Annotated in this window: 49 protein-coding genes, 1 tRNA gene and 2 pseudogenes (2 of these 52 running past the window's edge); 30 read left to right on the top strand and 22 right to left on the bottom strand. The window is 70.8% G+C overall.

The genetic code is table 11. The annotated features are described in order from the left end of the window. The 3 genes from ACQPWW_RS01405 to ACQPWW_RS01395 all read left to right on the top strand — a co-directional run. Nucleotides 1-142, top strand: the 3' portion of a protein-coding gene (locus tag ACQPWW_RS01405; protein ID WP_433128332.1) for a GNAT family N-acetyltransferase. The gene continues 1,049 nt to the left of window position 1, outside the view; 142 of the gene's 1,191 nt are visible here — the last part of the coding sequence; the start codon falls outside the window, past its left edge; it ends in the stop codon at nucleotides 140-142. A gap of 54 nt (nucleotides 143-196) precedes the next feature. After that, on the top strand, nucleotides 197-946 hold the full coding sequence (locus ACQPWW_RS01400) for a ZIP family metal transporter (RefSeq protein WP_433128330.1): 750 nt from the start codon (nucleotides 197-199) through the stop codon (nucleotides 944-946). An 86-nt stretch (nucleotides 947-1,032) separates the two neighbouring features. Continuing rightward, on the top strand, nucleotides 1,033-2,232 hold the full coding sequence (locus ACQPWW_RS01395; RefSeq protein WP_433134061.1) for a hypothetical protein: 1,200 nt from the start codon (nucleotides 1,033-1,035) through the stop codon (nucleotides 2,230-2,232). Between the two features lie 3 nt (nucleotides 2,233-2,235). Here ACQPWW_RS01395 and ACQPWW_RS01390 read toward each other — a convergent pair whose 3' ends face one another. Beyond that, on the bottom strand, nucleotides 2,236-3,318 hold the full coding sequence (locus ACQPWW_RS01390) for an NAD-dependent epimerase/dehydratase family protein (protein WP_433128328.1): 1,083 nt from the start codon (nucleotides 3,316-3,318) through the stop codon (nucleotides 2,236-2,238). 154 nt (nucleotides 3,319-3,472) lie between these two features. Continuing rightward, complete coding sequence (locus ACQPWW_RS01385; RefSeq protein ID WP_433128326.1) at nucleotides 3,473-3,775, bottom strand: hypothetical protein; 303 nt, start codon at nucleotides 3,773-3,775, stop codon at nucleotides 3,473-3,475. 200 nt (nucleotides 3,776-3,975) lie between these two features. On the opposite strand from ACQPWW_RS01385, the gene ACQPWW_RS01380 reads away from it, so the two are divergent. Continuing rightward, nucleotides 3,976-4,050: transfer RNA gene (locus ACQPWW_RS01380), tRNA-Lys, on the top strand. 321 nt (nucleotides 4,051-4,371) lie between these two features. Next, a complete protein-coding gene (locus ACQPWW_RS01375; protein ID WP_433128324.1) occupies nucleotides 4,372-4,665 on the top strand; it encodes a DUF3349 domain-containing protein in 294 nt (97 codons plus the stop codon). 67 nt (nucleotides 4,666-4,732) lie between these two features. Here the strand turns inward: ACQPWW_RS01375 and ACQPWW_RS01370 are convergent, their stop codons facing one another. Together ACQPWW_RS01370 and ACQPWW_RS01365 are read right to left on the bottom strand one after the other, a co-directional pair. Continuing rightward, nucleotides 4,733-6,010, bottom strand: a complete 1,278-nt coding sequence (locus ACQPWW_RS01370; protein WP_433128322.1) for an acyltransferase family protein — start codon at nucleotides 6,008-6,010, stop codon at nucleotides 4,733-4,735. 252 nt (nucleotides 6,011-6,262) lie between these two features. After that, nucleotides 6,263-6,406: a hypothetical protein gene (locus tag ACQPWW_RS01365; RefSeq protein WP_433128320.1), complete on the bottom strand. Its 144-nt coding sequence runs from the start codon at nucleotides 6,404-6,406 to the stop codon at nucleotides 6,263-6,265. A 253-nt stretch (nucleotides 6,407-6,659) separates the two neighbouring features. Between ACQPWW_RS01365 and ACQPWW_RS01360 the strand changes: the two genes are divergently transcribed. The 5 genes from ACQPWW_RS01360 to ACQPWW_RS01340 all read left to right on the top strand — a co-directional run bounded on the left by ACQPWW_RS01360 (nucleotide 6,660) and on the right by ACQPWW_RS01340 (nucleotide 11,605). Then, on the top strand, nucleotides 6,660-7,700 hold the full coding sequence (locus ACQPWW_RS01360; protein ID WP_433128318.1) for an NBR1-Ig-like domain-containing protein: 1,041 nt from the start codon (nucleotides 6,660-6,662) through the stop codon (nucleotides 7,698-7,700). Between the two features lie 237 nt (nucleotides 7,701-7,937). Next, nucleotides 7,938-8,801 (top strand): peptidoglycan-binding domain-containing protein, encoded by an 864-nt coding sequence (locus ACQPWW_RS01355; protein WP_433128316.1) that lies wholly within the window; start codon nucleotides 7,938-7,940, stop codon nucleotides 8,799-8,801. 52 nt (nucleotides 8,802-8,853) lie between these two features. Continuing rightward, complete coding sequence (locus tag ACQPWW_RS01350) at nucleotides 8,854-9,738, top strand: peptidase inhibitor family I36 protein (protein WP_433128314.1); 885 nt, start codon at nucleotides 8,854-8,856, stop codon at nucleotides 9,736-9,738. A gap of 6 nt (nucleotides 9,739-9,744) precedes the next feature. After that, nucleotides 9,745-10,671: a peptidase inhibitor family I36 protein gene (locus ACQPWW_RS01345; RefSeq protein ID WP_433128312.1), complete on the top strand. Its 927-nt coding sequence runs from the start codon at nucleotides 9,745-9,747 to the stop codon at nucleotides 10,669-10,671. A 163-nt stretch (nucleotides 10,672-10,834) separates the two neighbouring features. After that, the gene (locus tag ACQPWW_RS01340) at nucleotides 10,835-11,605 is read left to right on the top strand and encodes an IclR family transcriptional regulator (RefSeq protein ID WP_433128310.1); all 771 of its coding nucleotides are present in this window, start codon (nucleotides 10,835-10,837) and stop codon (nucleotides 11,603-11,605) included. A 159-nt stretch (nucleotides 11,606-11,764) separates the two neighbouring features. Here ACQPWW_RS01340 and ACQPWW_RS01335 read toward each other — a convergent pair whose 3' ends face one another. Next, nucleotides 11,765-12,070 (bottom strand): hypothetical protein, encoded by a 306-nt coding sequence (locus ACQPWW_RS01335; protein WP_433128308.1) that lies wholly within the window; start codon nucleotides 12,068-12,070, stop codon nucleotides 11,765-11,767. On the opposite strand from ACQPWW_RS01335, the gene ACQPWW_RS01330 reads away from it, so the two are divergent. Together ACQPWW_RS01330 and ACQPWW_RS01325 are read left to right on the top strand one after the other, a co-directional pair. Beyond that, nucleotides 12,069-13,499 (top strand): extracellular solute-binding protein, encoded by a 1,431-nt coding sequence (locus ACQPWW_RS01330; RefSeq protein ID WP_433128306.1) that lies wholly within the window; start codon nucleotides 12,069-12,071, stop codon nucleotides 13,497-13,499. The genes ACQPWW_RS01335 and ACQPWW_RS01330 overlap by 2 nt on opposite strands. A gap of 68 nt (nucleotides 13,500-13,567) precedes the next feature. Next, nucleotides 13,568-15,532 carry an ABC transporter permease subunit gene (locus ACQPWW_RS01325; protein ID WP_433128304.1) on the top strand — a complete coding sequence of 655 codons (1,965 nt, stop codon included), beginning with the start codon at nucleotides 13,568-13,570 and terminating at the stop codon, nucleotides 15,530-15,532. Between the two features lie 163 nt (nucleotides 15,533-15,695). Here the strand turns inward: ACQPWW_RS01325 and ACQPWW_RS01320 are convergent, their stop codons facing one another. Further along, a complete protein-coding gene (locus ACQPWW_RS01320; RefSeq protein ID WP_433128302.1) occupies nucleotides 15,696-16,643 on the bottom strand; it encodes a GNAT family N-acetyltransferase in 948 nt (315 codons plus the stop codon). Further along, a complete protein-coding gene (locus ACQPWW_RS01315; protein WP_433128300.1) occupies nucleotides 16,640-17,251 on the bottom strand; it encodes a dihydrofolate reductase family protein in 612 nt (203 codons plus the stop codon). The genes ACQPWW_RS01320 and ACQPWW_RS01315 overlap by 4 nt, the downstream gene beginning before the upstream one ends. Before the next feature lie 139 nt (nucleotides 17,252-17,390). Between ACQPWW_RS01315 and ACQPWW_RS01310 the strand changes: the two genes are divergently transcribed. After that, a complete protein-coding gene (locus tag ACQPWW_RS01310) occupies nucleotides 17,391-18,311 on the top strand; it encodes a LysR substrate-binding domain-containing protein (RefSeq protein ID WP_433128298.1) in 921 nt (306 codons plus the stop codon). Between the two features lie 44 nt (nucleotides 18,312-18,355). On the opposite strand, the gene ACQPWW_RS01305 is transcribed toward ACQPWW_RS01310, so the two are convergent. Beyond that, complete coding sequence (locus ACQPWW_RS01305; protein ID WP_433128296.1) at nucleotides 18,356-19,243, bottom strand: GNAT family N-acetyltransferase; 888 nt, start codon at nucleotides 19,241-19,243, stop codon at nucleotides 18,356-18,358. A 10-nt stretch (nucleotides 19,244-19,253) separates the two neighbouring features. After that, nucleotides 19,254-20,417: a low temperature requirement protein A gene (locus ACQPWW_RS01300; RefSeq protein ID WP_433128294.1), complete on the bottom strand. Its 1,164-nt coding sequence runs from the start codon at nucleotides 20,415-20,417 to the stop codon at nucleotides 19,254-19,256. Nucleotides 20,418-20,607: 190 nt separating this feature from the next. On the opposite strand from ACQPWW_RS01300, the gene ACQPWW_RS01295 reads away from it, so the two are divergent. Further along, a complete protein-coding gene (locus ACQPWW_RS01295) occupies nucleotides 20,608-21,072 on the top strand; it encodes a hypothetical protein (RefSeq protein ID WP_433128292.1) in 465 nt (154 codons plus the stop codon). Nucleotides 21,073-21,087: 15 nt separating this feature from the next. Here the strand turns inward: ACQPWW_RS01295 and ACQPWW_RS01290 are convergent, their stop codons facing one another. Further along, nucleotides 21,088-23,487 carry a glycoside hydrolase family 65 protein gene (locus ACQPWW_RS01290; RefSeq protein WP_433128290.1) on the bottom strand — a complete coding sequence of 800 codons (2,400 nt, stop codon included), beginning with the start codon at nucleotides 23,485-23,487 and terminating at the stop codon, nucleotides 21,088-21,090. A 170-nt stretch (nucleotides 23,488-23,657) separates the two neighbouring features. Here ACQPWW_RS01290 and ACQPWW_RS01285 point away from each other — a divergent pair, with 170 nt between their 5' ends. Further along, complete coding sequence (locus tag ACQPWW_RS01285) at nucleotides 23,658-24,287, top strand: phosphatase PAP2 family protein (RefSeq protein WP_433128288.1); 630 nt, start codon at nucleotides 23,658-23,660, stop codon at nucleotides 24,285-24,287. Nucleotides 24,288-24,295: 8 nt separating this feature from the next. On the opposite strand, the gene ACQPWW_RS01280 is transcribed toward ACQPWW_RS01285, so the two are convergent. Further along, a complete protein-coding gene (locus ACQPWW_RS01280; protein WP_433128286.1) occupies nucleotides 24,296-25,066 on the bottom strand; it encodes a prepilin peptidase in 771 nt (256 codons plus the stop codon). 590 nt (nucleotides 25,067-25,656) lie between these two features. Between ACQPWW_RS01280 and ACQPWW_RS01275 the strand changes: the two genes are divergently transcribed. From ACQPWW_RS01275 to ACQPWW_RS01220, 12 genes and pseudogenes are all read left to right on the top strand, one after another. Beyond that, nucleotides 25,657-26,223, top strand: a complete 567-nt coding sequence (locus ACQPWW_RS01275; protein WP_433128284.1) for a hypothetical protein — start codon at nucleotides 25,657-25,659, stop codon at nucleotides 26,221-26,223. Then, entirely contained in the window at nucleotides 26,217-27,176 is a 960-nt protein-coding gene (locus ACQPWW_RS01270; protein ID WP_433128282.1) for a hypothetical protein, read from the top strand. The genes ACQPWW_RS01275 and ACQPWW_RS01270 overlap by 7 nt, the downstream gene beginning before the upstream one ends. Then, a complete protein-coding gene (locus tag ACQPWW_RS01265) occupies nucleotides 27,173-27,832 on the top strand; it encodes an SAF domain-containing protein (RefSeq protein WP_433128280.1) in 660 nt (219 codons plus the stop codon). Before ACQPWW_RS01270 ends, ACQPWW_RS01265 begins: the two co-directional genes overlap by 4 nt. Nucleotides 27,833-27,834: 2 nt before the next feature. Beyond that, on the top strand, nucleotides 27,835-28,635 hold the full coding sequence (locus tag ACQPWW_RS01260; RefSeq protein ID WP_433128278.1) for a ParA family protein: 801 nt from the start codon (nucleotides 27,835-27,837) through the stop codon (nucleotides 28,633-28,635). Beyond that, complete coding sequence (locus ACQPWW_RS01255; protein WP_433128276.1) at nucleotides 28,625-30,166, top strand: CpaF family protein; 1,542 nt, start codon at nucleotides 28,625-28,627, stop codon at nucleotides 30,164-30,166. The genes ACQPWW_RS01260 and ACQPWW_RS01255 overlap by 11 nt, the downstream gene beginning before the upstream one ends. After that, nucleotides 30,127-31,073 (top strand): annotated as a pseudogene (locus ACQPWW_RS01250) (type II secretion system F family protein). Before ACQPWW_RS01255 ends, ACQPWW_RS01250 begins: the two are co-directional and overlap by 40 nt. After that, nucleotides 31,073-31,942: a type II secretion system F family protein gene (locus ACQPWW_RS01245; RefSeq protein ID WP_433134059.1), complete on the top strand. Its 870-nt coding sequence runs from the start codon at nucleotides 31,073-31,075 to the stop codon at nucleotides 31,940-31,942. Before ACQPWW_RS01250 ends, ACQPWW_RS01245 begins: the two are co-directional and overlap by 1 nt. A gap of 24 nt (nucleotides 31,943-31,966) precedes the next feature. Beyond that, nucleotides 31,967-32,173, top strand: a complete 207-nt coding sequence (locus tag ACQPWW_RS01240) for a hypothetical protein (RefSeq protein WP_433128274.1) — start codon at nucleotides 31,967-31,969, stop codon at nucleotides 32,171-32,173. A gap of 8 nt (nucleotides 32,174-32,181) precedes the next feature. Next, nucleotides 32,182-32,628 (top strand): TadE/TadG family type IV pilus assembly protein, encoded by a 447-nt coding sequence (locus ACQPWW_RS01235; protein WP_433128272.1) that lies wholly within the window; start codon nucleotides 32,182-32,184, stop codon nucleotides 32,626-32,628. After that, nucleotides 32,625-33,092 carry a TadE/TadG family type IV pilus assembly protein gene (locus ACQPWW_RS01230; protein ID WP_433128270.1) on the top strand — a complete coding sequence of 156 codons (468 nt, stop codon included), beginning with the start codon at nucleotides 32,625-32,627 and terminating at the stop codon, nucleotides 33,090-33,092. Before ACQPWW_RS01235 ends, ACQPWW_RS01230 begins: the two co-directional genes overlap by 4 nt. After that, nucleotides 33,089-33,535: a hypothetical protein gene (locus ACQPWW_RS01225; protein WP_433128268.1), complete on the top strand. Its 447-nt coding sequence runs from the start codon at nucleotides 33,089-33,091 to the stop codon at nucleotides 33,533-33,535. Before ACQPWW_RS01230 ends, ACQPWW_RS01225 begins: the two co-directional genes overlap by 4 nt. Nucleotides 33,536-33,550: 15 nt before the next feature. Continuing rightward, nucleotides 33,551-34,621 (top strand): annotated as a pseudogene (locus ACQPWW_RS01220) (LysM peptidoglycan-binding domain-containing protein); the annotation flags it as partial. A 393-nt stretch (nucleotides 34,622-35,014) separates the two neighbouring features. Here the strand turns inward: ACQPWW_RS01220 and ACQPWW_RS01215 are convergent. Further along, on the bottom strand, nucleotides 35,015-35,869 hold the full coding sequence (locus ACQPWW_RS01215; RefSeq protein ID WP_433128266.1) for a Rieske 2Fe-2S domain-containing protein: 855 nt from the start codon (nucleotides 35,867-35,869) through the stop codon (nucleotides 35,015-35,017). A 175-nt stretch (nucleotides 35,870-36,044) separates the two neighbouring features. On the opposite strand from ACQPWW_RS01215, the gene ACQPWW_RS01210 reads away from it, so the two are divergent. Beyond that, nucleotides 36,045-36,860 (top strand): crotonase/enoyl-CoA hydratase family protein, encoded by an 816-nt coding sequence (locus ACQPWW_RS01210; protein ID WP_433128264.1) that lies wholly within the window; start codon nucleotides 36,045-36,047, stop codon nucleotides 36,858-36,860. Here the strand turns inward: ACQPWW_RS01210 and ACQPWW_RS01205 are convergent. From ACQPWW_RS01205 to ACQPWW_RS01170, 8 genes are all read right to left on the bottom strand, one after another. After that, nucleotides 36,847-40,539 (bottom strand): discoidin domain-containing protein, encoded by a 3,693-nt coding sequence (locus ACQPWW_RS01205; RefSeq protein ID WP_433128262.1) that lies wholly within the window; start codon nucleotides 40,537-40,539, stop codon nucleotides 36,847-36,849. The genes ACQPWW_RS01210 and ACQPWW_RS01205 overlap by 14 nt on opposite strands. A 190-nt stretch (nucleotides 40,540-40,729) precedes the next feature. After that, nucleotides 40,730-43,645 carry a galactose-binding domain-containing protein gene (locus tag ACQPWW_RS01200; protein WP_433128260.1) on the bottom strand — a complete coding sequence of 972 codons (2,916 nt, stop codon included), beginning with the start codon at nucleotides 43,643-43,645 and terminating at the stop codon, nucleotides 40,730-40,732. A 131-nt stretch (nucleotides 43,646-43,776) separates the two neighbouring features. Further along, a complete protein-coding gene (locus ACQPWW_RS01195; protein ID WP_433128258.1) occupies nucleotides 43,777-45,402 on the bottom strand; it encodes a glycoside hydrolase family 13 protein in 1,626 nt (541 codons plus the stop codon). A gap of 136 nt (nucleotides 45,403-45,538) precedes the next feature. After that, nucleotides 45,539-46,426, bottom strand: coding sequence for a carbohydrate ABC transporter permease (locus ACQPWW_RS01190; RefSeq protein WP_433128256.1), 888 nt, complete (start codon nucleotides 46,424-46,426; stop codon nucleotides 45,539-45,541). A gap of 11 nt (nucleotides 46,427-46,437) precedes the next feature. After that, entirely contained in the window at nucleotides 46,438-47,394 is a 957-nt protein-coding gene (locus tag ACQPWW_RS01185) for a carbohydrate ABC transporter permease (protein ID WP_433128254.1), read from the bottom strand. Between the two features lie 87 nt (nucleotides 47,395-47,481). Further along, the gene (locus tag ACQPWW_RS01180) at nucleotides 47,482-48,861 is read right to left on the bottom strand and encodes an ABC transporter substrate-binding protein (RefSeq protein WP_433128252.1); all 1,380 of its coding nucleotides are present in this window, start codon (nucleotides 48,859-48,861) and stop codon (nucleotides 47,482-47,484) included. Between the two features lie 333 nt (nucleotides 48,862-49,194). Beyond that, complete coding sequence (locus ACQPWW_RS01175; protein ID WP_433128250.1) at nucleotides 49,195-50,199, bottom strand: LacI family DNA-binding transcriptional regulator; 1,005 nt, start codon at nucleotides 50,197-50,199, stop codon at nucleotides 49,195-49,197. 808 nt (nucleotides 50,200-51,007) lie between these two features. Further along, complete coding sequence (locus ACQPWW_RS01170) at nucleotides 51,008-52,483, bottom strand: dihydrolipoyl dehydrogenase family protein (RefSeq protein ID WP_433128248.1); 1,476 nt, start codon at nucleotides 52,481-52,483, stop codon at nucleotides 51,008-51,010. Nucleotides 52,484-52,574: 91 nt separating this feature from the next. On the opposite strand from ACQPWW_RS01170, the gene ACQPWW_RS01165 reads away from it, so the two are divergent. Then, nucleotides 52,575-53,651 (top strand): serine hydrolase domain-containing protein, encoded by a 1,077-nt coding sequence (locus ACQPWW_RS01165; protein ID WP_433128246.1) that lies wholly within the window; start codon nucleotides 52,575-52,577, stop codon nucleotides 53,649-53,651. Here the strand turns inward: ACQPWW_RS01165 and ACQPWW_RS01160 are convergent, their stop codons facing one another. After that, a complete protein-coding gene (locus tag ACQPWW_RS01160; RefSeq protein ID WP_433128244.1) occupies nucleotides 53,652-54,977 on the bottom strand; it encodes a cryptochrome/photolyase family protein in 1,326 nt (441 codons plus the stop codon). It lies immediately after the preceding gene. Further along, nucleotides 54,974-55,897 carry a phytoene/squalene synthase family protein gene (locus tag ACQPWW_RS01155; RefSeq protein WP_433128242.1) on the bottom strand — a complete coding sequence of 308 codons (924 nt, stop codon included), beginning with the start codon at nucleotides 55,895-55,897 and terminating at the stop codon, nucleotides 54,974-54,976. The genes ACQPWW_RS01160 and ACQPWW_RS01155 overlap by 4 nt, the downstream gene beginning before the upstream one ends. Nucleotides 55,898-55,962: 65 nt before the next feature. Here ACQPWW_RS01155 and ACQPWW_RS01150 point away from each other — a divergent pair, with 65 nt between their 5' ends. Then, nucleotides 55,963-56,795 carry the 5' portion of a polyprenyl synthetase family protein gene (locus ACQPWW_RS01150; RefSeq protein WP_433128240.1) on the top strand. It continues 310 nt past the right edge of the window, so the window shows 833 of its 1,143 coding nt (coding positions 1-833); the start codon lies at nucleotides 55,963-55,965; its stop codon lies off the right edge, out of view.

Here is a 56,795-nt window from a genome sequence, read left to right as displayed (position 1 = left end):
CGGGCTCTCCGCCCTGGCGTACGGGGTGCTGGATCCGGCCGAGCTGCCGTTGCGGGGCCTGGGTGCGGTGCCGGTGGACGCCGCCGCGGAGTTGCGCGGCATCTTCCCCCGCCGGGTGCCGTACCTCTTCGCCGACTTCTGAGCCTGCCTCACGACCGGGTTTGTCGGCCTGGCGACCGTGGGTATGGTCCCGGGAATGCCGGAGTGGTTACAGGCGGGTGGGTGGGGGCTGCTGGCCGGATCGGCCCTGCTGGTCGGGGCGGCGGTCGGTTGGTTTGCCCGGGTCCCGCAGCGCGTCATCGCGTCGATCATGGCGTTCGGGGCGGGGGTGCTGCTCTCCGCCGTGTCGTTCGAGCTGATCGCCGAGGCGCACGACCAAGGCGGGCTGCTGCCCACCGCGGTCGGCGCGGGCGGTGGCGCGGTGGCCTACACCCTGGCCAATCTGGCCCTCGCCCGGCACGGCGCGCGGCACCGGAAGCGCTCCGGCGACAAGCAGCCCTCCGAGGGTGAGCAGCCCGGCTCGGGGTCGGCGATCGCGGTGGGCGCGCTGCTGGACGGCATACCGGAATCCGTGGTGATCGGCGCGAGCCTGCTCAGCGGCGGCGCGGTCAGCCTGGTCACGGTGGTGGCGGTTTTCCTCAGCAACGTTCCGGAGGGGCTGTCCAGCGCGGCCGGCATGCGCCAGGCCGGCCGATCCCGGCGGTACGTCTTCCTGCTCTGGATCGGGATCGCGCTGATCAGCGGGGTGGCCGCGCTGCTCGGCAACACGGTGCTGGGTGGCGCGCCGCCGGAGGTGCTGGCCGGCATCACGGCGCTTGCCGCCGGGGCGATCCTCGCCATGATCACCGACACCATGGTCCCGGAGGCGTTCGAGAACGCCCACCTGCTTGTCGGCCTCATCACGGTCGCCGGGTTCCTGACCGCCTTCGCCCTCTCCCACGCCTGACCGCCCGCCCCGCCTTAACCACTGATTAATCCCGCACTGTGGATTCGTCGCGACGCCGGTACGACTCCTAGCATCACGGGGTGCGCATGACGTCGCTTGCCGCTCTGCTCGTCCTCGGTGTCGCCACGGCGACCCTGCCCGCCTGCGCGTCCAACGAGCCGGCCCCCGCCTTCCAACCCGGCTCGTCGGCCTCGCCGGTGGCCCCGCCGACGGGCGCCCCGACCAACGCGCCGCAGGCCCGCGACGGCCTCGGCGGCCCGGGGGCCAGCGCGAGCCCCAAGCCCGCCGCGAAGGTGCTCGCGGCCGGCAACCCGAACGGCCACGCCACCGTTCCGGCCGAGGCACGGGCGGTGGACACCTCGAAGCCGACCCGGACCATCGGCACCGGCACCCCGGCGAGCTGCACCTCCGCCGCGGTCGTGAAGGCCGTCGCGGCCGGCGGCGTCATCACGTTCAACTGTGGACCCGCACCGGTGACGATCAAGATGACCGCCACCGCGAAGGTCCGCAACGCCAACGGGCCGAAGGTCGTGCTGGACGGCGGCGGCACTGTCACACTGAGCGGCCAGGGGCAGCGCCGCATCCTCTACCTGAACACCTGCGACGAGGCCCAGGGCTTCACCACCTCGCACTGCCAGAACCAGGACCACCCGCAGCTCACCGTGCAGAACCTCACCTTCGCCGACGGCAACTCCACGGGCGAGAAGGCCGAGGGTGGCGGCGGCGGGGCGATCTTCGTCCGCGGCGGGCGGTTCAAGGTGGTCAACTCGCGCTTCGTCCGCAACCGCTGCGACCGCACCGGCCCCGACCTGGGCGGCGCGGCCATCCGGGTGCTGAGCCAGTTCGAGAACAAGCCGGTGTACGTGGTGGGCAGCACCTTCGGCGGCGCGTCCGGCCAGGGCGGCTCCTGCTCCAACGGGGGCGCGTTCAGCAGCATCGGCGTCTCCTGGGTGGTGCTGAACAGCGTGCTCAGCCACAACGAGGCGATCGGCAGCGGCGCCAACCCGGCCAAGTCCGGCACACCCGGCGGCGGCAGCGGCGGCGCGATCTACTGCGACGGCAACGAGTTCACCGTACGGATCGCCGGCACGATCATCGAGAACAACAAGGCCAACGAGGGCGGCGGGGCGGTCTTCTTCGTGAGCAACAACCGCACCGGCACCATGAAGATCGAAAGCTCGACGCTGCGCCGCAACCCCAGCGGCAAGTTCGAGACCCGAGGCTTCCCCGGCATCTTCTTCCTGGGCGCCCAGAACCCCACGGTGACCGGCTCCAAACTGAGCTAGCACTCAGTAGGGGTTTCCCTGGCCCGGCGGGCGAGCCTGGAGGAGGGCGGCGGGACGGCCCGGCAGGTCGCGCGCGCCGGACAGCGGAGGGCTCCCGGTGTGGCCGCCGTCGGCCATTCCGGCGAAGAGCTCCTTGAGCGCGGTGAGCGCACTGATCCCGGGCCGCCAACCCAGCTCGGTCTCCGCCCGCGCGCTGGACATCAGCGGAGCGTTCAGGCCCAGCTCCACCCAGCCCGCGTCGACCGGCTGCAACCGCGCCCGCCAGGTCAGGGCCGCCGCCACCCGCAGCACCGGCGCGGCGACCGGCACCGTCCAACCGTGGAAGTGCCGGGCCACCAGCTCCGGGGTGAGCACCGGGTCCGCGGCGACGTTGAACGCGCCGCGCACATCACCCAAGACCGCCCGGGTGTACGCATCGGCCACGTCGTCGGCGTGCACCGCCTGCATCCGCAACCGGCGGTTCGTCGGCACCAGCGGAATCCGGCCGAAGCGCAGCAGCCGCACCGGCGCCAGCGGGCCGAGGAAGTAGCGGGTGATCTCCGCACCGGCGGCCCGCTGGAAGACCAGCCCGGGTCGCATCCGCACCACCCGCAGCGTCGGGTGATCACGCTCGACCACGTCCAGCAGCGCCTCCACCTCCGCCTTGTGCTCGCTGTACGACGAGCCGGGCACCCCCGTGGCCGGCCACCGCTCACTGATCGGGTGGTCCTTCGGGCCAGGGGCGTAGGCGCCGACCGACGAGGCGTACACCACGGCCGGCACACCGGCCCGGAGCACCGCGTCGAACACCGCCCGACTGCCCTCGACGTTGGTCCGTCGCAGCACCCGCTGATCGTGGCTGGGCTGGATCTGCCAGGCCAGGTGCACCACCGCGTCCGCACCCGCGAACACCTCGACGAGCCGCCCCGCCGCGCCCGGCGCCCCGATGTCGCAGGAGTGCCACTGCACCTGGTCGTAGGGTTCACCGGCATCCGGGCCGGGCAACCGCCGGACCACCCCGGTCAACTCCACGTCCCGCTCCTGGCGCAGCCGCCGCAGCACCGCCGTACCGACATTGCCGCTTGCCCCCACCACCACGATCCGCATGCTCGACCCCGTACCCGCCCAGCAGCAGCTCAACCACCCACGCCACCCCCGCGGCCGGCCCCGCGCGCGACCCCGCGGCTTGATCCACTCGACTTCCTAGAAGTCGCGGTCTCGCGGCGGGCGGGACAGCCCGACTTCCGGCAACCCGAGTCGATCAAGGGCGCGGGGACTCTCGGACCCACCCGCGCCGGCCCTCTCCCCGTCGACCGGTGGTGGCGGCCAGGCAACGCGGGCAGATCCAGCCAACCGTGTCGGCCTCGGTGAGCACGTCGGTGCCGGAGTAGTCGAAACTGACGTGCGGGAAGCGCCGCAACCGGGTGCGGCTCAGCGCCAGGCCGCAGAACGTCTGGTTCTGACCGGGCAGCCAGGCGTGCACCTCCCCACCCGGCTGGCGTACGCCGTCCGACCCGATCTCCTCCCCGGACGCGGCCACCGACGGGGCACGGCTCGATCTCATGCCATTCCTGTTCCCCAGCCACCCAGGCCCATGCACCGCTGCGCGATCTGGCTTGATCCACTCCACGTCCCCGACCGGAAGATCCAATCGGACACCGCCGGCTGGTGATGATCAGGTGCGACGAGCCGCGGACCGCAGGCATTGACGGGCAGCGGAAGCCCCGAGCCGCCGCCGCTCACCGTCGGGTAACCTGAGCGCGCGGGCCGCTAGCTCAATGGCAGAGCTGTGGACTTTTAATCCATAGGTTCAGGGTTCGAGTCCCTGGCGGCCCACCACTCCGTAGGTCGACGACCCCGTCGCGGGGTCGTTCAGCCCGTGATCTTGGCTCGTGCGGCAGCGAAGTGCGGCAGCATGGCGGCCACCAAGCGGGTCGCTCTCGTGCCGGCGAAGGCACCAACCACAGTCACGCCGTCACCTGCGTCACCACCTACCAGCCCTTACCTTCGCCTCGCGGCCAGGCCGCGAGCGCCGCTATGACAGCACACAGCATCAGGCAACTGAACCCGGCGCAGAGAAACATGCCGAGGCCGAACAGGGTCCCCTCCATTCGCGCCATGGTAAGCGCCCGGTCAGCAGTCTCTGTGATGCTGCTTCCCATGCTGGACCCTCCCCTGAGGCGCGAACTGGAAGTCCTGCGCAGGGCGTACCCCGAGGGGTTGGCTGACGAGGACTACCTCCCGCTCCTCGTCGTCCTCTGGCCCGACTTCTCCGATCGGAACCTCGCGGCCCTCGTTGCCGAGCTGATCGGCGGCCAGCCGGCGATCGTCAGCAATGACGCGGCGGCGGCTGTCGCGGGACGGCGGCGACCGCCACCGCAGGACGTCGACAGGGTGCGCGAACTGCTGGCTTCGGTCGGCTACGAAGCCGAGCACGAGGGCCCGGGAACGTAGCGGCGCGACCGAGGTCGGCATCCGGCCAGGTCAGCCCGAGCATCCGCACCGGAAGCCCCGGGCCGGGTCATTTGACGTCGAAACTCCCGCTGCTCCGATAGACGCCAGGCTCGAATTCCTGACTCACCACCCCGTGACCGGTCAGGACGACTTCGGTGGGCTGCTCGGATGCCACAGCCAACTCCTTCGGCTCCTGCGGTTCCCGCGCCGTGGGCGGTGCGGGCGGCTCCTGCGCCACGGGCGGAGCAGGCGGCGCGGGCGGCACGCGGCGCGGATAGAGATTGCGCAGGAATCTCTCCACCGGGTGTTCGACCCAGCGGTAGCAGGCCCAGGCCAGGGCGATGCCCATCACCGCCCAGACCAGGAGGACCTTGAGGTTCGCCCAACTCGCGGAGCTGGGCGTCACCGACCCCATCAGCCAGTGGATGACCGACAGGTGGACCAGGTAGAAGGCGTAGGACCAGGCGCCGAGGGCGACGAGTGGTTTGCTCCGGAAGATCGAGGGCCGCCCGGAGATGTCGCGGATCGCTGCCGCGAGCACCACCAGTACGCAGGCGGGCACCAGACCCTGCTGCGACCAGTGCGCGCCCCACCAGCCCTGCTGGGCGCCCCACCACAGCAGCAGCACCGATGCGGGCACCGTCGACAGGGCGAGCCACAGGTTGAGTTTCGGCCGCCAGCCGCGGAGAAGCGCGGCGGCGGCGATCATCCCCAGCAGGAATTCGATGAATCGGATCGGTGGGAAGCGGAGGTACCAGGAGAGCTGGATCCAGTACTGCTTCGGGTCGATCAGGTCCTGGACGTAGAACCAGTAGGCCCACTCGATGAACAGGCCGACCGCCGCGATGATCGCGAGCGCCGGCAGCCGTAGCCGCAGCAGTGGCCGGATGACGAACGGGAAGAGCAGGTAGAAGAAGGCCTCGCAGGAGACCGACCAGGCCACCGGGTTGGCGACGAGGAAGTCCGCCGGGCGGAACCACGACTCGGTAAGCGTCAGGCTCAGCAGGGTGCGCTTCCAGGAGTCGTGCCAGACCTGGTCGAAGCTGACCCAGGCGATGATGGTGCTGACCACGAGCGCGGGCCAGACCCGGGCGAACCGACGCCAGTAGAACGTCCCGGTGCCCACTGCGGGGGAGAACGACCAGGTCAGCACGAAGCCCGAGAGAACGTAGAAGAACGTGACCCCGGCGTCACCGAAGCGGAAGAAGTCGCCGAGTTTGATGCCGTAGACCGTGGGCAGCTTGATGATCTGGTTCGCGTGGAACAGGAACACGGCGAACGCGGCGAACCAGCGCAGCCCGGTAAGTGACTCGACCCGAGGCATGCGTTCTTTGGCAGAATTCATCGTGATCTGGCACCTTTTGGGGGCATCGGCCTGACCGAGGGTCGGCTGGCGCTCCAGGCATAATGCCAGGCTTCCATCTGCCGTGGCAGCGGGGCGGGCCGCGACCAGGCTCCGCAGGGGGCCGGTCGAAGCACGCATCGTCGGCGTCCCGCGACCGACCGGCCGCCGGCACGCGGATCCCGGCCGTGACGTGACATGCGGTCGGCCGGTCGGTCGCGGGGGCGGACCCAACAGAGGGACCGGGCTCGCCGGTCAGCAGCGCTCCGCGGTCTCCTTCTGCGCCACGTCGGAGATTCCACCCAGGGCCCGGGTGCACACCGACAGCGTGTTGGCGCCCGAGGACCAGACGTCCGGGCCGCTTGAGCACTGCAGGTCGCGCAGCGTGCTCCCGGTCACGATCGAGGTGCAGACCTGGTACGAACGTGGCTAGCCCGGTCCGGCGACCACCAGCACGGCGGGCATCGCCAGCCCGGCGGCCGCGAGGATCCGCACACCACGTCGGGAAAGGCTCTTCATCGGTGACCTCCTTTGATGCACCGGGACCGTACGCCCGGTGTTCATCCATCACGGTGATCGCCGACGAGGCCCGTTCGGTACCCTCTTACACGCCCTGACAACGGCTGACGACGATGTCTGACATGGGGGACGGATGGAAGACCAGCGTGCTGCCGCCGAGTCGATCCAGGACCGCGTGGCCGCGGAGGAATTCGCCGAACAGTTGCGGACGCTGCGCAACGCCGTGGGCAACCCGTCCTTCCGGAAGATGGCTGGGCGGTCGGGCCGGATCTCGCACACCACACTGCACGAGGCTGCCGCTGGGACGAGGTTCCCCTCCTGGGAGACCACGCGCGAGTTCGTCCGGGCCTGCGAGGCTGACGAGGCCCAGTGGCGGCGCGCCTGGGAGGACGCCCAGCGTCAGGTGACGGTCCGCGCCGTTCCGGCCGGCGAACCGGCGCCGGTCGGCAGCGATTTCCCGACCGACGTCGAGGTCCGGAACAGCGTGGGCACCGACCTGGCCGGCGGCACGACCGCCGCCCCGTCTGACGCCATGGACACTCCGTCAGCCGGTGGGCCCGTCATGTCCGGCGTTGTCGCGCCGTCGGACCACGTGCCGGGGGGCCAGCGCGCGCTGCGCGGCGTCGAGAACCCGCAGACGGCGGAGGACAAGGCCACCGGAACGCGACGGCACCGGTCACCGTGGCTCGCGGCCGCCGCGGTGATGGTGGTGGTGTCGGTCGCCGCCGTGGGCGTCATCGTCCGCGACCGGCAGTCCTCGGGTGGCGCCGGCGCGGCCACCGCGTCGCCGACGGCGACACCGTTCTCGGACGCGTTGATCGCCGGGGACTCGAGCAAGTTCGTCGCCGACGCCACCATCCCCGACGGTACGCAGGTGCCGGTGAACGCCACCTTCGTGAAGGTGTGGACGCTTGCGAACGTGGGGAAGGTCGACTGGCACAACCGCTTCCTGGCGCGGACGAACCCGACCGCCGACGCGGACGGTTGCCGGATGCCGGACCGGGTGCCGATCGGCGACACGCCGCCCGGCGAGAAGGTCAACATCAGTGTTCAGGTCACCGCGCCGAACCGCCCCGGGAAGTGCTGGGTCAGCTGGAAGATGGTCGACGAGTACGGGAAGGAGTTCTTTCCCAGCCGCCGGCCGGTGTATTTCATGGTCAACGTCACCGCCTGAGCGCGTCCGGCCGCAGTCGCGGGCCGGCCCGCCGCGCCGCCACCGAGGCTGCCGGCGGATGTCAGGGCGCGGGCCCGATGTCAGTCCCGGGCGGCGCTCAAGCTGACAACACCGCATCCGTCGAGGTCGGTGCGGGCCTGACGAATCTGACAGGCCAGCGGGGTACCGAACAGGTGGCCCCTTCTCGCAGTGTGATGTCCGTTCCCAACGTGACTCACCCTTCGAGGAGGACCGTCTATGCGCCGTCCCTGGATAGCCGTCGGGCTGGCCGCGCTCTGCGGTGCCGTCGGCGTCCCGGCCCATGCCTCTGGCGCGACATCCGGCGTCAGGGCGCAACCGAGCGTCACCACGGCGGCGCAGCCCGTCGTGAACATGGAGGCGACCGTCCTGGCCGCCCAGATCGACCCCCGCCGCGCCGACAACACACTGACCACCGGCGCGAAGAGCTCCGTGCTCGCCGTGGAGCAGGCACTCCAGGCACGGGGCCTGCTGGACGCGCAGTGGGTCGACGGCTACTACGGCACAGTGACCATCTCGGCGTACTCGGCCTACCAGCGGTCGCTCGGCTACACGGGCCTGGCCGCGAACGGGCTGCCCGGCACGACGTCGCTGACGAAGCTCGGGCAGAACCGGTACACCGTCGCCAACACCATCGGCCCGGGCCCGAAGGTTCCGCGGGACGGGTACGTCGTCAACGCCCGTACGCAGGCGATGTTGGCGGAGGCCCAGCGGCTGCTCGGGCAGACAGTGGTGCTGGAGCAGGGCTCGTACAACCCCGGGGGTGACCCGACCTCGGCCGGTACGCACGACGGCGGGGGTGTGGTGGACATCGCGGTGACCGGCATGACCGCGGCCAGGCGCACCGCCGTGGCCCGGGCGTTGCGGCAGGTCGGCTTCGCCGCCTGGGTCCGTGATCCGAGTCAGGGTGACTGGCCGTGGCACATCCATGCCGCGGCGATCAGCGACACCGACCTGTCGAGCCAGGCGCAACACCAGGTCGGTGACTACCACCTCGGCATGAACGGCCTGGCCAACCGTGGCCCGGACGACGGGCCACAGGTCCCGATCAGGACCTGGGAGCAGTACCAACGCGGGCAGTGACCGGTGTCCGCCCCGATCCACAACCATCGCTCACCGTCCAGGAAAGGACACCATGAACCTTCGTAAGAGTTTCGCCGTCGTCGGCACCGCGCTCGCCATGTCCACCGCCATCCTGACCGTCGCCTCGCCAGCGCAGGCGGCGGCCCGGGACGGGATCTGCGACAGCGGGGAGTTCTGCTACTACTACAACAGCGACAACGCGGGATCGATCTCGGACTTCACCGGTTCGCTCGACGACTACGGCACCGAGCAGCCGTCGTGCTACGACTTCAAGGGCGCTGGCGCCGGCAAGGGCCTGTGCATCAAGAACGAGGCCGCCTCGGTCTGGAACCGCAGCACCAAGACCGTGCGGGTCTACTACAACAGCGGCTACGCCGGTTCCTACCAGGACTTCGCGGCCGGCGCCAAGGGCAACCTCAACGCCACGCTGAAGAACAACAACGCCTCGCACCAGTTCTCCCCGTCGACGCGCACGAACATGTCGTACGCGCTGTACCAGGCCAGCGGCGGCGCGGTCACGTGCGGCTTCGACGGTTACACCACCACGCCCGGCCGGCACGAGGGCATCGACATCGCCCGCAGCGTCGGCTCGGATGTGCACGCCCTGGTCTCCGGAACGGTCATCTACGTCGCGCAGGGCAGCACCGGCAGCGGCGGCCTGTCCACGATCTCCGTCTACAACTCCTCGCTCAACAAGTCGGTGATCTACCTGCACACCGCGCCGAGGTCCGGCGTGAGCGTGGGCGACGCCATCAGCAAGGGCGAGATCATCGCCGATGAGTCGTGGCACGGGGTGTCCTCCAGCTCGGGCGCGCACACCCACGTCGAGGTCCGGGCCGGTCGGCAGACCCACGCGTCCGTCAGCGTCGGTGACCCCACCCTGGACAACGCCGACCCGACCGCGTTCTGGAACTCCCAGGGCTACAACGAGAGGTAGGACGCCGTGAATTTTCGCAAGGGCCTCGCCGCCGTCGGCGCCGCTCTGGCCATGTCCGCCGCAATCCTGAGCGTCGCCTCGCCGGCAGCGGCGGCCGCACGGGACGGGGTCTGCGACAGCGGTGAGTTCTGCTACTACTACAACAGCAACCAGGCCGGCTCGGTCTCCGACTTCACCGACTCCCAGGACGACTACGGCACGACCCAGCCGTCCTGCTACGAGTTCAAGGGCGCAGGCAGCGGCCAGGGCCTGTGCGTGAAGAACAACGCCGCGTCGGTGTGGAACCGCACCTCCAAGACCGTGCGGGTCTACTTCAACAGCAACTTCGCCGGTGCGACGCAGGACTTCGCGGCCGGCGTGAAGGGCAATCTCAACGCCACGCTGAAGAACAACAACGCATCGCACGAGCTGCTGACCGGCGGTCCGACGGGGTGCAGCACCGACGGCACCAACAGCAAGCTGCCCAGCACCATCCTGGTCTACCGGGTGAGTCTCGGGCGGGTCGACCGGGTGGACTTCAAGACGTACGTCAAGAACGTCCTTCCGAACGAGTGGGTGACGAGTTGGCCGGCCGCCTCGCTGGATGCCGGTGCCATGGCCGTCAAGAGCTACGGCTGGTACTGGGCGCTGCACTCGACCCGGAAGACGCCCTCCGGGCAGTGCTACGACGTCGCCGACAACACCAACGACCAGGTCTACCGGCCGTCGTCGGCGGTGGCATCGACGTCGGCCGCGGTGGACCGCACCTGGTCGACCCGGATGACCCGGAGCGGCAACATCCTGCGGGCGCACTACTGCGCGACCACGACCGCGTGCGGTGGCTGGGTGGACGGGAACTGGATGTCGCAGTACGGCTCGCGTGACCTCGCGAACGCGGGCAAGAGCTACCAGACAATTCTGCATTACTACTACAGCGACGTGACCCTCTCCTGATGTGCTGAGAGCACGCGCCGATCGTGCCGCCCGCCGCGAGTCCGTGGCGGGCGGCACGCTCGTCTCCGCAGCCCGTGCCGGGGCTGACGCAGTTATCCTCTTCAGGTGCCGGCCCGTGTGGAGATCGTTGACGCGGCCCCGGCACTGCGAAGGGACTATCGACATGCCTCGTGTGGTACCGGCGGTCAACCGCGCACTCGACGTCCTCGAACTGTTCCTGGATTGCCCTGAGCTGTCGGCCCGGCAGGTGATGGAACGACTCGACCTGCCTCGCACCACCGTCCACGAGTTGCTCGTGACGCTGGAGACCCGCGCGTACCTGATCTCGGTGCCGGGCCAGCCGGTGCGGTACCGGCTCGGCATGCCGCTGTTCCAACTCGGCGCGGCGTTCGCCGGCCGGCTCGACCTGGTCCGGGAGGCGCAGTGCGTCGCGCGGGACGTGGCCGCGGCGTGTGACGAGGCGGTGCACGTGGCGGTGCTCGACGGCGCCGATGTCATCTATCTCGTCAAGTTCGACAGCACGCACCCGGTGCGGATGGTCTCGGCGGTCGGGCGGCGGCTGCCGGCGCACTGCACGGCGGTCGGCAAGATCCTGCTGTCGGACCTCGATCAGGCGGACCTGGACGCCGTCCTGCCGAAGGGCGACCTGCCGGGCATGACGCCGGACAGCATCACCGACGCGGACCGGCTGCGCGCGCACCTCGAACGTGTCCGGGCGGAGAGCGTCGCTGTCGACATCGGCGAGTCGGACACCGCCATGCGCTGCGTCGCGGCGGCGGTCCGGGATCATTCCGGCGCGACCATCGCCGGGATGAGCCTGTCCGCGCCGATCATCCGCTGGACCCCGGAGGCGCACGTGAAGTGGACCGGGCTGGTTCGTGAGGGCGCCGCCGCGCTGTCGGCCCGCATGGGCTACCGGGCCCAGCCCCGATAGCCGACCTCCCGTTTTCGGCTCGAAACAGCATCGAAACATTGACATTTCTCTTGATGCTGCCCTAGCGTCGCGACCACTCGATACGGAATCTCGAACTCAGTTCGAAATCTCGAACGGTGGTGGTCCCGTGGCCCGACCGAAGTGGAACGTCAGCCCCGCTCACCCGGCCCGGTCGCCGATCGCCGCAACCCTTTCGCGCCCTCCGGAGAGCGGCACGCGGAGTCTCTCGCGCGACCCGCTCGGACGCCAGGGCACAGCGACGGCGTTCGGCGGCGCGAGCGAGCCCGTCGCCACCGTGGCAACCCCACGAACTTCGGCAACGAGTACGCGAACCCACTGATCGATGCGGGCGACGCGTCCATCGTCGCCGTCATGAACACACACCTGGATCACGAGCATCGCGGTGTTCGTCATGCACGCCTTCGGCGTGCAGTGGTGCGGGGACTCATAGGAGGCGAATGTCATGGAGAACAAGTTGGCGTGGTCGCGGCGCGGCTTTCTGGGGATGGGAGTGGGGGCGCTCGGCGCGGCCGGTCTGGCCGCGTGTGGGGGCGACTCCGACTCGCCCCCGAAGGCGCAGGCGGAGGTTCCGCAGGAGCTGATCGACGCCGCGGCGGCGATGAAGGGCTCCTCGATGGGGATGCTGTCGCAGAAGCTGTACTCGACGGCGGCGAACGAAGCCCTCGACAGCTCGATCAAGAAGTTCGCCGACACCACCGGCACGAAGATCGAGAACAGTCTGGTCCAGGCCGACGCCGGTGACGTGGTGGCCAAGATCGACGCCGAGGTCAAGGGCGGGGTGGCGCGTGACCTGGCGTTCATGACCGACTCCCGGTTCGTCGCACAGTTCCAGGCGCTTGGTGACCTGGAGGACGTGACGGACGTCGTCACGGCGCTGACGGCCAAGTACGGCGAACCGTGCGCCGAGGCCAAGAACTTCTGCGTCTTCGACGGCAGGTGGTTCGCCATCCCGTACCACTTCATCGGGATCGGCTCGTTCCTGCGCAAGGACTGGATGCAGGACAAGGGCATCACCCCCAAGGACATCTACAGCTGGGAGGAGCTGCGGGATCTCTGCCTGGAGATCTCCGATCCGGCCAAGCGCCGGTTCGGCTGGGGCATGACGGTGAATCGCTCCGGTGACGGCAACGGGATGATCGAGGCACTGATCAACGCCTACGGCGGATCGATCGCCGCCAACGACGGCCGGAAGGTCACGTTCGACACCCCCGAGACGGTGCAGGCGGTGACCTTCCTGGGCGACATCTACACCAACCCCAAGTACAAGCCGATGCTGCCGCCGGGGATCGCGAGCTGGACCGACACCAGCAACAACGAGAACTGGCTCGCCGGGATCCTCGGCTACACCCGCAACCAGTTCAGCGTCTACGCGGACTCCCGGACCAAGAAGAACCCGGTGCACGCGAACACCCACGTGTTCTCCGACTGCATCGGACCGGCGACGAACAATCCCCTGCTGCTCGGCCAGTCGCAGGGCTTCGTCGTCTTCAAGGGCGCCAAGAACCCCGCGCTCGCCAAGCTCCTGGCGCAGTACCTGGTCAGCGCGCCCGCGCTGCTCGGGGTGGCGAAGGAGGCGCCCGGCCTGGTGATGCCCGCCTGGGAGAAGGTCTGGGACGCCGACCCGTTCTTCACCAGCGGCGACCCGGCGTTCCCCATGCTGCGCAAGATCACTGAACTGAAGCTGCCGCTGAACACGAAGAACGGCCTGGCCTTCCCGCAGAAGGCCAGCGCGGGCCAGCAGGCGGTGGGTTCGGCCTACGTCCTCACCGACATGATGCAGCAGGTCGTGCAGGGCACGGCGCCGGCGCAGGCCGTGACCGCCGCCCACGCGAAGATGGTGCAGATCTTCAACCAGCAGGGGCTGCCGCAGTGAGGTCGACCCGTCCTGCGCGGGTCCCGGCGGCGCGGAGATCCCCGCCGTCGGGACCCGGCTCCCTCACCGTGACCCAGCGGCGGCTGGGTCGGGACTGGCGGCTGGCGACACTGTTCCTGGCACCGATGGCCCTGCTGGTCGGCGGCCTCGTCCTGGTACCGATCGCCCGCTCGATCCTCACCAGCACCACCGAACGGCACGGGCAGGACACCGTGTTCGTCGGCCTGGACAACTACCTCGCGCTCGTCGGCGACGAGCAGTTCCACACGGGCGTGGTGAACTCGTTCGTCTTCACCGCGTACGCCGAGGTCTTCAAGGTTGTGCTGGGGTTGTCCGCGGCCCTGCTGCTGCACCATCGGCGTCGCGGGCGGGCCGTGCTGACCGGACTGCTGCTCGTGCCGTGGGTGGTGCCCACAGTGGTGACGGCGTTCAGTTGGCGCGCGCTGCTCGACCCGATCTTCGGCAGCGTCAACATGCTGCTCACCGCCTCGGGAATCGGACCGCTGCTGGCCAGCGCGCACCTGGTCGACAGCTGGCCCGCGGGCTGGCTGTCCGATCCGTCACTGGCCATGCCGTCGGTGATCCTGGTCAACGTCTGGAAGGGGGTGCCGTTCTTCACTGTGTGTTTCCTCGCGGGGTTGAAGGCCATCCCGGCCGACCTGTACGAGGCGGCGACAATCGACGGCGCCTCGTCGTTGCAACGGTTCGTCAACGTGACGCTCCCCGGACTGCGCCACGTGATCACCGTGACGGTGACCCTGTCGTCGATCTGGACGTTCAACAACTTCGACCTCGTCTGGCTGTTGACGCAGGGTGGCCCGGGTGACGTGACAGCGCCGTACGTGCTCATCGCGTACTCGAAGGCGATTCTGCAGTTGCAGTACGGCGCCGGCGCGGCGGTCACGCTCGTCATGCTGCCGGTCATCGGCGGGCTGGTGTTCGTCCTGGTCCGGTTGTTACGCCAGGACACCACCATCAGACTGCCCCGGCGACGCCAGGCAGCGTGGCGGATCGGGGCGCGACGGTGGGCCGGGACGGCGCGCAGGGCGCTGCCGTGGGTAGTCGCCGCGGTGGTCACCGGTCTGCTCTTCTGGGCATCGCCGGAGATCTTCTGGAAGGCGGCGGTGGTCCTCGGGGTGATCCTGCTCATCGCGGCGGCGGTCGGTCGGGTGGTCTCGACCCTCCAGTCCCGGGGCGGTCGCCGGGCGTCGTCGGCGGTGTCGGGCCTCGGGTCCGGTGTCGCGCTGGCCGGACTGCTCTTCTTCGTGCTGGGCCCCTTGTACTGGATCGCCGTCACGGCCTTCAAGTCCGAGGGCCAGGTGGTCATGCGCACCGACGACCTGTGGCCGACGCCGTGGACCCTGGAGCAGTTCGGCGCCCTCTTCGACAACCAGCCGTTCGGCCGCTGGTATCTCAACACCCTGCTGGTGTCCGCGGCGTCCACCGCCGTGGCGTTGGTCTGCGCCGCCCTGGCGGGCTACGCGTTGGCCCGGCTGCGGTTCCGCGGGGCGCAGGGCTTCACCGTCACGGTGCTGCTCACCTACGTGATGCCGGGCGCTCTGCTGTTCATCCCGCTGTACCAGATGCTCATCGGCGCGCGGCTCACCGACTCGTTGTGGTCCCTGGTGGTGACGTACCCGACCTTCACGCTTCCGTTCGCCACCTGGCTGCTTGTCGGGTACTTCTCGTCGATCCCCGTCGAGCTGGAGGAGGCCGCGCTCGTCGACGGCTGCACCCGCATCCAGGCGTTCGGCCGGGTGGTGCTGCCCCTCGCCAAGCCAGGGCTGCTGGCTGTCGCACTCTTCACCCTGACCAACGCCTGGAACGAGTTCCTGTTCGCTTTCGTGTTCATCACGAAGGACGAGTACAAGACGCTCCCGGTGGGGATGCAGTCGATGATCGCCGGAGATGTGGTGCCGCAGGGACAACTCGCCGCTGCGTCGCTGCTCGTCAGCATCCCGGTGGTCGTCATGTACGCCCTCGGGCAGCGCTTCCTGACCGAAGGGCTCACGGCTGGCGCGGTGAAGGGCTGATCGAGCGAAGCGAGACGGGCCGCTGGTGCCGACCGGGCACCAGCGGCCCGACAACGCGACGTCCAGGACGGCTCCCGCGGCCATCGGCTCAGCGAGTGGCGTCGACGTCGCGCGGCGTTATTCCGCCGAGCGGGGACCGGTTGCCGGGCAGCATCGCCACCGGTCACTGCCAGGCCATGTTGATGGCCCGCTCGAAGTTGACATAGCCGGCGCGGGCGAACGCGGCTGCCATTGGCACGTTGCCCAGGTCGGTGGCGGCGCGAATGCGGGGGACGTGCGCGGCGGCCAGGAGTCGGGTGCCTTCGGCGAGGAGGCCGTCGACGTACCCGTGACCCCGGTGTTCGGGGACGACGCCGAGGTAGGCGATCACCGGGTGGTAGGCGTTGCGGGCCGGAATGACGAACCCGACCGGCTCACCGTTCTCGCCCAACGTGCCGATCCGCCACCATTCCCGCGGACTGGAGTACGTGGCGAGTTCCTGCTCGTAGTGCTTGACGGCGGCCTCGTGCGGCGACATCCGCGTCAGATCGGCCCGGCTGTGCGCGTCCAGGGTGCCGTCCAGGGCGCGGGTCATCAGCGCGACCAACTCGTCGGTGTCGAGGGCCGGACGGAAGGCCAGGCGCTGGTCGGGCGCGGGCAGACCGCTGTCCGGACGCCACTTCAGGCGTAGTCGTTCCACGGTCAGGCGGGCGCCGGTGCTCTCCAGGACGCTCATCCTCGCGCGCACCGCCCGGTACGTGTCCGGGTCCTCGCGCCAGTCCGCCGGGATGAAGCGGCCGTACTCCGGCGGGGTGACGCCCGCTGGCAGGACCTGCTTCGCGGCCGTCTCATACAGCGCCCGCGCCACCTCGGTCAGGTCTTCGGCGCCGTCGTCGACGTCGAGGATGTCCAGCAGCAGCGGGCTGCTGTCGCCGCTGCGGCCCCACCAGGCGACCCTGGCGAGCAGGCGATCCCCGTGCAGTGCCACCCACATCCACTCCGGTCGGCGACGTCGCGAGGCGAGGTCGTCGGCGAGTTCGTGGTTGATGGTGTACGGCAGGCGGTTGAACAGCGCCATCTCGTCCGGCCCGGTGACGGGACGGATCGTGACGGTGTCGAGGGTTGTGCTCACGCCGACTCGTTTCCGGTCTGATCGTGGGTGTAGGTGAGGAAGAGCGCGCCACTGTCCAGGACGGTGTGGTCGGTCAGGCGCCAGGTACGCGGCGCGAAGACGGCGTCGCGGCCGAAGAGCGGGATGCCGGCGCCGATGGTCAACGGGGCCAGCTTGACGATGAGCTTGTCGATCTCGGAGTAGAGGGCACCGGCCAGGGCGCCGCCGCCGATCACCCAGACGTCCTTGCCGTCGTGCCGCTTGAGCTCTCGTACCGTGGCGACGGGGTCGGTGGCCATGACCTCGACGGCCGGGTCCGGGCTGGCACCCAGCGTGCGGGAGAACACCAGGTGGCGCAGGTGCGGGTACGCGTCGGTCACGCCGGCCCGCAGACCCACCTCGTAGGAGTGGCGACCCTCCAGGACGGTGTCGAACCGGCTGCCCTCGTCGGTGATGCCGAACGCCTGCCGAGCCGGGCCGGGCAGGGTCTCCGGATACTCGGCGACGAGGTGGTGCAGGTAGTCGTCCGGGAGGGGCCAGAATCCGTCCGGGCCGGTGGGATCGGCGCCGTCGGGACCGGCGATGAAGCCGTCCAGGGTGGCGGCGATGTAGTACACGAGCTTGCGCAACGGCATCTCCTTGGCTGCGGTGCCGGATGCTGTTCCTCGCTCCGACGCAGATCAGCGTGCGCGTCGACAGCCCCCGTCCACAAGATCACACCTGGTAACGTGCCATAACCTCTCGCTAATTCACGGAACGAGATAAGCGGTGGAGCTTCGGGACATCGAAATCTTCCTCACCCTGGCGAAGGAGCTGCATTTCACCCGCACCGCCGAGCGACTGCACGTGACCCAGGCGCGGGTCAGCCAGGCGATCAAGAAGCAGGAACGGCGGATCGGCGCCCCCCTGTTCGAGCGGAACAACAGGCGAGTGGCACTGACACCGATCGGTAAACGGCTCTTCGACGACATCCAGCCCATGTACCGGGGGCTGTGCGAGGGGATGGATCGGGCCAGGCTCGCCGCCCGCGGCAAGACCGGTGTGCTGCGGGTCGGGTCGATCGCCGTCAACCTGCACGATTTCCGCGAATTGTTCGACGCGTTCGCGCGGGGCCACCCCGAGTGCGAGGTGCAACTCCGGCATGTCGACTTCGGTGACCCCTTCGGTCAGCTGCGCGCCGGCGACATCGACGTGCAGATCGTGTGGTTGCCCGTCAAGGAGCCGGACCTCACCGTCGGCCCGGTCATCTACACCGAACCCATCGTGCTCGCCGTCGGGGCGACCCACCGGCTGGCCGGCCGCGCGTCGGTCTCCTACGAGGACCTGGCGGACGAGACGGTCATGGGCGGGGCCCGGCCGGACTACTGGCGGGAGATCCTGGTGCCCGTCCGCACACCCAGCGGACGGCTGATCCCGATCGGCCCGTCGGTCTCCAACTTTCAGGAGATGATCCCGATCCTCGTCACGGACGAAGCCGTCTCACCGGTCCACGCCCAGGCCGCCCGCTACTACGCGCGGCCGGACATCGCCTACGTGCCCATCCACGACGCCCCGCCGGGCCGGTGGGGGCTGATCTGGCGCACCGGTGGCGAGACCGAACTCATCAGGTCGTTCGCCAGCGCCGCGCACACCGTCGCGATCCCGCCCGGCGGGCCGCCGGCGACCGAGCGGGCGACGCCGACGGGGTAGCGAGGACCGTGGTACGCCCGTCCGGCAGGGCCGTGCCACCCGCGTCACCGTCGCAGCTGCTTCTCGAACCAGTGGTGGGCGTAGTGCTCGGTGTTGTACGCCTCGACCTCCCGGTAACCCGCCGCGCGGTACATGGTGATCGCCTCGGTGAGGTTACGGTTGGTGTCCAGGCGAACGGCCGTCGCGCCATGCTCGGCGGCGTACCGTTCCAGCTCGCCCAGCAGCCGCCGCCCGACGCCGAGCCCGCGTACGGCGTCGGCCACCCAGACGCGTTTGAGCTCGGCGGGGCCGTCCGGGTGGAGTTTGACCGCGCCGCAGCCGATCGGTTCGCTGTTGAGGGTGGCGAGCAGGAGCACGCCGGCCGGCGGGACGAGAGCCTCGTCGGGGACCGGGTTGCTCAGTGCCGGGTCGAATCCGTCGTCGAATCGACTCGCGATCTCCCGGGCGTACGCGCGCAGGCAGGCACGGGCCCGCGGGTCGCCCGGCGGGCATGCCTCGATGACGACCATCGACCCGATGAGCAGCCGTTCGACCTCGGCCATGGCGGCGACGAGGCGTGCCCGACGCTGCTCGGTGAGGGGTTCGAGGATCGAGGCGGCGAGGTCGTCCGACCGTGTGTCGAGATCGGCCCACTGGATCCGGCCGGCGTCGGTGAGCGTGGCCGTGCGTACCCGGCCGTCACCTCCGGCCGGCCCCACTGTGACCAGGCCGTCGTTCTCCAGGGCACGCAGCAGTCGGCTGAGGTGGCCGGAGTCCAGGCCGAGCCGGACCCGTAGCGCGGCGACCTCGGCGCCGGCCGGGCCGATCTCCCAGAGCAGACGCGCCTGCCCGAGAGGTCGCCCCTGGGCCATGTACTCGTCGTCGAGCGCACCCACGCGTTGGGTGACCGTCCGGTTGAACCGCCGCACGGCGGCGATGAGCGCGGAGTCCATACGCCTGACTTTAGTCAGGATTCTTGGCGCGGTGGTAGGAGCGGATGCCGGCGTGGTCCAGGACGACCACCGCGAGCAGCACCCCACTGGCGACCGCGCTGACCGCCAGCAGGGGCAGCCGCAGCACCATCGCCGCACCGGACAACACGACCAGGGCGGCGACCCGGGGCCAGGAGAGTCGCCGGTGGATCGCCAACGAGAAGAGGATCCGACCGAGGAGGAACAGCAGCGGCCCTCCCAGGATGACGACGGCCGCGGTCAGGTCACTCGCCTTCGTGGGGTGGGCGATGCTCAGTTCGGCCCCGACCGCGGTGACCACCAACCCGGCGATCATCACGAGGTGCAGGTAACCGGTGACGACGCCGAGCCGGGACGGGTCGCCGCGCTCGATGGCCGGACCCAGGCGCTGACCGGCGGGCGTCACGTAGAGCAGACCGATCAGCACGGCGGCGGCGAAGACCAGCAGGAAGGCGGCGGTCTGCGGGAGGTCGAGGCGAGTGCCGGCGTACGAGAGGCCGGCGACCAGCACGAGTTCACCCAGCGCGATGATCATGATCTGCTGGTACCGCTCGGCGAAGTGCTCACCGGCGAGGTGCAGCTCCTGCCTGTTCGTCCGTCCGAGCCGTGGGGTGGGCCAGCCGAGTCGCGGGCCGGTGAAGTCGATCGCGAGGGCGATCAGCCAGAGCGGCACCCGCCACTCCGGCAGGAGCCCGCCGACCAGCCACGGCACGGCGGAGACGCTGAACCAGCAGAGGATCCGCACCGCCCTCCGCTGTCGGGGGTGACCGCGCAGCGCGAACGCGGTCACCCCGCCCCGGGCGACATGCACAGCGACGTACGCGCCGGCGAAGAGCAGACCCCGCCCGTCCAACGCCCGCGGAATCGCCACCCCGGCCAGCAGGCTGCCCAGCGCGGCACCGACAAGCAGCCACCGGACCCACTGGCTCTCCGGGTCGTACCAGTCGGCGAACCAGGTGGTGGTCACCCAGATCCACCACACCGCGCCCAACAGCAGGGCGGTACGCAGCGCGCCGACCACTGTCAGGTCGTGCAACAGATGCCGCGCGAGCTGACTGAGGGCGAGCACGAACGCCAGGTCGAAGAAGAGCTCCAGGAACGAGGCGCTCAGCGGTGTGTCATCGCCCCGCAGCAGCCGTCTGGGCCGGCTCGCCATCGGCGCTCCTCCCGGTGGCCCGCACGCTCTGCCTCCGTCGTACCACCCGAGGCCCGCCGCCGGAGGCGGAAGCGGGTCGACGGCGGACCGCGCGACGACGACCCGCCGACCCCTCGTGTCGTTGATCCGGCAGCGCCCAAGGTCGTCGCTGACCACGGTGGGGGCACCTACTCAACGAGGGGGGACGACGATGACCGCTCAGCGGGAGACCGTGCAGGTCGACCACGATCTGTTCCGCGCCGTGTACGACTCACCCGCGGCACTGCCCGGCCGACACCGCTGGACCACCCCGGAGGCGGACGTCCGGCGGCTGGAGAAGCTGCTCGGCATGCCGGCGCGCAGCATCGGCGCTCCGCTCTGGGTCAGCGGCGACGAACCCGACTGCCCGAAGTGCGGTCGACGGGTCACCTGGTACGACATCGTCTCGTCGGCGCTCTCCGGCCTGCACGACAAGGCCATGATCGCCACCGTCATCCTCGGTGAGCGCAAGTACGTCAACACCGAAATCCCGGCCGCCATCGCCGGTGTGCGCTGCGCCGACTGCCACACCGCGATCGACGGCCTGCGCAGCTTCAAATGCCACAACTGGGCGTACGCCTTCGAGGCGCTGGAGGCCGTCCGCGAGCGAATGGCCGGCCGTCCGGGACCGACCTGAGCCGCGCCGGTGCGGTCAGGCGGCCGAGCGGCGGGCGGGGCGGCGGCCCGGCGGGGAGGGCGGCTCCGGCCCGGGGTCGGGCACCGGCGGCATCGGCCGCGTGACCGGCTCGGCCCCGGTGATCCGCAGCGACTCACCGTGGTGCCACAGCTCGACCTCGGCGTCCGGGCCGGCCCCGGGCAGCTCGTAGCGGGCCTCGCTCGGAGTCAGCGTGACGCGCAGCCGGTGGCCGCGCCAGCGCAGGCTGAACGCCAGCCGGTCAATCCGCCGCGGCAGCCGGGGGTCGAAGGAGAGCACACCCCGGTCGTCGCGCAGCCCGCCGAAGCCCTGCGCCAGCGTCAGCCACGCACCGGCCAACGACGCCAGGTGCAGACCGTCGGCGGTCTTGTCCCCCAGGTCCGCCAGATCCTGCAGGACCGACTCGGCGAACAGGTCGTACGCCAGATCCAGGTGCCCGACCTCGGCGGCCAGCACCCCCTGCGGGGCCGCCGACAGCGACGAGTCGCGGACGGTGCGGGCCTCGTAGTAGGCCAGGTTGCGGGCCTTCTCGGCGGCGCTGAACTCGCCGGGGCAGAGCTGCATGGCGAGCACCAGATCGGCCTGCTTGACCACCTGTTTGCGATACAGCTCCAGGTAGGGGAAGTGCAGCAGCAGCGGATAGTCGTCGTCGCCCGTGTTCGCGAAATCCCACTCGGGCTGCTCGGTGAACCCGGCGGACTGCTGGTGCACACCGCGCTCGCTGTCGTACGGAACGACAATCGCATCGGCGGCGGCCCGCCAGCGCGCGATCTCGTCGCGGTCCACGCCGAGTCGGTCGGCCAGGTCGGGGTGGCGCTCGGCGGCGTCCGCCGCACCCCGCAGGTTGCGCCGGGCCATCAGGTTGGTGAAGACGTTGTCGTCGACGAGCGCGGCGTACTCGTCCGGACCGGTCACCCCGTGCAGGTGGAAGTCACAGCCGTCCGACCAGTGCCCGAAGCCGTGCCAGAGCCGGGCCGTCTCCACGAGCAACTCCAGCCCCGCCTCGGCGAGGAACCGCCTGTCGTCGGTGGCGGCCAGGTAGCGCAGCACCGCGTCGGCGATGTCGGCGTTGACGTGCAGCGCGGCGGTGCCGGCCGGCCAGTAGCCGGAGCATTCCCGGCCGCCGATGGTGCGCCACGGGAACGTCGCGCCGGTCAGCCGTAGCTCAGCGGCCCGCTCGCGGGCCTCGGGCAGGTGGGCGTGCCGCCAACTGAGCGCCGAACGGGCCACCGCCGGGGCCAGGTAGGTGAGCACTGGCAGGACGTAGGTCTCGGTGTCCCACAGGACGTGCCCGTCGTAGCCGTTGCCGGTCAGCCCCTTTGCGGCGATGGTCCGGCCGGAGTCCGGGCGGCCGGCCTGGATCAGGTGGAACATCGCGAACCGGACCGCCTGCTGAAGCTCCGGGTCACCGTCGAGCTGCACGTCGGCGACCTGCCAGGCCGCGTCCAGGGCGGCCCGCTGGTCGGTGAGCAGCGCGTCGAAGCCGTCCGCGCGGGCCGCGTCCGCCTCGGCGGCGACCAGGGCCGCCAACTCGTCGGCGGACGTGGCGTCGATCATCGCCCACTCGTACGCCGCGAACTTCGTCAGCCGCAGCCGCTCCCCGGGGCGGAGTCGGTCCGCCACTGTCAGTCGGATCCGGTCCGGGGTGCAGTCACCGGTGGTGGTGGCAGTGCCCGGCCCGTCCACCAGGTGACTGACCGCCACCGCGACCCGCTGACCGCTGCGTTCGGTGCGGTGCACAAGCACCCCGTCGAGTTCCGTCGCGCGGTACCCCTCGGCGGTCAGTGGGTCGTCGGGCACCGAGGCGGCCCGCGGATCGTCCGGGCGCTCCGGCACCGTCTCGTTGGCCAGCAGATCCGAGCAGACCCGCACCTCGACGGGGCCGTCCAGCGGCTCGACCTCGTACCGGACGGCGGCCACCGGGCGGCGCGGCAGGGACACCAACCGGGTGCTGCGGATCCGCACTCCCCGCCCGGCCGGCGAGATCCACTCGGTCTCCCGGCGCAGCACGCCGGCGCGCAGGTCGAGCACCTGTTCGTGGCCGCGCAGCGTCCCGGTGCGAACGTCCAGCGGCTCGTCGTCGACCCAGAGCCGGATCAGCGCGGCGTTCGGCGCGCTGATGACGGTGTCGCTGGCCTGCGGAAACGCGTACCCCTCCTCGGGATAGCTCAGCTCGCGCCGCTCGTGGAAGCCGTTGACGTAGCTGCCCGGCATCCCGCACGGCGCGCCCTCGTCGAGCACACCACGCCAGCCGACCCACCCGTTGCCCACCGCGAAGATCGACTCGGTCTCGCTGAGCCGGTCCAGGTCGGCCTTCGTACGCCGAATCCGCCAGGTATCGTCGTCCACCGTTCCGCTGGCGGGCGGCGGTTGGTCAGTGGCCGAACTGGTGTGCACAGAGCCTCCTGTGGATGCCGACGTCCTCGACAAGCCAAGCAGAGCCGGCTGAACGGATCCTGGACGAAGGTCAGGAACCCCGACCGACCTTCGACAGCTCTGCTGCCCTCTGCCGTGTTCCTAGGGTGTCCCCCAGGTGAACAGGGTATGAACGTGATGTGAGGTGATGCATGGCCGCCAACGGCAGCACGGACGTTCCGGAGATCAGCGCTGAGTGGTACCGCGACGTCGTCGACGCCGCCGCCAGCAGCCCCGAGCCGGTGCAGTGGTTCGTCGGGCACGCCACCGAGGGGGTGATCCTGCTCCTCGGCGCGCTGCTGGTGCTGGCCGCGCTGACCCGCCGGTCCGGCGGTCCGCACGACCGGGCCCTCGCCCTGATCGCGCCCGTGCCAACCCTTCTGGCGTACGCCGGCAGCGAATGGCTCAAGACCGTGGTGGACGAGGAACGCCCCTGCCGGACGGTCGGCCGGGCGATCATCGCGGGCGCCTGCCCACCCCCTGGCGACTGGTCGTTCCCCAGCAACCACTCCACGCTGGCCGGCGCGCTGGCGGTGACCACGCTCCTGCTCTCCCGCCGACTCGGCCTGGTCGCGCTGCCACTGGCCGCGCTTGGCGCCTTCTCCCGGGTCTTCGTGGGCGTGCACTACCCGCACGACGTGATCGCGGGCGTGCTGTTCGGCGCGCTGGTCGCCGTGGTGGCGACCCCGCTACTCGCCCGTCCGGCCGCCGAGGCGTTACGCCGTCGAACCGGCCGCGCCGACCGCACGGTCCCGAAACTGGCAGGCCGCACCCGCCACTGAGCCGGCGGTCAACCGGCCAACAGGAGCGCGCCCACGGTGCCGAGCAGCAGGAACGGGCCGAACGGCAGGTGCGTGCCCCATCGGGCCCGACGCGCGGCCAGCAGGCCCACACTCACCAGCGCGGACAGCCCGAAGGCGAGCAGCAGCCCGAGGAGCAGCATCGGCCAGCCGTACCAGCCGAGCAGTGCTCCCCCACCGAGCGCCAGCTTGGCGTCACCCAGCCCGAAGCCGCGGCGGCCCAGCAGCACCGTGGTGGTGGCGAAGAACAGCGCCAACCCCGTGCCGCTGATGACGGCCGTCAACCAGCGCCCCGGCTCGCCGGCGAGGGCGGCAACGCCGAGCAGTGACCACGTCCCGGCCGCCGCGGGCAGGGTGAGCCGATCCGGCAACCGGTGCACGGCCAGGTCGACGAAGACCGCCGGGATCGTCCAGCCGAGCCACCAGGCCAGCGCCGGCAGCACGCCGCCCGACGGACCGACGAGCGCCAGCAGCAGCACGGCGGTGAACGCGGCCACCTCGACGGTGCCCGGCATTGGGCCGACAGGTGCGCGGCAGATCCCGCACCGGGCCGCCGGGCTCAGCGCGGGCCAGGGTCGGGTCAGACCGACCGGCGCGCCGCAGGCGTCACAGCCGGTCCGGTCCGGCAGGCCCGGAGGTACGGCGTAGCGCAGCGCGGCCATCCGCAGCAGCGGGCTGACCGCGAGGAACGCGAACACTGTCGCACCCCGGACGCGAGCCACCCCCGAGTCGGTGCCCGCCGGGGGGCCGGTCAGCGCCATGCCACCTCCCCTGCGCCCCGGCACCCCGCCGCGACGACGAACACGGATCGTGACGGAACGATCGCTGCGGTGTGGCGGATGGCGCAGAAAGCGACCTGCCCACCCGACCGCCGGAGGGTGCCTTCGGCCGGACCGGGGCCGGGCGCCCCGTCGGGCGTGGCAGGTCGTTGATCGGTCGACAACCCCGCCGGGATGCCGGGATGAGGCGGCGATGTCCCACTCCCGGGACCGGCGCCGCGATCCCGTCGGGCCGATCCGACCCGACGACAACCGGCTACCGACGATCGCTCGTTCCGCCATTGCGCCGGACGCAGCGCGGACACCCGTCACCACCACCTCTCATCACGCAGAGTATTCGCTTGAATTGCCTCTGTTGCATCGGCGAGCGTCAGCCTATGCTCGCCCCTTGGGTGTGACGCAAGCCTCACCTTCCCCACCCGACGACACAGGACCTTGCATTTGTAGAAGATCCGTAACGGTGAATGCGGAAGCGCAATGATCGGCTCCGGATGTGCTGATCCGGGCGCGCTTCCGCATGCCCTGCGGCGGTGATCCGTCACCCCGCCGGGCGACCACGAGGAGGCTCGACGGTGCGCGGACGGCAGCTCAGACGAGCGGCAATCTGCCTGCTCGCGGTCGTGGCGGCGGTGCCGGTCACCGCTTGTGGCAGCGGGCGCGCTGCCGTCGAGGGGCCGACGGCAGCGCAGGACGACGGACCACGGCCGGATCCCGACGTCGAACGGCGCGCCGCCGAAAAGGCGGCCCTCGACGCGTACTCCGGTTATCTGGCGGCCTCCCGCACGGCGAGCGGACGCAGTGACCCGCGCGCGCCGGAACTGTCCCGCTTTCTCGCTGATCCACTTCTGACCCGGGTGCAATTGTCCATTCGCGACGCGAAGGAGCACGGTGCTGTGCGTACCGGGACGTTGAAGTCCGACCCGACCGTGACCGCCGTCAGCCTGGACGCGAACCCCGCCACCGTCGAGATCCAGGACTGCCTGGACCTGACCGGCTACCGGTTGGTCTATGCCAAGAACAAGCGCGTCGTCCCGGGCAGTGGGGGCGGCAGGCACCTCTCCACCGCCACGGCGACCCGATATCCCGACGGCCGCTGGCTGATCAACTCGGGCACGTTGCACCGGGAGCAGCCGTGCTGACCCGGGCACCAGGGGTCGCTCCGGCGCGTACCCCCCGGGCCTCGGCCGGTCGACGGGCGCTCGCCGGGATCGGGCTCGCGCTCCTCCTGGTGGTCGGCGCCACGCTGCCCGCCGCCGCCGGACGTGCCGGCCCGGGAGCGAGCTGCCCGCCCGACCAGCCCGACTGCAGCGTCTGGGACGACGAACCCGGCCACCCGGGCGGCCCCGGCGGCGGCGGAGACAACGGCGGCGGTGACGATGACGGCGGTGACGGTGGCGGCGTCTGCCGCTGGGAGGGCCGGACCGTCCCCTGCTACGACGACCTCAAGGGCTGGTTCAACAGCAGCGACGGCTGCTACTACGAGCTGGCCGAGCCGCAGGACGAGGCACCCGAGGGCAAGCAGTGGTACGTGCAGACCTGCAACGGCGGCGACGACGTCGGCAACATCACTGTGGTGCTGCGGGAGCCGCCGCCCGGCTTCGGCGCGCCGCCCAACCCGGAGGAGTTGGCGCGCCGCGCCCTGGCGAAGATCACGCTGGAGCCCGCGCCGCTGGCTGTCGCGCCCCGCAAGAACAACGGACCCGGGCTGGTGGGCCTGCCGGTGTGGATGTGGTCCGAGCAGGCCCCCGAGTACTTCGGCCCGATACCCGCCAAGGAGACCGATCGGGACGTGACCGTCGGCATCACCGCAGCGGTCGACCAGATCGTCTGGGACATGGGCAACGGCGATCACGTGCCCTGCCCCGACGCCGGCACCGCGTACGACGCGACGAACAAGGACCTGGCCGGCCGCACCTCCCCGGACTGCGGCTACGACAAGGGCTACCAGAAGGCCGGCACCTACGAGATCACCGCCACCACGCACTGGAAGGTGACCTGGAACGGCGGTGGCCAGAGCGGAGTGATCCTGGTGACTCGGGACAGCGGCATCGTGCGGATCCGGATCAACGAACTCCAGGTGGTGACCCGATGAGCCTCGCGACGCGCAACGGAACCGGGTCGGTGGACGCACCGGTCAGCCCGCCCAAGGTGGTCCGGCAACGTCGGGTCCGCCCCGGGTTGCTCGGTCTCGCCGTGCTCCTGATCGCCCTGGGTGGGCTGGGCGCGGCGTTCGCTGTCACCTCGGTCCGGGCCACCGGCAGCTATCTCGCGGTCGCCCGGCCGGTGGAGGTGGGCCGGGAGGTCACCGCCGCCGACCTGATCACCGTGCAGGTCGCCGGCGGTCAGGGGCTGCGCCCGGTGCCCGCCGGCCGGCTCGACGAGGTGGTCGGCAAGCGGGCCGCGGTGACGCTGGTCCCGGGCACCCTGCTCACCCTGGGGCAGGTCACCGACAATCCGCTGCTCGGCCCCGACCAGCAGCAGATCGCGCTCGGCCTGAAGACCGCCCAGGTGCCGGCTCGTCAACTGCACCCCGGGGACAAGGTCCTGCTGGTGAGCACCCCGGACCGCAGCAACACCGGGGACCCGGCCGCCGCCGGTACCCGATTCTCGGCGACCGTGATCGACATGGTCAGCCCGGCCAACGACGACAAGGTGCTGTACCTGGCCCTGCCCACCCGGGACGTGCCAGCGGTGGTGGCCCTCACCGCGCAGGCCCGCATCGCCGTCGTGCTGACCGAAGCGGCCTGAGCATGGCGATCATCGCGCTGGTGTCCGCGAAGGGTTCGCCCGGCGTCACGACCTCCGCGCTGGCCTGCACGCTGGCCTGGCACCGACGGCTGGTGCTCGCCGAGTGCGACCCGTCCGGCGGCTCGATCCTCGCCGGGTACCTCGGCGGCCAGTTGGACGGCCCGCGCGGCATCGGCGAACTGGCCGTCGGGGAGCTGCGCGACGGCAACCTGGAGACCGCGTTCTGGTCGCAACTCGTCGACCTGGACGCACCCCGTCGGGAGCGACTGCTGCTGCCCGGGCTCGTCGACCCGGCTCAGGGTGGCAGCGTCACCCCGCTCTGGCAGCGGTTCGCCGACTACTTCACCGCCCTCGACCGCGGCACCCCCGGCTACGACGTCCTTGTCGACTGCGGCCGGTTGCACGTGACCGGGCCACCGTGGCCGGTGCTGCGGGCCGCCTCGGTGGTGCTGCTGGTGAGCCGGGCGCAACTGCCGGACCTCTCCGGCACCCGCGCGGTGGTCACCGCGATCGAACGGGACTTCGCCGAGCACCGGGTGCCACCCGGCACTTTGCGGCTGCTGCTTGTCGGCGGCGGCCACGGGCGAGCCGAGATCAGCCGCGCCCTGAAACTCCCCGTCATCGCACGGCTGCCACACGATCCGCGTACCGCCGGGGTGCTCGCCCTGGGCGGGACCGTGCGGACCGGACGGCCGCTGATGCGCGCGGCCGCCGCGTTGGAGGTGCCGATCGGCGCGCTCCTGGAGCGGCGGCAGGCCCGGCTGGCCTGGCCCGTGCAGCAGGGGGTTCCGGATGCGGTTTGAGCCGGTCTCCACGGACCCTCGTCAACAGCCGCCGGGCGCGACCTCCACCGAGCCACCGCTGGCCGGGCCGAACGGCCGGCACCACCAGTCCATGCCGATGCCGCAGCCGGCGCCCGCCGCCACACCACCGCCGGCATCGGCGCCGCGACCCCGGATGGACTTCCACGTGGTCCGGGAGCTCCGGCGGGAACTCACCGAACGGCTCACCCTGTGGCAGCGCGGCCGGGAGTTCAGCGTCGACGAGGAGGACACCGAGCGGGCCCGGCTGGCCGTCACGGTGGTCGCCGAGTACGCGGACTTCGTCCGCCGGGCCGGCACCCCGATGGCCGCCGGCGAGGAGCGTCTGCTGCTCGACCAGGTGACGGCCGAGCTGGTGGGGCTCGGTCGGCTACAGACGCTGCTCGTCGACGACACCATCGAGGAGGTGCACATCCTCGGCTGCGACCAGGTACGCATCACCCGGCACGGCGGTGGGGTGGACTGGGCCGAACCGATCGCCGACAGCGACGCCGAACTGGTGGAAATCCTTCAGGCGGCGGCCCGCCGGGCGGGCGCGACCGAGCGGTCGCTGTCCACGGTGAAGCCCACCCTCGACCTGCAACTGCCCGACGGCAGCCGGCTGGCGGCGGTGTTCCTGGTCAGCCACCGCCCGTACGCGGTGATCCGCAAGCACAACACCCTGGACGTGAGCCTCGACGACATCGCGGGCGCCCGGGGTGACCTCGACGAGATGATCGACCCGCTGCTGCGCGACTTCCTGCGCGCGTCGATGCGCGCCGGGTTGAACATCATGGTCGCCGGGTTGGCCGGTGCCGGCAAGACCACGATCATCCGGGCGTTGATGAACGAGATCCCGCCCGACGAGCCGTACGTGCTGCTGGAGGAGAGCCGCGAACTGCTGCCGGCCCGCCGCCGGGACCGGCACCGGGCGGTGATGAGCTTCGAGGCCCGGGAGGGGCACGGCGAGCGCGGCTTCGACGGGCGTCCGGCCGGTGAGGTGACGATCGCCGACCTGATCCCACTGTCGCTGCGGATGGGCGTGTTGCGGATCATCGTGGGTGAGGTGCGGTCCCGGGAGATCGTGCCGATGCTCCAGGCGATGACCACCAGCCGGGGCTCGATGTGCACCATCCACGCCCGCACCGCCGCCGGTGTGGGCGAACGGATCGTCGAGCTGGCGTTGGCGCACGGCCGCGAGATGACAGTCGACCAGGCCCGCCGGATGGCCGGCAACGCCCTCGACCTGATCGTCTACATCACCATCGAGGACGAGACCGCGATCGGCGGGCGCAAACACCGGTTCGTCTCCCACGTGGAGGAGGTGATCGGGGCCGGCGAAGCCGGTCGGATCACCACCACCACCGTCTTCGGGCCCGGCCCGGACGGTCGGGCGGTCCCCCGACACCTGCCGGAACGGGTCCGCGACCAGTTGCTGCGGGTGGGTTACGACGCGCGGCTGCTGACCCGGTGGGTCGAGGCGGGCGCCGGCGCGTGGCGACGCCCCCGGCAGACCCGACTGGCCCGGCGGTGACGTGATGCTGGGCAGCCTGGAGTTGGTGGCGGTGGTCTCCGGGGCCGCCTGTGTGGCCGGGTTGCTGCTGGCCGTTGTCGCGCTGGTCGGCACCCGCCGGCCCCCCGGGCCCCGTCCGGGAGGCGGGCCGGGTCTGGGTCGACTGTGGCGCGGGCCGGGCGCCACTCCGGCCGAGCAACGGGCCTACCAGGCGTTGCTGGTCGCCGCGCTGGTCGCCGGCGCGCTGGCGTTCCTGCTGACCGGGCTGCCGGTGGTGGGCCTGCTGGTGGCGGTGGCGGTGCCCGGCGCCCCGTGGCTGTTCGGGGTGGGCAAGGCCGAGCAGAAGGCGATCGCCCGCATCGAGGCGGTGGGCGAGTGGACCCGCCGCCTCAAGGACGTCTCCGGCACCGGGCAGGGCCTCCAACAGTCGATCATCGGCACGATCGGCAGCGTGCCACCCGGCATCGAGGACGAGGTACGGCTGCTCGCCGCCCGCCTCCAGGCCGGCTGGACGGCCCGCTCCGCGCTGCTGGCCTTCGCCGACGAGATCGCCGACCCGGTCTGCGACCAGGTGGTGGCCGCGCTGATCCTGCACCTCTCGGATCGCGGCGAACGGCTGGGTGACGTGCTCGGCTCGATCGCCGGCGCGGCATCCGCGGAGGTGGCCACCCGGCGGGAGATCGAGGCCAAGCGGACGCAGCCCCGGTTCGCGGTCCGCTTCCTCACCGGAATGACCCTGGCCACCCTGGCGTACGGGCTGTTCAACACCGAGTACATCAAGCCGTACGGCACGCCGGTGGGTCAGCTGGTGATGGCCGTCCTCGGCGCGGCCTTCATCGGCCTGCTGGCCTGGGTGCGGTCGATGAGCCAGCCACAACGGCCGTCCCGGTTCCTGCCGGCGCCCGACCCCGCCGAGGTGATCGCATGATGCTGAACTGGCAGCTCGCCATGGCGGTCTGTGGTGGCGCCGGCATCGGGTTCGGCGTGTTCCTGGTGATCCGGGAGCTGGTGCCGGCGACCCCGGCGCTCGGTCCGGCGCTGCGCCGGCTGCACCAGCCGCCGGGCACCGGCCGGGTCGCCACTCCCGCCTCCCGACGGTTGGAGTCGCTGACCGGGCTGTCCCGCTGGCTACGCCCGCCACACCGGCAACTCGCCCTGATCGGCCAGACTCCCGAGCAGTACGCGCTGTCGGTGCTGCTCTCCGCACTGATCGGGCTGGCCACGCCGACGCTGCTCGGAGTGGCGCTGCTGGTGCTCGGCATCTCGTTTCCGCTCGCCGTACCGGTGCTCGGCAGCCTCGGCCTGGCGCTGATGGGCGGGCTGCTGGCACACCGGGCCGTTCTGACAAAGGCCGAGGCCGCCCGGGACGAGTTCCGCGCTGCCGTCTGCACCTACCTCGACCTGGTGGCGTTGCAGCTCTCCGCCGCGCACGGACCGGTGCAGTCGTTGGAGCGCGCGGCGGCGGTCTGCGATGGCTGGGTGTTCGACAGGCTCCAGGAGTCGCTGCGGATCGCCCAGATGCAGATGCACGCGCCCTGGGACGAGCTGCGCGACCTCGCCGACAAGATCGGCATTCCGGAGCTGGGGGACGTCGGCGCGATCATGCGCTCCTCCGGCAGCGAGGGAGCCCAGGTGCACGAGACCCTGCGCAGCCGGGCCGACTCACTCCGCGACCAGATCCGCACCGACAACCTCGCCCGCGCCGAGGGGATCACCAGCCGACTCGACATCCCGGGCGCACTGCTCGTCTTCGTGCTGCTCGGCTTCGTCGTCTATCCGTTCATCGCCCGTATCTGACCCCATCCCCCGAAGGAGCACGTCATGTCCATCCTCAGCTATCTGCACGTCGTGCTGACGACGCGCCTGGCCGAGCTTCGCCACGACGGCGAGCGCGGCGACAGCCCGGTGCCCACCGCGGTGATCATCTTCGGGCTGGTCTTCGTGGCGACGGTCGTCACCGGCCTGGCCCTGAACCGGGCCAACAACTGGATGACGAACATCCCGAACTTCCAGAACCCGGTCCCGTAACAACCGGCATGAGTCGAGCCACGTACCCGAGGTGGCGCCGGGCGGTCACCGCCACCCGGCGCCGACTCGTGGGCGGCGACCGGGAGCGGGGTGCCAATCCGGTGGAGCTGGCCGTGCTGATGCCGCTGATCCTGGTGCTGCTCTTCGCCTCGATCCAGATCGCGGCCGTCTTCCTCGCCCGCTCGACCGCGTTGAACGCCGCGCAGAGCGGGGTCAACGCGCAACGGCCCTACCAGGCGGCGAACGGGGCCGGCGTGGCCAGCGCCACCCAGTTCCTCCAGGTCGCCGGCGGCTGGCTGGTGGGCTGGGACACGCCCGGCCCGACCTGCGTGATCATCGACGACGCCGAGGTCACCTGCACGGTGAGCGGACGGTCCCTGTCGGTGGTGCCGGGCGTGGACTTCGCGGTACAGCAGACCGCCCACGGGACGGTGGAGAGGTTGACCGAGCCATGAGCCGCGCCGCCGAACGGGGTTCGGTCTCCATCGAGGTGGCGGTGCTCGCCCCGGCGTTCATCGCGCTGATGGTGCTGGCCGGCGTCGTCGGGCGTACCGCGGTGGCGGCGGAGGCGATCGAGGCCGCGGTCCACGACGCCGCCCGTGCCGCGTCGATCTCCCGGGACTCGGCCACGGCCCGGGAAGCGGCGCTGACAGCCATCCAGGATCAGCTGGACTGGCACGGGTTGGCCTGCGCCAACGAACTGGACCCGGAACTCACCGCCCGGGTGGGCGGCGCCCCGATCAGCTTCGACGACGTCTACAGCAGCACGATCGGTACGGACGCGACGGTCACTGTGACGCTTGTCTGCCTGGTGTCGTTCCGGGACATCTCCCTCGACATCCTGCCCGGGATGCCGGACGAGCGACGGATCAGCGCGACCTTCACCTCGCCACTGGACCGTTACCGGGGCCGGCAATGACAGCCACCACCGGACGCACCCACTCGGGCGAACAGGGCCGGGTGAGCATCTTCCTGGCCGTGACGATGATCGGCGTACTGGCCATCGTGGGGCTCTCCTACGACGGCGCCGGCCAGCTACGCACCCTGCAACGGGCCGAGAACCTGGCCGCCGAGGCCGCCCGCACCGGTGGTCAGGCCATCGACCGGGCGGCCGCGATCGACGGCCGGCCGACCCGGATCGACGAGGACGAGGCGCGGGTGGCGGTCGCCAACTACCTGGCCGCCGCCGCGGGCACCAGCGGCCACACGGTGAGCTTCCCCGAGGTCGCCGGGGAGACCCTGATCCGGGTCACCGTCACGATCACCTACAACCGCACGATGCTCGGACTCTTCGTCCAGGACGAGACGGTCATCGTCACCGGCGATGCGACAGCGCGGGCCATCACCGCAGCAGCACCGTAGGAAGGGAAGGCAGCCATGCCCGTATCGGCTGGGTCCGTCGTACGGCGGACCGGACGCATCCTCACCGGCCTCGGCGCGCTGGCCGTGCTCTGCGCGCTGCTGTTTGGCGCGCCGATCGCGCTGCTGGCCTTCGCTGGCAATCCCCTGCCTGATCACCTTCCCACCCTCGCCGAGATCGGCACCGCGCTGACCAGCAGGGACGACGGCCAGCTCTTCCTGCGGGCCCTGGCGGTGGCCGGCTGGTTCGGCTGGGCCACGTTCGCCTTCTCCGTCCTCGTCGAGTTGGGGGCACAGAGCCTGCGCCGCCCGGCACCGAAGCTGCCCGGGATGGGTCGCCAGCAGAAGGCCGCCGCCGCGCTGGTCGGCTCGGTCGCGCTGATCCTCGCCGCCAGCCCGGCCGCCGCCAGCGCCGCGGCGGTCTACGGCGCACCGGCGTACGCGAGTCCGAACGCCTCGGCCGCCGCCACAGTGGCCGCGCCGACGCGCGTGGGCGCGACGCCCGACACGGCGGCCCCGCTGGCGCGGAGCGGGCCGATCGGCAGGGCCGGGTCCGCCGCACCCGGTGGCTCGACAGCCGACGACAAGGCCGCGCCGGTGTACCGGGTGGCGCGGGGTGACTACCTCGGCGAGGTGGCCGACCGTTATCTGGACGAGTTCGGCGACTACCGACAGCTCGCCAAGCTGAACAAGCTCGACGACCCGGACCGCATCCGCCCGGGTCAGCTGCTCCGACTGCCCACGGAGGCCGCCGACCAGGGGGCCCGGCAGCACGCCACCGGACGGCTCGTCGACCGGCCGGCGGCACCCAAGCCGCCAGCGCCCCGGCCGGCGCCCGAACGGACCGCACCGGAGCCGCCGGCCCCGACACCACCATCCAGCGGTACGGAATCGGCGGGCCAACCACCCGCGATGACCGTCGGCGCCGCCCGAGCCGGCACCGAGGACCGGGTGAACCGACCGCTCGCCGTCTCGGCCGTACTGGCCGTGGCGAGCATCGTCGGCGCTCAGATCGGCGCGGTCCTGGGGCTGCGCCGCCGCCCGGCCACCGCCGGAGCGGCACCCCGGTTGGCCGTGTCCGCCCGCAGGACCCGGGGCGGCGGCGCCCGGAACACCGGCCTGGTCGGCAGCAACACGAGCGGCAACGCCGACACCGCGCCCGCCGCAGGTCGAATCGCACCTCCCGGGGGCGGCGCGTTCACACCTCCCGGCAGCGGTATGACGCCCGCCGCTGAGCCGGGCCCGGGTGGTGGCGACGGTTGGGCTGACGGCGGTTGGGGTGACGACGGTGCCGGAGACGGGCTTCTCGGCAGCGGGCACGGCCTGGGTGCCGTACCGGACGGACCGCCGGTCGGCCGACACCGACGCGGCTGACGCGTGCCGCTGAGCGGCTCGGGGCGAGGCCCGGGCTGCTGATGAGCGGAGTTTCGGGGTCGGTGGCACGCGACGACGCGCACGGCACACGGCAGCGGGAGGTGGCGGTCAGGGCAGACGGGTCTGGAGCACGCCGTTCTGGATCCGGGTGGGCAGGATCTGCTGGTCGTTGCCGGAAGGCCCCTGCACTACCTCGCCGCCGTTGAGCCGGAACGCGCTGCCGTGCCACGGACAGACCACGCAGGCGTGGCCGTCGATCTCCTGCACCTCGCCCTCGCCGAGCGGCCCGCTCTGGTGCGGGCAGCGCTCCAACATCACTGTCACCTCGTCACCGTGCCGGTAGAGGATCACCGAGATGTCGTCGTCCACCTCTCGGGTGATCAGCGTGCGCTGCGGCAACGTCGCCATGTCGGCAAGCGAGTGCCAGCCGTCGGTCATCCGACGCAACTCGGAGATGCTCTGGTTGACCTGCGCCCCCTGCTTGTACGCGAGGTGACCCCCGATGTACGCCCCGAGGCTCACTGTCGAGAGCCCGAGGAAGCCGAGCGCGCGGCCGACGCCGTGCCGACCGGACAGCCGTGCGGCAAGCGAGCCGGCGTACAGCGTCAGGCCGACGGTGTTTGCGGCGGCGTGCACGAGACCGACCCGGCGCTGGTCCCGGGCGAGTGCCGCCCAGTCGTTCAGTCCGGCGACCGCCGCCGGAACCGCGCTGACGGTGCCCACGCCGACCAGCACGGTGGCGGGTCGACGTTGTCCGGGCATGAGGTCCAGCACGGCGGCGCTGATCCACGCGCCGACCGGGACCTGCACCATCGCCGGGTGTAGTGGGTGCCCGAGGGTCACGCCGTGCAGCAGGTCCCGCAGTCGCCGCGGACGCAGCGTGCTCAGGACCACGCGCTGCAACCGGTCACCGGTCCGGTCCAGCTGGGACGCCTGCTCAACTTTCGTCAAAAGTGCTCGCACGGGTACCGACTTCCCGGCGAAGAGGGCCGCAAACCGGTCGCGGGCGACAAATTCGTCACCGAGCGCGATCTATCGGTTGCTGCCCCGGCGGACCGCCACACCTTCCGGGACCAGGGCACCGCGTGCAAGATCGACGGGGATTGTGGGGGCGGGGTGCGGCGGGCATGCTGGGTTGATGGGTGTGCGGGTGGAGCGTGCCGGGCCGGTCACCACCGTCGTGCTCGATCGGGTGGCCGCTCGCAACGCCGTCGACGGGCCGACGGCCCGGGCACTGGCGGACGCCTTCCGCGCCTTCGAGGCCGACCCGGACGCGGCGGTGGCAGTGCTCTGGGGTGCCGGTGGCACGTTCTGCGCCGGAGCCGACCTCAAGGCCCTCGGCACGCCGAGCGGCAACCGGGTCGAGCCGGAGGGCGACGGCCCGATGGGCCCGACCCGGATGACGCTCAGCAAACCCGTGATCGCGGCGATCTCCGGGTACGCGGTGGCGGGTGGGCTTGAGCTGGCGCTCTGGTGCGACCTGCGGGTCGCCGAGTCCGACGCGACGTTCGGGGTGTTCTGCCGCCGCTGGGGGGTGCCGCTGATCGACGGTGGCACCGTGCGGTTACCCCGGTTGATCGGCGAGAGCCGGGCCATGGATCTGATCCTCACCGGCCGGCCGGTGCCGGCGGACGAGGCGTACTCGATGGGGTTGGTCAATCGGTTGGTGCCGCCCGGCCAGGCGCGGGCCGCGGCCGAGGAGCTGGCGGCGGCGATCGCCCGGCACCCGCAGACCTGCCTGCGCAACGACCGGGCGGCGGTGCTGGCCGGCGGCGGTCGCGGTGAGCCGGAGGCGCTGGCGACCGAGTTGGCGTACGGGATGGACTCGCTGGCCACCGACGCGGCGGCCGGAGCGGCCCGGTTCGTGGCGGGCGAGGGACGGCACGGCACGATGCCGCCGGGAGGAGGGCACCTCCCGGCGGCATCCGGTGCGGGTCAGCTCAGTTGCGGTTGATGGTGAAGGTCGACGTGGTGTTGCGGATGTCCACCGCGTTGTTCGTCAGTCGCAGGTTGTTGAAGGTGACCGAGCCGACCGCCGGGCCCTGACCGGGTTCCGGCATCTCGTTGGCCCAGACCGCGAAGCCCGACTTGGCGTCGAACGCGTCACCGCTCTTGCGGGCGCCGCTGATCGAGATGTTGGTGAAGACGGTGTCGGTGATCGGGTTCTCCGGCTGCGATCCGTTGTACTTGGTCTGGAACATGATTCCCGAGTACGTCGGATCGACGATGTCCACGTCGGACACCCGGATGCCGCGGAACTCCTTCGAGGCGGAGAAGACCCAGATCGCGGGGAACGTCTGGGAGCCCCAGAAATGCCCACCCGCCCGGATCAGCGAGATGTTCTGGAACTGGGTCGGTGGGCTGGCCCCGAACCCGATGAACGGGTAGCCGAAGTCCAGCGAGCTGATGGTGATCCCGGAGTACGTCAACATGTCCGCGATGTACAGGTTGCGGAAGATGTTGTTGTAGCCGCCGTAGACCGCCAGCCCGGCCGCCCGCCAGGTCAGCGTGGCGGTGAGGTTCTCGAACACGTTGCCGTTGTTGCCTGTCGACGCGCCCTGGTCGGTGGCCGAGAAGAGGGCGAACGCGTCATCACCGTTCGACCGGCCCTCGGTGTTGGTGATCAGGTTGTTGGTGCTGCCGTTTGTCAGGTTCACCCCGTCGGCGAAGGTGTTCCGGAAGCGGCTGTTGCGGATGGTCAACCCGCTGACGCTCACCCCCCAGTACGCGCAGACGGTGTGCTCGACCCAGACGCTGTCCAACGTCATGTTGTCGACGTCCTTCAGCTCACCCCAGACCTTGCCCGGCCCGTCGATGCGGTTCGTGTAGTTGCCGAAGAAGGCCAGGTGCGAGAAGGACGACCCGCTGGCCGAGGACTCCACCCGGAAGCCCGCGTCGGTGTTCTGCTGGCCGGTCGGCGTCTGGAAGCGGGTGTACCACATGCCCGCGCCGACCACCGTTATCGGCTTGCCGTACACCTGGAACTTCTGCGCGGTCTCGTACGTGCCGGCCGGCAGGTAGACGCCGATCAGGTTGCCGGTGGTGTCCATCCGAACCGCGTCCAGCGCGTTCTGGACGTCCTGGTGGCTGAAGCCGGCCGGCACCCGGTAACGGGCCGTGTCCGGGTTGGCCCGCGGTGCGACAAGCTCCAGGTTGACGAAGTCGATCGCGTACGTGGTGGTGTTGGCCGGGTCCTTCTGCAAACGGATCTTGCTGCCGGCCGGGATTGTCGAGTTCAGCATCACGTTCGCCTCGTCGTACAGGTGGCGAGGCGGGCCGGCGCTCGGCGAGTCGCTCGGGCTGGCTTCCGCGCCGTAGAGCCAGATGTGCTTGGAGGTCAGGTTGATCGGCTTGTGCAGAGTGCCGTTGACGTAGATGTTCAGCGTCGAGTCGATCCCCCCGCCACCCGCCGAGTCGGGGATGGAGAAGCGGGTGACAAGGGTGTTTGTCGCCGCCCGGGTGGTCCACTCGACGTACGCGCCGGTGCTGTTCAGGGTGACCGCCCGGCGTCCGGACGCCTCACCGCCGAGGTTGCCGATCTCCCGGTTCGGGCCGACCTGCCCGGCGCCGCCGCCGGTCGTGCCGTCCTCGGCCTCGTACATGTCGTAGCCCAGGTTCGCGCCGCGCCCCACGAAGAGCGGACGGTCACTCGTGTTGTTCGTCTGCTTGACCGGCAACTCGTTGCCGTCCACGGCGAGCACCACCCGAACGGTGTACTTGCCGTTCGCGGCGGTCCAGGTGCCCAGGTTGACCGGGCCGACCGTCGCGCCGGCGTTGATCACACCGGAGTACGAGCCGGTCAGGGTACGGACCACGGTGCCGGATTCGTTGAGCACGGTCAGGGTGATGCCGTGCGAACCGGACGCGGACGCCTGGTTGCCGGCGTTGCGGATCGACACGGAGAAGGTGACGGTGCTGCCCGGCGGCGGGTTGCCCGGTGACCAGTCGACGGCGGAGGCGACAAGGTCCGAGCTGGCGACCGCGCCGACCACCAGCGGGCTGGGGTTGGTGTAGCTGTTGTTGGTGTCGTCGGACTCGACGACGGTGTTCGACTCGTCGACCTTCGCGCTGAGCGGGTAGCTGCCCGAGTCCCGGGTGCCGATGCTGGCGCTGACAGTTGTCGACGCGCCGGCCGCGAGGCTACCGACCGACGCGGTGCCGACCCGGGTGGAGCCCAGGTAGAAGTTGACGTTTGTCGCGCCGGAGGCCGTCGAGCCCGCGTTGCGGACTGTCGCGGAGAGCGTGATGGTGCTGGTCTCCACGGGCGCGGACGGGCTGAACGACATGCCTGTCACTGTCAGGTCCGGGTTCGGCGCGGGGGTGCCGAAGACCTGGAACTCGGCCACCTGCCCGGCCGGGGCGCCGGTGTTCGAGGCGATCGAGAGCCGGACGTCGGCCGCGGCGGCGGAGACCGGGATGGTCACCGTGTTGCCGCTGGCCGGGTTGAAGGTGTAGTTCGCCGCGCCCACCAGCGTGGTGAAGGACGACGAGCTCTGGTCCCGGCCGAGCACCGTGATGTTCTGCGTACGCGCACCCCAGGCCGAGTCCGGGTTCAGCTTGAGCACGACCTGGCTGAGGCTGGCGTTCGCGCCGAGCTGCACTGTCAACGTGCTCGGGTTGCCGTTGCCCTCCCAGTAGGTGGCCACGTTGTTGTCGTTGGCGTTGGTGGCCACGAACGTGTGCACGAATCCGGAGGCGGTGATCGGCTTGCCGACCGCCAGGTTGCTCCCGGTGGGCGGGTTGCCGGTGCCGGTCCGGGTCACTGTGTTGCTGTTCGCCGACTGGTTGCCGGCCGCGTCCCTGGCCCGCACGTAGTACGAGACAGTGGCGCTGTCCGACTGGTTGTCGGTGTAGGTGAGCGTCGAGCCGTTGACGCTGCCGCGCAGCGCGCCGCCCGCGTACACGTCGTAACCGGCGACCCCGACGTTGTCCGAGGACGCGGACCAGGTGAGCCGGATCTGCCCGCTGGCGGGCTGGGTGTACGCCAGGTTGCCCGGGGCGCTGGGGGCCTGGGTGTCGGTGCTGCCGGTAGCGCCGTACACCTCGACCTCGGAGAGCTGCGCCGCCGGCCAGCCGGTGTTGCCGGTGACCTGCACCCGCACGTAGCGGGTGCTGGCGGCGGTGAAGCTGACGGTCGCGGTGTTGCCGGTGGACGGGTTGAAGGTGTAGCCGGCGGACGCCTTCAGTGTGCTGAAGGACGAGCCGTCGGTGGAGCCGAGCACCGACAGGGTCTGGGTGCGGGTCTGCCAGTCCGACGACGGCGGCAGCTTGAGCACCACCCGGTCGACGCTGACCGTGGCGCCCAGGTCCGCCTGGATCCACTGCGGGAACGCGTTGTTGGCGCTCTCCCAGTAGGTCGACGCGTTGCCGTCGTTGGCGTTGGCCGCCACGTAGTTCTGGTTGTAGCTGCTGGCGGTCATCGTGGCCGAGAGCCCGGCGAGCATCGCCACGCGCGCGGCGGCCGCGGACGGGTCGGCCGCCGGTGCCGCGGTCGCCGCGGGGGTGACGACCGGGGCGGTGGCCAGGAGCATCCCGGCGAGTGCGCCGGCGAGGAGTCGCCGGCCGCGGGTGCGGGGGACGGGATTGGGCGCGCCGCTCGGCGGCGTGCCTCGTCTGGTGCCGGTGATGGACATGGGGTCGCTACACCTCTTTCGGGGGTGGGTGCGGGTGCGTTGCCCGGCGACGGGTGCAGGGGTACGCCCGTCGTTCCGCGACAGGTGGGGGACGGTGCGGGTGGGGGACGGGGTGGGAGGGCCGGGGCTGCGTCGCCCCGGACCGCCCGGATCGGATGGCCCCCGCCCTGGACGGGCGGGGGCGCCCGAGTCAGCTGGAATAGACCTCGAACTCGCTGAGCTGACCGGCTGGCCAGCCGGTGTTACCGGTGACGGTCAGCCGCAGGTACCGCTGGGTGGTCGCCGTGAAGGTCACGGTGACCGTGTTGCCGCTGGCCGGGTTGAAGGTGTAGCCGGCCGACGCCTTCAGCGTGCTGAAGGACGAGCCGTTCGTGGAGCCGAGCACCGCCAGCGTCTGCGTACGCGTCTGCCAGGCCGACGACGGTGGGAGTTTCAGGACGACCCGGGACACCGTCCGGTTGTCGCCCAGGTCCACAGTCAGCGACTGCGGGAAGGCGTTGTTGGCGCTCTCCCAGTAGGTGTTCGGGTTGCCGTCCACTGTGTTGGCGGCGGCGTACACGTCGGAGTGGCTGGTCTCGGTGACCGACCGCCCGGCCGCCAGGTTGCCGCTGGGCGGTGGGGTCGTGGGCGGCGGGGTCGTGGGCGGCGGGGTCGTGGGCGGCGCGGTGGTCGGGGGTGGGGTGGTGGGCGGCGGGGTGGTCTGCGTGCCGCCGTACACCTCGACCTCGGACAGTTGGGCGGCCGGCCATCCGGTGTTGCCGGTGACGGTGACCCGGAGGTAGCGGCGGTCACCGGAGGGCAGGCCGATCGACACGGTGTTGCCACTGCCGGGGCTGAAGACCCGACCGGCGGACGACGCCAGCGTGCTGTAGGACGATCCGTCGGTGGAGCCGAGCACCGACAGGGTCTGGGTGCGTTGCTCCCAACCGCTTGGCAGTTTGAGCACCACCCGGTCGACCGATCGGGCCGAGCCCAGGTCGACGGTGACCGACTGCGGGAAGGCGTTGTTGGCGCTCTCCCAGTAGCTTGCCGCGTTGCCGTCCACCGCGTTGGCCGACGTGTAGCTCTGGTTGGTGCTTGTCGCGGTCGTCGACCGGTTCAGCGCCAGGTTCCCCCCACTGGTGGGCGGCGGGGTGGTGGGCGGCGGGGTGGTCGGTGCCGGAGTGGTGGGTGCCGGGGTGGTCGGCGGCGGCGTGGTCGGCCCGCCGCCCCACTGCGGGTTCGGCCACGGGCCGCAGTACGGGGTCGACGTGTACCAGCCGGAGTTGCCGCTGCCCTGGGTGATCTGGAAGCCACTGCCCACGCAGTTGTGCATCGGGTTGCTCTGCGCGATGTTGGTGGCCCGCACGTTCGTGAAGGACACCTGGCTGGGCGCCTGCACCTGGAGGGCGTACGTGCCGGCGCCGTCGATCCGCACGTTTGTGAGGTTGATGCCGCTGGTCTGGCCCTCGATCCAGTGCAGCGCCGCGTACGAGCTGTCCAGGATGTCGGTGTCGGTGATGTTGATGGTGGCCTGCTGGAACGCCTCGTTGAGGGCGGAGAACCAGATCGCCCCGACGCCGAAGTTCCAGTTGTAGTCCGAGTTGCCGTTGCGGATCAACGTGTTCCGGGCGATCGTCCAGGTGCCCCGTACCGCGGTGTCGCCCTGCACGCCCGGATAGCGGTTGGCCACGTGGATGCCGCCGCCGTTGGTGAGCGAGTCGGCAGTCACGTTGTCGGTGATCTTGATGTCCCGACCGCCGTAGCTGACCAGGTGGTTCGCCAGCAGGGTCACGCCGATGGTGTTGTGGGTGAAGGAGTTGTTGACGTTCGGCACGCTCTGCGCCCACATCGCCAACGCGTCGTCGCCGGTGTTGCGGACGAACGTGTTCGTCACGGTCGAGTTGGTCACGCCGGTGTGGAAGTTCACCCCGTCCGCGGTCTGGTCCAGGATCCGACTGTTGCGGATGGTGAAGTTGTCCATCGGGCCGTCCATCCACGCCCCGACCTTTGTGTTCTCCAGCCACAGGTTGTCGACCACCGAGTTGGTCATCGCCCCACCCAGGGCGTTTACCTGGTCGTCGTCGATCCGCTCGCGGATGTCGCCGATGATGGCGAAGTCCCGCAGCGTGACGTTGCGGCTCGGGCCGTTCGCCTCGTGCGAGCGGACCGGGCCGGTGTAGCCGCCGCCGGGGACGTACTTGCCGTAGATGCCGACGGACCTGTTCCGGTCGGTGGGGTGCCGGCCGCCGAGCACCGAGTACCAGGGGCCGGCGCCGCGCAGTGTCACCCCGTCGACCACCACGTGGTCCCAGAGGGTGAAGGTGCCGGTCGGGATCCAGACCGCCCGTCCCTGGGCCTTCCCGGCGTCGACCGCCGCCTGGAACTTCGCCGTCGAGTCGGTCGCGCCGCTCGGGTCCGCGCCGAAGTCGGTGACCACGTCGAGCACACCGGAGGGCTTGGTGATCGCCGGCGCGACAAGCTCGAAGTCGGCCAGGTCGATGGTGAACGTGGGCGACTGGGCGGTCGAGGAGACCTGGAACCGGATCTTCGTGCCGGCCGGCTGGGTGCTGCCGAACATCGCCCGGGTCTCGTCGTAGAAGTGGTGCGGGTTGGTGTCGCCCGGGTTGTTGTTGAACGGGTATCCGCCGTAGTACCAGCCGTACCTCGAGGTCACCGGGACCGATTTCAGCAGCGACCCGTTGGCCCGCAGGTCGATGGCGGCGTCCCGGCCGGTGCCGGACGGGCTGTCCGGCAGGCTGTACCGGAAGGTGACAGCGTTGGCCGGCGCGGTGAGGGTGAACTCGACGTACTCGCCGACGGCGTCGAGGGTGACCGCCTCCCGGCCGGACGCCTCCGACGGCAGCGTGCCGTAGCGCCGGTCCGGGCCGATCTTCGAGCCGTTGTGGGCGGCCTCTTCCGCCTCCTGCTCGACGAACGGGACGGTGGCGCCCCGGCCGGAAATGTCGAAGGGGGACAACCCGGCCGCCGAGGCCGGAGTTGCGGTGCCGGTGACCGCGAGGACGGTCACCGAGGTGGCGGCGAGCAGGGTGGCGGCGATGGCGGCCAACCCTGCCCGGGTCGGGTGTCGAAGGTGGTGCGGGGTGCCGGTGGTGTGGTTGGCCATGAGCTGCGCTCTCCCTTTCGTCAGGCAGGCCAGATCCCCCCGTGTCGGTGCGGCGTTCCCTCGATCCTCCTTTCCTTCGGTGAGGTGGTGCCGGCGGCCGGGACGAGCCGCCGGCACCACCGCGAGCAGAATCAGGTCGGGCCGGGTCCGTCCGCCGCGCGCGGCTCGTCCGCCGATCCGGGGGTACGCAGCCAGACCGCCGTGTCCGACGGCAGCAACCCGTCGTCGAGGGGACCGCTGGCCAGCAGCAGCTCCGCCTCGGCCGGCATCGGCACCGGCGCGTCGGAGAGGTTGACCAGGCAGGTGAAGCCACCGCCACGGCCGAAGGCGAGCACCCCGTCCGGTGCGGGCAGCCAGGTCAGCTCGCCGTCACCGAGCGCCGGGTCGGCCCGCCGGGCCTGGATGGCCGCCCGGTACAGCTCCAGCATCGAGGCCGAGTCACCGGTCTGGGCGCGGGCGGTCCGGTCCTTCCAGTCGGCCGGTTGGGGCAGCCAGGGCGCCGGGGCGCCCTCGGGGCTGAACTCGAAGGGCGGCTCGTCCCCGCCCCACGGCAGCGGCACGCGGCAGCCATCCCGACCCGGGTCGATCCGGCCGGACCGTTCCCACATCGGGTCCTGACGCAGCGCGTACGGAATGTCCTCGACCTCGTAGAGGCCCAACTCCTCGCCCTGGTAGACGTAGGCGGCGCCGGGCAGCGACAGCGAGAGCAGCGCGGCGGCGCGGGCCCGGCGGGTGCCCAACTCCAGGTCGGTGGGGATCCCCTCGCGCTTGGCGGCGAAGCTGAACCGGGTGTCCGCCCGCCCGTAGCGGGTGACGTGCCGGGTGACGTCGTGGTTCGACAGCACCCAGGTGGCCGGGGCGCCGACCGGCGCGTGCGCGCTGAGCGTCCCGTCGATGCTCTCGCGCAGCGCCGAGGCGTCCCACGCGCAGCCCAGGAAGTCGAAGTTGAACGCGGCGTGCAGCTCGTCCGGGCGCAGGTAGTTGGCGAACCGCTGCCGATCCGGCAGCCACACCTCACCGATCAACGCCCGATCGGCGTACTCGTCGGCGACCCGACGCCAGCCCCGGTAGATCTCGTGCACCCCGTCGAGGTCCTGGAACGGGTGCGGCTGGTCCGGTCGTACCTCGGGCAGCGTCCCGTCCTTGACCAGCAGCCCGGCCGAGTCGATCCGGATGCCGTCCACCCCCCGGTCGAACCAGAACCGCAGGACGTCCTCGAACTCCGCCCGCACCCGGGGGTGGTCCCAGTTGAAGTCCGGCTGCTGCGGGGCGAACAGGTGCAGGTACCAGTCACCGGGGGTGCCGTCCGGGTTGGTGGTGCGGGTCCAGGTCGGCCCGCCGAACTCGCCGACCCAGTCGGTGGGCCGCTGGTCGCCGTTCGGGCCCCGGCCGGGCCGGAACCAGAACAGGTCCCGTTCCGGCGCTCCGGGCCCGGCGGCGAGCGCCGCCTGGAACCAGGGGTGCGCATCGGAGCAGTGGTTCGGCACGACGTCGACGATGGTCCGGATGCCCAGCTCGTGCGCCTCCGCGATCAGCGCCTCCGCCTCGGCCAGGGTGCCGAAGACCGGGTCGATGTCGCGGTAGTCGGACACGTCGTAGCCGGCGTCGGCCATCGGCGAGGGATACCAGGGGCTGAACCAGATCGCGTCGACGCCGAGGGCGGACAGGTGGTTCAGCCGGGACCGGATGCCGGCGATGTCGCCGATGCCGTCGCCGTTTCCGTCGGCGAAGCTCCGGGGATACACCTGGTAGATCACGGCTCCACGCCACCACGGACTTCTGTCAGCTGTGGACACGAGCACCTGCTTTCTGCGTCAGTACGTCGGCGGGTCCGCCGGACCTAGATATGTCGGACGAACTGTCGTTGTTCGCCGCGCGGGAGTGCGGTGGTGGTCAGCCCTTGATGCTGCCCGTGGTCAGACCGGACATGATGTTCCGTTGGAAGATCAGGAAGATGATGACAGTCGGGATCGCGGCGATGACCGACGCGGCGATCACCACGTTCATCGGTGTGCCCCCGGCGAAGGTGTAGATGCCGACGCTTACCGTCCGGGTCTCGGGCGACGGCATGACCAGCTTCGGCCAGAGGAAGTCCTTCCAGACCGCCGTCACGGCGAAGATCGAGACGACGCCGAGGATGGGGCGCGACAGCGGCAGGATGATCGACCAGAGCGTGCGCAGCGACGTCGCCCCGTCCATGAGGGCCGCCGCCATCAACTCCTCGGGAATCGAGTCGAAGAACCGCTTCAACAGGAAGATGTTGAACGCGTTGGCGACCATCGGCAGCCAGATCGCGAACGGCGAGTCGAGCAGGCTGATGTGCAGGATCGGCAGGTCGAGCACCGTCACGTACTGCGGCACGATGAGGACCATTGCCGGGATCATCAGGGTCCCCAGCATCAGGGCGAGGATCGCGTTGCCGAAGATCGGTCGAAGCTTGGACAGCGAGTACGCAGCGGCGCTGTCGAAGACGATCTGGAACAGCACCGCGCCGATCGCGTAGTAGAACGTGTTGAACAGCAGCTTGGCGAGGGCCAGGTTGTTCCACGCGTCGATGTAGTTCTGCGGCTGCGGATCCTTCGGGAACAGCGACGGTGGGGTCTGCGCGATCTCCTGGCCGGACTTGAGCGCCCCGGTGACCATCCAGTAGAGCGGTCCGAGGAAGACGAGCGTGAACCCCGCCACCACGACGACCAGCAACGTCCAGTAGATGACCCGGCCGCGCCCCCGGCTCAGCTGGGCGTGGGAGATGAGGGTCCGGGTTCCGGAATCCTGTGCCATTCCTCGCCGTCCTAGTCCTGTTTCGCAGTCAGCCGCACGTACACGGCGGAGAAGCCGGCCAGCACCACGAGCATGATCACGCCCAGGGCGGCGGCGCCGTTGAGGTCGTTCTGGAAGAACCCGTGCTGGTAGATGAGGTATGCCACCGAGGTCGCCGAGTCCTCCGCGCCCGCGCCGTTGGCGAGGATCAGGGGTTCGATGAAGAGCTGCATCGTGGCGACGATCTGCAACATCGCCATGAGCGCGAGGATCAGCCGGGTCTGCGGGATCGTCACGTGGCGGATCCGCCGCCAGATCCCGGCACCGTCGAGCTCCGCCGCCTCGTACAGCTCACCGGGGATGTTCTGCAACGACGCCAGGTAGATCAGCACCGCGCCGCCCATGTTCATCCAGGTCGACGCGACCACCATCGCCGGCATCGTCATCTCCGGCGACTGCATCCACTGCGAGGTGGGCAGGTGCAGTGCCTTGAGGATCGCGTTGAAGAGCCCGGCCTCGCTGGGGTCGTACGCGTAGAACTTGAACAGGAACAGCGCCGAGGCCGGCGGCAGCATCACCGGCAGGTAGACCAGGATCCGCAGGTACCCCTTGGCGTGCCGGAACTCGTTGAGCAGGATCGCCACGAAGAACGGCACCACGTACCCGAGGACCAGCGCGAGCACCGTGAAGTAGAAGGTGTTCTGCCAGGCCGTCCAGAAGCTGGGGTCGGCGATGATGCGGGAGTAGTTGTCCCAGCCCACCCAGGTGGTCTCGCCGCGCCGGGTCCGCTGGAAGCTCATCACGATGCCGCGGACCATCGGGTACCAGGAGAAGACGACGAAGCAGAGCACCGCGCCGATCAGGAACGCGTGCCCGGTGAGGTTGTCCCGTACCTTGCGGCCGAGGCTGGTGCGCTGCGACCCCGCCGAGTACGGCGACGGCGGGCGGCCCGGTTTCCTGGGGGTCTCCGGGACGGTGGTGATCGCCAAGGCAACTCCTGGGTGAGTCGGTGACGTCGACGATGTGGTGCGGATGGTGTGGGGGCCGGGTCGGCGTCCCGGCCCCCACACGACCTGTCAGCTCTCCGCGGCGAGGAGCTGGTTGACCTTCTCCTCGGCGGTCTTGAGCAGCGCGTCGATGTTCGCGTTCGGGTTGGTCAGCACACCGGACATCGCGGCGTCGAGCACCGCGTAGACCGCCTGCGCGTTGCGCGGCTCACCCTTGATCGGCACCGGGGTGGCCTCGAAGAGAGCGAAGTTCGCCGTGTCGACGTTCGCGTTCGCCTTGCGCAGCTCCAGTTCCTGCTTCTGCGCGTCGCTGCCGTTGGCGAACAGCAGCGGCTGGGGCAGACCCACCGGGTAGTTCTGCGGCTTGGCCCGGACGTAGTCGAACTGGCCCTTGCCCGGCGTCAGCTTCTGGTACGCGATCCACTTCATGCCGGCCTTGACCTGCTCGGGGGTCAGGTCCTTCTTGAAGAAGTAGCCCTCGCCGCCACCGAGCGTCCCCTTCGCCGGGCCGTCCTGGCCGGGCAGCGGGCTCATCGCCCAGTCCTGGAACTTGCCCTGGAACTGGCTGACGATCGCCTGGGTGGCGTCCGGTGCCCCGATGAACATGCCGACCTTGCCCGCGCCGGCGTTCGTCAGCAGGTCGCCCCACTGCAGCAGCTGACGGGAGCCCATGCTGTTGTCGCCGTACCGCATGTCCTTGATGTTCTGCAGGACCTGCTTGCCCATGGCGTTGTTGAAGTCGGCCTTCTTGCCGTCCTCGGTCAGCATGCGGCCGCCCTGGGAGTAGAGCAGCGAGGTGAAGTGCCAGCCGCCGGTATTGCCGGCGCTGTACTCCGAGTAGCCAGCGATGCCGTTGCCGAGGGCGGAGATCTTCTTGGCGGCGGCCCGGACGTCGGCCCAGGTCTTCGGCGGGTTGTTGACGTCGAGCCCGGCCTTCTGGAACAGGACCTTGTTGTAGACCAGACCCATCGAGTAGTTCTTGACCGGCACGGCGTAGAGCTTGCCGCCGTCGGTGAAGACCTCCTTGAGCGCCGGGTCGACGCTGTCCCAGGTGGGAATCGTGTCCTTGTTGGCGTACTGGGCGATGTCCATCGCCTGGCCCGAGTCCAGCACCTGCTGGAGGTCGGTCATGTAGCCGTAGAACACGTCGGTCACCGTGCCGCCGGCGAGGCGGGCGGTGAAGTCCGGCGGGTTGTTGCACTGCTCGCCGACGCTCACGCTCTTGACGACGATGTCCGGGTTCTGCCGCTGGAACTCGACGACGTCGTCGTTCCAGTTCTTCAACAGCTCTTTCTGGGCGCCGACCGGCTGGCAGTCGACAGTGATGGTGACCTTGCCGCCGGCGGTCGTGTCCTTGTCGTCGCTCTTCGTGGAGCACGCCGTGAGGCTGAGCCCCAGGCCGGCCACGAGCGCGACCGCCGCAGCCTTTCGATATTGCGGTACGGACATCTGTCCATCCCTTCGGGAACGGGTGACTCCAATGACCTTCGCTGATCTGCGGTGATACGACCTGACGCCCAGTAGCTGCGTCGGAGCCAGGTGTGAGTGGAGTCACTGTAGCGAGGGGGACTCATTTCGGCAAGGTATCGACCCTGTGCCGAAAGGACACGACGTGATTACGGCAGATGTTGGCAAGCTCCTGAAAGCGGCCGGATATGACGGCATTTGATCCCTTATGGAGGGGCATTCGGCCCGATCGATACTGCCCGCCCGGAGCAACGACGAAAACGGCCGCCGACCGCGTGGAGCGGTCGACGGCCGAAGCGTCGTGTGCGAGGGTCGCTAGCGACCGGGGGCGGGGGCGGTCGAGCCGCGGACCACCAACTCGGGCTCGAACAGCAACTCGTCGTGCAGCACGCCGGCACCCTCGATCTGGGTGACAAGCAGGTCCACGGCAGCCTGCCCCATCGTCTCGATCGGCTGCCGCACCGTGGTCAACGGCGGGTCGGTGCACGTCATGAACGCGGAGTCGTCGAAGCCCACCACCGACACGTCGGCCGGCACCGAGCGACCCAACCGCCGGGCCGCACGGATCGTGCCCAACGCCAGTACGTCGCTGGCGCAGATGATGCCGGTCACGCCGCGCTCGACCAGTTTCGTCGCCGCGACCCGCGCGCCCTCCATCGAGAAGCTGGACCGCTCGACACACTCGGCGTCGGCCTCGTCCCAGCCCGCGGCCCGGATCATCGCGTCCAGCTTGCGTCGGGACGGCACGTGCCCCTCCGGGCCGAGCACCATCCCGATCCGTTCGTGCCCGAGCGAGCGCAGGTGCCCGTACGCCTGCTCGACCGCGACCGCGTCATCGGTGGAGACCCGCGGGAAGCCCAGCTCGTCCACGCCCGCGTTGACAAGCACCACGGGAAGGCCCCGGTCGGTCAGTCGACGGTAGTGGTCGTGTCGGGCGTCGGTGAGCGCGTACGAGCCACCAGCGAAGATCACCCCGGACACTTGGTGGTCGAGGAGCATCTCCACGTAGTCCATCTCGGACACGCCGCCGATGGTCCGGGCGCAGAGAGCCGGGGTGTAACCACGCTGGGCGAGAGTCCCGGTGACGACCTCGGCCAGCGCCGGGAAGATCGGGTTCTGCAACTCGGGCAACACCAGCCCGACCAGCCGGGCGCGTTCGCCACGCAGCTTGGTCGGCCGCTCGTAACCGAGCACGTCGAGCGCGGTCAGCACGGCGGTCCGGGTCGCCTCGGAAACCCCGTCCCGGCCGTTGAGCACCCGGCTGACGGTGGCCTCGCTGACGCCGGCCTTCTTGGCAACTTCAGTCAACCGCTTGGTCACGGTCGCAATCGTACGTCACCAGAATGCAAGAAATGAACAGCGAACTGCCCAGCGTTTGCCGAATAGCTGCCGCATTCTTCCCATCGCCCACCATTCCGCCGCACGAGATCGGGGCCGTGCGGCACCGCCCCCGCCCCACCGACACCAGGCCACGCCAACCGGGTCGTGATCGACTCGGATTTTAGGAGGTCGCGCTGTCGCCAGGCCCCGAACACCGCGCTTCCCATGAATACGAGCCGATCACGCCCAGATACGCCCCGCACGCGGACCGGCGGCACGGCACGCGCGGCACGGCACGGGCGCACGCGGGCGGCGCGGCACGGCGCGGGCGCACGCGGGCGGCGCGGCGCGGCGCGTTCGGGGCGCGTTCGGGGCGTGATCGACTCGGGTTTCAGGAGGTCGCGGTGTCGAGAGGCCCCGGACACCGCGCCTTCCATGAACCCGAGTCGATCACGCCCAGATACGCCCCCCGCGCGGCCCGGCACGGGCGGCCCGGCACGGCGCGTTCGGGGCGTGGTCGGGGCGTGATCGACTCGGGTTTCAGGAGGTCGCGGTGTCGGCAGGCCCCGAACACCGCGCTTTCCATGAACGCGAGTCGATCACGCCCGCGCACGTTGGCACGGCACGGCACGGGCGGCATGGCACGGCGCGTATCAGGGCGTGATCGACTCGGGTTTCACGAGGTTGCGGTGTCGAGAGCCCCCGGACACCGCGCTTCCCATGAACGCGAGTCGATCACGCCCGCGCACGGCAGCGCGGCACGGCGCGGCACGGCACGCGCGGCGCGGCACGGGCGGCGCGGCACGCGTTAGGACAGGTCGCGCAGGGCGGTCTCGATGGCCCGGTGGAAGGTCGGGTAGGCGTAGATCATGTGGCGGAGCTGACTCAGCGGCACCGCCGCGTGCACTGCCACCACCAGTGCGGAGAGCACCTCGCCGCCGGCCGGGCCGACCGACGTCGCGCCGATCAGCACGCCCTGGTCGGCGTCCGCGACGAGCTTGATGAAACCGTCGTCGCCGACCCGGTGGATCCAACCCCGGGTCGAGCTGCCGAGCTTCGTGAAACCGACCTGCACGTTGATGCCGCGCTCACGGGCCTGCCGCTCGGTGAGCCCGACCGCGCCCACCTCGGGATCGGTGAAGGTCACCCGGGGCAGCGCACGGTAGTCGGCGCGCGGGATGGTGCCGGCGGACCCGCTCGACCCGCTGGCGGCCAGTGAGCTGGACGCTCCCATCGCGCCACCGACCACGCTGGACGTGCCGCTGGCGTCCGCCCCCGCGGTTGCCTGTCGGCTGCGGGCCAGGATGTCGGCGATCACGATCCCCGCCTGGTACATGGCGATGTGGGTGAAGGCGCCCTCGCCGGTCAGGTCGCCGACCGCCCAGACGTTGTCGGTGACGTGCAAACGGTCGTCGACGGGCAGGTAACGCTGGCCGGCGTCCACCCCGATCGTGTCCAATCCGAGTTCTTCCAGGTGGGCCTTGCGCCCGGTGACCACCAGCAGCCGGTCCGCGGTGAACTCGGCCCCGCCGCCACCGTGCAGGGTGAACCGGGTCCCGTCGTGCTCGACCCGCTCGGCGCGTACCCCGGTGTGGATCTCCACGCCGTCGGCGCGCAGCGCCGCTGCGGCGACGTCGGACGCCTCCGGCTCCTCGACGGCCAGCACCCGGTCGAGTGCCTCCACCACTGTCACCCGCACCCCGAAGCGGGCGAAGACCTGGGCCAGTTCCAGGCCGATCGCGCCGCCGCCGAGCACCAGCAGCGACTCCGGCAGTTGGTCGGCCTCGATCGCCTGGTGGTTGGTCCAGTACGGGGTGTCGGCCAGGCCGTCGATCGGCGGCACCGACGGACGGGTGCCGGTGCCCAACACGACCCCGTGCCGGGCCTGGAACACCTGGTCGCCGACGCGGATCCGGCCCGGGCCGTCGAACCGGCCACTGCCTCGTACGAGCCGGCCGCCCTTGCCGATGAACCGCTCCGCCGCGACGGTGTCGTCCCAGGTGTCGGTGGCCTCCTCGCGGATCCGCCGGGCCACCGGCGCCCAGTCCGGCTGGACCTGCGCCGTCCCGGCCAGCCCGTCGACCCGGCGGGCCTCGGCGAGCGCGTTGGCTGCTCTGATCATCATCTTGCTGGGGATGCAGCCCCAGTACGGGCACTCCCCACCGACCAGGTCCCGTTCGATGCCGACGACGCTCAGGCCGGCCTCGGCGAGTCGCTCGGCGACCTCCTCGCCGCCGACCCCGAGCCCCACCACGACCACATCCACCAGCTCCGGCTCCGCCACCGGAACAGCATCCCCCAGCGACACCGCCGCGACCACCGGGGTGGGCGAAAAGTCGGCACGCTCACCGGTCCGGGGCGCTTACGGTGGCGGAATGCACCCACGCTTCGCTCCGGTCCGGGACTGTTTTCACGACCTGTTCACCTCCGGCCGGGAGACCGGCGCCGGCCTGACCATCTGGTACGACGGACAGCCGGTCGTCGACCTGGTCGGCGGTTTCCGGACCGGCGCCGGACCCGACGGTGAACAGTGGCGGCCGGACACGCTGGCCAACGTCTACTCGGTCGGCAAGCCGGTGGCCGCGCTCTGTCTGCTGGTGCTCGTCGACCGGGGAAGTGTCGATCTCGACTCGCCGGTCGTGCGGTACTGGCCGGAGTTCCGCACCCCCGCCACCGTGCGCCAGGTGTTGTCGCACACCGCCGGGCTGCCGGCGTTCCCGGTGCCGCGGCCCGCCACCGCGATCGCCGACTGGGCGCTGCTCGCCGGCGACCTGGCCGCCGCCGACCCCGAGTGGTTGCCGGGCTCGGTGGCCGGCGAGCACGCCTGGACGTACGGGCATCTGGTGGGTGAGCTGGTTCGCCGGGTCGACGGGCGGTCGGTGGGCCGGTTCCTGGCCGAGGAGATCGCCGGTCCGTGGCGGCTCGACCTCGGCTTCGGGCTGGCCGAGGCGGCCCAGCGGCGCTGCGCCGAGATGCGCTACGGCGACGCGGGGTGGCCGAGCCGCAAGCTCGGCGAGCCGGGTTCACTGCGGGCGCGCGCGATGGGCAATCCGGCCGGTGGGTTGGACCTGGCCGTGTTGAACAGCCCGCTGTGGCGGGGCGCCGAGATGCCGGCGGTCAACCTGCACGCCACGGCGGCCGGCCTGGCCCGGCTCTACGCCGGTCTGCTGGCCGGTGGCGTCCTGGACGGCGTCCGGCTGGTCAGCCCGGAGTTGGTCACCGAGGCGACCCGGGTCCAGTACGACGGGCCGGACCTGCTGCTGGACCGGATCGCCCGGTGGACGCTGGGCATGCAGTGGGAGCCGGACGGCAGTTGGGGCATGGGTGGCCTCGGCGGCAGCAGCGCGTGGGCCGACCCGGAGCGCGGCTACACCCTCGCGTACGCGACGGCGCAGCTCGCCGAGCACGACCGGGTGGACGAACTCGCCGAGGCGCTGCACTCCTGCCTCTGATCACCGCAGCCAGACGGGGTCGGTGCCCGGCACCGAGAGCGGCGGCGGGTAGTCGATCGTCCGGCGGAGGGCCTCGGGCAGCCGCCACGGTTGGTGGATGGCCTTGCCCTGCACTGTCGCCAGCTCCGGCACCCACCGGCGCACGTAGTCGCCGGCCGGGTCGTACCGCTCGGCCTGCCGGACCGGGTTGAACCCCCGGTACGGCTTGGTGTCGTTGCCGGTGCCGGCGACCCACTGCCAGTTGCCGGAGTTGTTTGCCACGTCCCCGTCCAGCAGCCAGCGGAAGAACACCTTCACCCCCGCACGCCAGTCCTGCCCGAGGTGCTTGGTGAGGTAGCCGGCGGTGATCAACCGGGCCCGGTTGTGCATCCAGCCCTGCGCCCGCAGCTGCCGCATTCCGGCGTCGACTATCGGCATTCCGGTCCGTCCCTCGGTCCAGGCCGTCAGCGCGTCGTCGTCGTAGCGCCACTGCTCGGTGGCGCCCTGGCGGTACGCCGCTGTCGAGATCTCCGGGAAGGCGGCGGTGACCTGGTAGTAGAAGTCCCGCCAGCAGAGCTGCCTGACGAACGGCCCGGACCGGTCCCCGGCGCGACCGGCCACCGCCAGCGGAGACACACAGCCGAAGCGCAGGTACGGGCTGAGTCGCGAGGTGTCGTCGCCGGCCATGTCGTCGTGCTGGTCGCCGTAGCGGTCCAGGTCGGGCAGCCAGTCGGTGAGCCGCTGCCGGGCGACCCGCGCACCGCCGACCGCCGCGTCCGGCGAGTCCCCGGCCGGCGGCTTCGGCAGGCTGCCCACGCGCACCCCGTCGGGCAACGTCACGCGGCGCGGCGGGGCCAACTCCTCGCGCCACCTGTTGGCCGCCCAGGCCCGGTGGTAGGGGCTGAACACCCGGTAGTGGTCGCCGCCGCCACCGGGCCGCAACGCCCCGGGTTCGACAACGGTCAGCCCGGGGAACAGTCGCAGGTGCAGCCGGTGCCGCTCGCACTCGGCGCGCAGTCGCCGCTCCCGGCGGCGGGCGTAACGGCTGACGTCGGCGGAGAGCGCGACCGCCGTGGCGCCGACCTCGCCGGCCAGCCGGATCGTCTCGGCCACCGGGTCCCCGGGTCGTACGACCAGGTCGCCGCCGCGCTCGCGTAGCTCGGCGCGCAGGTCGGCGAGGGCCTGGTGCAGGAACCGGGTGCGGTTGGCCGACCGGTCGGCCAGCTCCGGGTCGAGCACGTACAGCGGCACCACCCGGTCGAAGGCCGCGCAGGTGGTGGCCAGGGCCGGGTGGTCGTGCACCCGCAGGTCGCGGGTGAGGAGCACGATCGCGGTGCCAGCGGTCACCGGGTCTCCGGGTCGACAGTCGGCCCGGGGATGACGACCGGCGTACCGGTCGAGGTGAGCAGAGCGCGGGCGGCCACCGCCATCCGTCGCCGCTGCGGCACGGTGGCGCGCCGGGCGAAGACGTCGTAGTCGTTGGCGGCGACCTCGTCGAGGATGCCGCCGTACAGGACGTACGCGGTGCGCATGCAGGCCTGCGAGGCCGGTGCCAGCATGGTGATGCCCGGCGCGGCGGCCGCGTAGTGGGCCTGGGCGCGGGTCACCTCGTACTCGATCAGCTCCCGGGTCCGGGGCGTGCCGCGGCCCCGGGCGCGGGCCTCGACCAGCTCGTCGCGGGTGACCCCGAACTTCGCCAGATCCTCGTCGGGCAGGTAGGTGCGGCCCCGGTCGAGGTCCTCGGCGACGTCCCGGATGAAGTTGGTGAGTTGGAAGGCGAACCCGAGCTGCCGGGCCGGCTCCCGTGCCGCCGCCGGGTCGGAGCTGCCCAGGATCGGCAGCATCATGGTGCCGATGACCGCCGCCGAGCCCTCCATGTAGTCGAGCAGATGGTCGTAGGTCGGGTACGCGGTGACGGTCAGGTCCATCGCCATGCTCTTCAGAAACGACGCAAAGTCGTCCCGGTCGAGATCGAAGACGGCGATCGTGTGCAGCACTGCCGGCAGCAGCGGGTCGTCGACCGACGCGCCACGCAGGCCGGCGACGAACTGGCTGGCCCAGGCGTCGAGGCGGGCGGCCCGCTCGGCCGGCGGCAGATCCTCGGTGCGGTCGACGATCTCGTCCGCGTAGCGGGTGAAGCCGTAGAGGGCGTGCACATGTCGCCGTTTCCAGGCGGGGAGCAGGCGGGTGGCGAGATAGTAGGTGCGGCCGTGACGTTTGTGCAGTTCACGGCACCGGTCATAGGCAGCGGTGAGATCTGTGTCCACCGGCCCTCCCTCATTTATCGACGCACCAATCGACGCAACTCGTAGCCTAGGGTACGCTGAGCCGCATGGCCAACGACGCAGTTGCGGGCAATGCGACTCGTATGGCGGCGGCAGTGCCGGCCGACCGGGACGACCCGGTCCAGGCCGTTCTGGCCGCGTACACCCATGAGCTGGTCACGGCGGTCGACGAGACCCTGACGGCCTTCCTCGCCGTCGAGGTCGACTCCCTGGCCGAGATCGACACCTCGATGGGCGCCTTCGCCGCCTCCGCGCGGGAGGCCGTCCTCGTCGGCGGCAAGCGGATCCGGCCCACGTTCGCCTACTGGGGTTGGCGCGGGGCGGTCGGCGGCGCGGAGGCGCTGTCGCCGGTGCTGCCCGCGCTGGCCGCGCTGGAGTTGCTGCACACCTTCGCCCTGGTGCACGACGACGTGATGGACGCCTCCACCACCCGTCGCGGCCGACCCACCGCCCACGTCGCGCTCGCCGAGCAGCACATCGAGGCCGGCCACCGCGGTGATCCCGGGCGGTTCGGCGAGGCCGTCGCCGTGCTCATCGGCGACCTCTGCATGGTCTGGGCCGATCAGTTGCTCTCCCACGCCACGGTGCCATCGGCCCGACTGTTCGAGGTCCGCCGCTGCTACGACCAGATGCGGGTGGAGACGGTCGCCGGGCAGTATCTCGACGTGCTCGGCGAGAACGACCCGGCCAGCTGGTCGGTCGACCGGGCGCTGCGGGTGGCCCGCTACAAGACCGCCAGCTACACCGTCCAGCGACCGCTGCTCTTCGGCGCCTGCCTGGCCGGGGTGCCCGCCGACGACCCGCTGGTCTCCGCGTACACCCGCTACGGCCTGGCCGTCGGCGAGGCGTTCCAGCTCCGCGACGACCTGCTCGGCGCCTA

Origin of the sequence: Micromonospora sp. CA-240977, assembly GCF_050942285.1 — a bacterium.
In the GTDB taxonomy this organism is placed as follows: Bacteria; Actinomycetota; Actinomycetes; order Mycobacteriales; family Micromonosporaceae; genus Micromonospora.
Note: the sequence above shows the minus strand (reverse complement) of the source record. Positions and strands in the feature narration are given on the sequence as shown.

What these genes read in the sequence shown, in the direction of transcription:
- ACQPWW_RS01165 (WP_433128246.1), top strand. Translation starts at nt 52,575, where the DNA reads ATGCACCCACGCTTCGCTCCGGTCCGGGACTGTTTTCACGACCTGTTC.
- ACQPWW_RS01235 (WP_433128272.1), top strand. Translation starts at nt 32,182, where the DNA reads ATGAGTCGAGCCACGTACCCGAGGTGGCGCCGGGCGGTCACCGCCACC.
- ACQPWW_RS01305 (WP_433128296.1), bottom strand. Translation starts at nt 19,243, where the DNA reads ATGGACTCCGCGCTCATCGCCGCCGTGCGGCGGTTCAACCGGACGGTC.
- ACQPWW_RS01400 (WP_433128330.1), top strand. Translation starts at nt 197, where the DNA reads ATGCCGGAGTGGTTACAGGCGGGTGGGTGGGGGCTGCTGGCCGGATCG.
- ACQPWW_RS01370 (WP_433128322.1), bottom strand. Translation starts at nt 6,010, where the DNA reads ATGAATTCTGCCAAAGAACGCATGCCTCGGGTCGAGTCACTTACCGGG.
- ACQPWW_RS01280 (WP_433128286.1), bottom strand. Translation starts at nt 25,066, where the DNA reads ATGGCGCTGACCGGCCCCCCGGCGGGCACCGACTCGGGGGTGGCTCGC.
- ACQPWW_RS01260 (WP_433128278.1), top strand. Translation starts at nt 27,835, where the DNA reads ATGGCGATCATCGCGCTGGTGTCCGCGAAGGGTTCGCCCGGCGTCACG.
- ACQPWW_RS01340 (WP_433128310.1), top strand. Translation starts at nt 10,835, where the DNA reads ATGCCTCGTGTGGTACCGGCGGTCAACCGCGCACTCGACGTCCTCGAA.
- ACQPWW_RS01300 (WP_433128294.1), bottom strand. Translation starts at nt 20,417, where the DNA reads ATGGCGAGCCGGCCCAGACGGCTGCTGCGGGGCGATGACACACCGCTG.
- ACQPWW_RS01205 (WP_433128262.1), bottom strand. Translation starts at nt 40,539, where the DNA reads ATGTCCATCACCGGCACCAGACGAGGCACGCCGCCGAGCGGCGCGCCC.
- ACQPWW_RS01355 (WP_433128316.1), top strand. Translation starts at nt 7,938, where the DNA reads ATGCGCCGTCCCTGGATAGCCGTCGGGCTGGCCGCGCTCTGCGGTGCC.
- ACQPWW_RS01330 (WP_433128306.1), top strand. Translation starts at nt 12,069, where the DNA reads ATGGAGAACAAGTTGGCGTGGTCGCGGCGCGGCTTTCTGGGGATGGGA.
- ACQPWW_RS01210 (WP_433128264.1), top strand. Translation starts at nt 36,045, where the DNA reads ATGGGTGTGCGGGTGGAGCGTGCCGGGCCGGTCACCACCGTCGTGCTC.
- ACQPWW_RS01350 (WP_433128314.1), top strand. Translation starts at nt 8,854, where the DNA reads ATGAACCTTCGTAAGAGTTTCGCCGTCGTCGGCACCGCGCTCGCCATG.
- ACQPWW_RS01230 (WP_433128270.1), top strand. Translation starts at nt 32,625, where the DNA reads ATGAGCCGCGCCGCCGAACGGGGTTCGGTCTCCATCGAGGTGGCGGTG.
- ACQPWW_RS01360 (WP_433128318.1), top strand. Translation starts at nt 6,660, where the DNA reads ATGGAAGACCAGCGTGCTGCCGCCGAGTCGATCCAGGACCGCGTGGCC.
- ACQPWW_RS01335 (WP_433128308.1), bottom strand. Translation starts at nt 12,070, where the DNA reads ATGACATTCGCCTCCTATGAGTCCCCGCACCACTGCACGCCGAAGGCG.
- ACQPWW_RS01225 (WP_433128268.1), top strand. Translation starts at nt 33,089, where the DNA reads ATGACAGCCACCACCGGACGCACCCACTCGGGCGAACAGGGCCGGGTG.
- ACQPWW_RS01385 (WP_433128326.1), bottom strand. Translation starts at nt 3,775, where the DNA reads ATGAGATCGAGCCGTGCCCCGTCGGTGGCCGCGTCCGGGGAGGAGATC.
- ACQPWW_RS01255 (WP_433128276.1), top strand. Translation starts at nt 28,625, where the DNA reads ATGCGGTTTGAGCCGGTCTCCACGGACCCTCGTCAACAGCCGCCGGGC.
- ACQPWW_RS01245 (WP_433134059.1), top strand. Translation starts at nt 31,073, where the DNA reads ATGCTGAACTGGCAGCTCGCCATGGCGGTCTGTGGTGGCGCCGGCATC.
- ACQPWW_RS01200 (WP_433128260.1), bottom strand. Translation starts at nt 43,645, where the DNA reads ATGGCCAACCACACCACCGGCACCCCGCACCACCTTCGACACCCGACC.
- ACQPWW_RS01295 (WP_433128292.1), top strand. Translation starts at nt 20,608, where the DNA reads ATGACCGCTCAGCGGGAGACCGTGCAGGTCGACCACGATCTGTTCCGC.
- ACQPWW_RS01375 (WP_433128324.1), top strand. Translation starts at nt 4,372, where the DNA reads ATGCTGGACCCTCCCCTGAGGCGCGAACTGGAAGTCCTGCGCAGGGCG.
- ACQPWW_RS01395 (WP_433134061.1), top strand. Translation starts at nt 1,033, where the DNA reads ATGACGTCGCTTGCCGCTCTGCTCGTCCTCGGTGTCGCCACGGCGACC.
- ACQPWW_RS01180 (WP_433128252.1), bottom strand. Translation starts at nt 48,861, where the DNA reads ATGTCCGTACCGCAATATCGAAAGGCTGCGGCGGTCGCGCTCGTGGCC.
- ACQPWW_RS01190 (WP_433128256.1), bottom strand. Translation starts at nt 46,426, where the DNA reads ATGGCACAGGATTCCGGAACCCGGACCCTCATCTCCCACGCCCAGCTG.
- ACQPWW_RS01390 (WP_433128328.1), bottom strand. Translation starts at nt 3,318, where the DNA reads ATGCGGATCGTGGTGGTGGGGGCAAGCGGCAATGTCGGTACGGCGGTG.
- ACQPWW_RS01285 (WP_433128288.1), top strand. Translation starts at nt 23,658, where the DNA reads ATGGCCGCCAACGGCAGCACGGACGTTCCGGAGATCAGCGCTGAGTGG.
- ACQPWW_RS01240 (WP_433128274.1), top strand. Translation starts at nt 31,967, where the DNA reads ATGTCCATCCTCAGCTATCTGCACGTCGTGCTGACGACGCGCCTGGCC.
- ACQPWW_RS01265 (WP_433128280.1), top strand. Translation starts at nt 27,173, where the DNA reads ATGAGCCTCGCGACGCGCAACGGAACCGGGTCGGTGGACGCACCGGTC.